General features: G+C 44.8%; 41 protein-coding genes (2 of these 41 only partly in view). 24 read left to right on the top strand and 17 right to left on the bottom strand.

Annotated elements, in window-relative coordinates:
* The 11 genes from J3P43_RS09400 to J3P43_RS09350 all read left to right on the top strand — a co-directional run.
* On the top strand, nucleotides 1-163 hold the final stretch of the coding sequence (locus tag J3P43_RS09400; RefSeq protein ID WP_255901485.1) for an alpha/beta hydrolase-fold protein. Its footprint begins 953 nt before the window's first position; the window shows 163 of its 1,116 coding nt (coding positions 954-1,116); its start codon lies off the left edge, out of view; its stop codon occupies nucleotides 161-163.
* A gap of 261 nt (nucleotides 164-424) precedes the next feature.
* Complete coding sequence (locus tag J3P43_RS09395; RefSeq protein ID WP_255901483.1) at nucleotides 425-2,953, top strand: glycosyl hydrolase 115 family protein; 2,529 nt, start codon at nucleotides 425-427, stop codon at nucleotides 2,951-2,953.
* Nucleotides 2,954-2,987: 34 nt separating this feature from the next.
* The gene (locus tag J3P43_RS09390; RefSeq protein ID WP_255901481.1) at nucleotides 2,988-5,129 is read left to right on the top strand and encodes a glycoside hydrolase family protein; all 2,142 of its coding nucleotides are present in this window, start codon (nucleotides 2,988-2,990) and stop codon (nucleotides 5,127-5,129) included.
* 379 nt (nucleotides 5,130-5,508) lie between these two features.
* On the top strand, nucleotides 5,509-9,720 hold the full coding sequence (locus tag J3P43_RS09385; protein ID WP_255901479.1) for a hybrid sensor histidine kinase/response regulator transcription factor: 4,212 nt from the start codon (nucleotides 5,509-5,511) through the stop codon (nucleotides 9,718-9,720).
* Between the two features lie 396 nt (nucleotides 9,721-10,116).
* The gene (locus tag J3P43_RS09380; RefSeq protein WP_255901477.1) at nucleotides 10,117-12,561 is read left to right on the top strand and encodes a glycoside hydrolase family 95 protein; all 2,445 of its coding nucleotides are present in this window, start codon (nucleotides 10,117-10,119) and stop codon (nucleotides 12,559-12,561) included.
* Nucleotides 12,562-12,935: 374 nt separating this feature from the next.
* Complete coding sequence (locus J3P43_RS09375; protein WP_255901475.1) at nucleotides 12,936-16,010, top strand: SusC/RagA family TonB-linked outer membrane protein; 3,075 nt, start codon at nucleotides 12,936-12,938, stop codon at nucleotides 16,008-16,010.
* 10 nt (nucleotides 16,011-16,020) lie between these two features.
* Nucleotides 16,021-17,997, top strand: a complete 1,977-nt coding sequence (locus J3P43_RS09370; RefSeq protein WP_255901473.1) for a RagB/SusD family nutrient uptake outer membrane protein — start codon at nucleotides 16,021-16,023, stop codon at nucleotides 17,995-17,997.
* Nucleotides 17,998-18,118: 121 nt separating this feature from the next.
* Complete coding sequence (locus tag J3P43_RS09365) at nucleotides 18,119-19,009, top strand: alpha/beta hydrolase (RefSeq protein WP_255901470.1); 891 nt, start codon at nucleotides 18,119-18,121, stop codon at nucleotides 19,007-19,009.
* Between the two features lie 84 nt (nucleotides 19,010-19,093).
* On the top strand, nucleotides 19,094-21,505 hold the full coding sequence (locus J3P43_RS09360) for a glycoside hydrolase family 127 protein (RefSeq protein WP_255901467.1): 2,412 nt from the start codon (nucleotides 19,094-19,096) through the stop codon (nucleotides 21,503-21,505).
* 48 nt (nucleotides 21,506-21,553) lie between these two features.
* On the top strand, nucleotides 21,554-23,128 hold the full coding sequence (locus tag J3P43_RS09355) for a glycoside hydrolase family 43 protein (RefSeq protein ID WP_255901465.1): 1,575 nt from the start codon (nucleotides 21,554-21,556) through the stop codon (nucleotides 23,126-23,128).
* Nucleotides 23,129-23,182: 54 nt separating this feature from the next.
* The gene (locus J3P43_RS09350; RefSeq protein ID WP_255901463.1) at nucleotides 23,183-24,526 is read left to right on the top strand and encodes a family 43 glycosylhydrolase; all 1,344 of its coding nucleotides are present in this window, start codon (nucleotides 23,183-23,185) and stop codon (nucleotides 24,524-24,526) included.
* A gap of 82 nt (nucleotides 24,527-24,608) precedes the next feature.
* Here the strand turns inward: J3P43_RS09350 and J3P43_RS09345 are convergent, their stop codons facing one another.
* The 3 genes from J3P43_RS09345 to J3P43_RS09335 are packed head-to-tail and all read right to left on the bottom strand — an operon-like array spanning nucleotide 24,609 to nucleotide 28,871.
* Complete coding sequence (locus tag J3P43_RS09345; RefSeq protein ID WP_255901461.1) at nucleotides 24,609-25,412, bottom strand: 3-keto-disaccharide hydrolase; 804 nt, start codon at nucleotides 25,410-25,412, stop codon at nucleotides 24,609-24,611.
* A gap of 25 nt (nucleotides 25,413-25,437) precedes the next feature.
* A complete protein-coding gene (locus tag J3P43_RS09340) occupies nucleotides 25,438-27,483 on the bottom strand; it encodes a plastocyanin/azurin family copper-binding protein (RefSeq protein WP_255901458.1) in 2,046 nt (681 codons plus the stop codon).
* 8 nt (nucleotides 27,484-27,491) lie between these two features.
* Nucleotides 27,492-28,871 carry a 3-keto-alpha-glucoside-1,2-lyase-like domain-containing protein gene (locus J3P43_RS09335; RefSeq protein WP_255901456.1) on the bottom strand — a complete coding sequence of 460 codons (1,380 nt, stop codon included), beginning with the start codon at nucleotides 28,869-28,871 and terminating at the stop codon, nucleotides 27,492-27,494.
* Nucleotides 28,872-29,383: 512 nt separating this feature from the next.
* Between J3P43_RS09335 and J3P43_RS09330 the strand changes: the two genes are divergently transcribed.
* Nucleotides 29,384-30,376, top strand: coding sequence for a family 43 glycosylhydrolase (locus J3P43_RS09330; RefSeq protein WP_255901454.1), 993 nt, complete (start codon nucleotides 29,384-29,386; stop codon nucleotides 30,374-30,376).
* Between the two features lie 69 nt (nucleotides 30,377-30,445).
* Here J3P43_RS09330 and J3P43_RS09325 read toward each other — a convergent pair whose 3' ends face one another.
* The 8 genes from J3P43_RS09325 to J3P43_RS09290 all read right to left on the bottom strand — a co-directional run bounded on the left by J3P43_RS09325 (nucleotide 30,446) and on the right by J3P43_RS09290 (nucleotide 36,681).
* Nucleotides 30,446-31,207 carry an oxygenase MpaB family protein gene (locus tag J3P43_RS09325; protein WP_255901452.1) on the bottom strand — a complete coding sequence of 254 codons (762 nt, stop codon included), beginning with the start codon at nucleotides 31,205-31,207 and terminating at the stop codon, nucleotides 30,446-30,448.
* The gene (locus J3P43_RS09320; protein ID WP_255901450.1) at nucleotides 31,192-31,614 is read right to left on the bottom strand and encodes a ribosomal maturation YjgA family protein; all 423 of its coding nucleotides are present in this window, start codon (nucleotides 31,612-31,614) and stop codon (nucleotides 31,192-31,194) included. Before J3P43_RS09320 ends, J3P43_RS09325 begins: the two co-directional genes overlap by 16 nt.
* Nucleotides 31,607-32,701 (bottom strand): DUF6688 domain-containing protein, encoded by a 1,095-nt coding sequence (locus tag J3P43_RS09315; RefSeq protein WP_255901448.1) that lies wholly within the window; start codon nucleotides 32,699-32,701, stop codon nucleotides 31,607-31,609. The genes J3P43_RS09320 and J3P43_RS09315 overlap by 8 nt, the downstream gene beginning before the upstream one ends.
* Nucleotides 32,702-32,896: 195 nt before the next feature.
* A complete protein-coding gene (gene creD / locus J3P43_RS09310; RefSeq protein WP_255901446.1) occupies nucleotides 32,897-34,264 on the bottom strand; it encodes a cell envelope integrity protein CreD in 1,368 nt (455 codons plus the stop codon).
* Nucleotides 34,265-34,319: 55 nt separating this feature from the next.
* Complete coding sequence (locus tag J3P43_RS09305) at nucleotides 34,320-34,622, bottom strand: winged helix-turn-helix domain-containing protein (protein WP_255901444.1); 303 nt, start codon at nucleotides 34,620-34,622, stop codon at nucleotides 34,320-34,322.
* Nucleotides 34,619-35,239: a hypothetical protein gene (locus J3P43_RS09300; protein ID WP_255901442.1), complete on the bottom strand. Its 621-nt coding sequence runs from the start codon at nucleotides 35,237-35,239 to the stop codon at nucleotides 34,619-34,621. The genes J3P43_RS09305 and J3P43_RS09300 overlap by 4 nt, the downstream gene beginning before the upstream one ends.
* Nucleotides 35,240-35,405: 166 nt before the next feature.
* Nucleotides 35,406-36,395: an SDR family oxidoreductase gene (locus tag J3P43_RS09295; RefSeq protein ID WP_255901440.1), complete on the bottom strand. Its 990-nt coding sequence runs from the start codon at nucleotides 36,393-36,395 to the stop codon at nucleotides 35,406-35,408.
* Nucleotides 36,396-36,411: 16 nt separating this feature from the next.
* On the bottom strand, nucleotides 36,412-36,681 hold the full coding sequence (locus J3P43_RS09290) for a hypothetical protein (protein WP_255901438.1): 270 nt from the start codon (nucleotides 36,679-36,681) through the stop codon (nucleotides 36,412-36,414).
* Between the two features lie 179 nt (nucleotides 36,682-36,860).
* On the opposite strand from J3P43_RS09290, the gene J3P43_RS09285 reads away from it, so the two are divergent.
* Both J3P43_RS09285 and J3P43_RS09280 read left to right on the top strand, forming a co-directional pair.
* On the top strand, nucleotides 36,861-37,838 hold the full coding sequence (locus tag J3P43_RS09285) for a DUF2157 domain-containing protein (protein WP_255901436.1): 978 nt from the start codon (nucleotides 36,861-36,863) through the stop codon (nucleotides 37,836-37,838).
* Nucleotides 37,835-38,992 carry a hypothetical protein gene (locus J3P43_RS09280; RefSeq protein WP_255901434.1) on the top strand — a complete coding sequence of 386 codons (1,158 nt, stop codon included), beginning with the start codon at nucleotides 37,835-37,837 and terminating at the stop codon, nucleotides 38,990-38,992. Before J3P43_RS09285 ends, J3P43_RS09280 begins: the two co-directional genes overlap by 4 nt.
* 297 nt (nucleotides 38,993-39,289) lie before the next feature.
* On the opposite strand, the gene J3P43_RS09275 is transcribed toward J3P43_RS09280, so the two are convergent.
* The 4 genes from J3P43_RS09275 to J3P43_RS09260 form a co-directional block, all read right to left on the bottom strand.
* Nucleotides 39,290-39,751: a glycosyltransferase gene (locus J3P43_RS09275; RefSeq protein WP_255901432.1), complete on the bottom strand. Its 462-nt coding sequence runs from the start codon at nucleotides 39,749-39,751 to the stop codon at nucleotides 39,290-39,292.
* Entirely contained in the window at nucleotides 39,685-40,449 is a 765-nt protein-coding gene (locus tag J3P43_RS09270; RefSeq protein WP_255901430.1) for a glycosyltransferase family protein, read from the bottom strand. Before J3P43_RS09270 ends, J3P43_RS09275 begins: the two co-directional genes overlap by 67 nt.
* Nucleotides 40,450-40,858: 409 nt before the next feature.
* Nucleotides 40,859-41,236: a response regulator gene (locus tag J3P43_RS09265; protein WP_255901428.1), complete on the bottom strand. Its 378-nt coding sequence runs from the start codon at nucleotides 41,234-41,236 to the stop codon at nucleotides 40,859-40,861.
* 62 nt (nucleotides 41,237-41,298) lie between these two features.
* On the bottom strand, nucleotides 41,299-42,678 hold the full coding sequence (locus tag J3P43_RS09260) for an undecaprenyl-phosphate glucose phosphotransferase (protein ID WP_255901426.1): 1,380 nt from the start codon (nucleotides 42,676-42,678) through the stop codon (nucleotides 41,299-41,301).
* A 664-nt stretch (nucleotides 42,679-43,342) separates the two neighbouring features.
* Here J3P43_RS09260 and J3P43_RS09255 point away from each other — a divergent pair.
* The 4 genes from J3P43_RS09255 to J3P43_RS09240 all read left to right on the top strand — a co-directional run bounded on the left by J3P43_RS09255 (nucleotide 43,343) and on the right by J3P43_RS09240 (nucleotide 46,520).
* Nucleotides 43,343-43,477 (top strand): hypothetical protein, encoded by a 135-nt coding sequence (locus J3P43_RS09255; RefSeq protein ID WP_255901424.1) that lies wholly within the window; start codon nucleotides 43,343-43,345, stop codon nucleotides 43,475-43,477.
* 203 nt (nucleotides 43,478-43,680) lie between these two features.
* A complete protein-coding gene (locus tag J3P43_RS09250) occupies nucleotides 43,681-44,565 on the top strand; it encodes a DUF6562 domain-containing protein (protein ID WP_255901421.1) in 885 nt (294 codons plus the stop codon).
* Between the two features lie 248 nt (nucleotides 44,566-44,813).
* A complete protein-coding gene (locus J3P43_RS09245) occupies nucleotides 44,814-45,686 on the top strand; it encodes a hypothetical protein (RefSeq protein ID WP_255901419.1) in 873 nt (290 codons plus the stop codon).
* A 27-nt stretch (nucleotides 45,687-45,713) separates the two neighbouring features.
* Nucleotides 45,714-46,520: a FimB/Mfa2 family fimbrial subunit gene (locus tag J3P43_RS09240; protein WP_255901417.1), complete on the top strand. Its 807-nt coding sequence runs from the start codon at nucleotides 45,714-45,716 to the stop codon at nucleotides 46,518-46,520.
* A 146-nt stretch (nucleotides 46,521-46,666) separates the two neighbouring features.
* Here J3P43_RS09240 and J3P43_RS09235 read toward each other — a convergent pair whose 3' ends face one another.
* On the bottom strand, nucleotides 46,667-47,563 hold the full coding sequence (locus J3P43_RS09235; RefSeq protein ID WP_255901415.1) for a pirin family protein: 897 nt from the start codon (nucleotides 47,561-47,563) through the stop codon (nucleotides 46,667-46,669).
* 123 nt (nucleotides 47,564-47,686) lie between these two features.
* Nucleotides 47,687-48,289, bottom strand: coding sequence for a Crp/Fnr family transcriptional regulator (locus J3P43_RS09230; RefSeq protein WP_255901413.1), 603 nt, complete (start codon nucleotides 48,287-48,289; stop codon nucleotides 47,687-47,689).
* 569 nt (nucleotides 48,290-48,858) lie between these two features.
* Here J3P43_RS09230 and J3P43_RS09225 point away from each other — a divergent pair.
* The 6 genes from J3P43_RS09225 to J3P43_RS09200 form a co-directional block, all read left to right on the top strand.
* The gene (locus tag J3P43_RS09225) at nucleotides 48,859-49,815 is read left to right on the top strand and encodes an NAD(P)-dependent alcohol dehydrogenase (protein ID WP_255901411.1); all 957 of its coding nucleotides are present in this window, start codon (nucleotides 48,859-48,861) and stop codon (nucleotides 49,813-49,815) included.
* 343 nt (nucleotides 49,816-50,158) lie between these two features.
* Nucleotides 50,159-50,863: an SIMPL domain-containing protein gene (locus tag J3P43_RS09220; RefSeq protein WP_255901409.1), complete on the top strand. Its 705-nt coding sequence runs from the start codon at nucleotides 50,159-50,161 to the stop codon at nucleotides 50,861-50,863.
* Between the two features lie 462 nt (nucleotides 50,864-51,325).
* Complete coding sequence (locus J3P43_RS09215; RefSeq protein WP_255901407.1) at nucleotides 51,326-54,325, top strand: type I restriction endonuclease subunit R; 3,000 nt, start codon at nucleotides 51,326-51,328, stop codon at nucleotides 54,323-54,325.
* Nucleotides 54,318-55,613 carry a restriction endonuclease subunit S gene (locus J3P43_RS09210; RefSeq protein ID WP_255901404.1) on the top strand — a complete coding sequence of 432 codons (1,296 nt, stop codon included), beginning with the start codon at nucleotides 54,318-54,320 and terminating at the stop codon, nucleotides 55,611-55,613. The genes J3P43_RS09215 and J3P43_RS09210 overlap by 8 nt, the downstream gene beginning before the upstream one ends.
* A gap of 3 nt (nucleotides 55,614-55,616) precedes the next feature.
* Entirely contained in the window at nucleotides 55,617-56,735 is a 1,119-nt protein-coding gene (locus J3P43_RS09205; RefSeq protein WP_255901402.1) for an AAA family ATPase, read from the top strand.
* A protein-coding gene (locus J3P43_RS09200; RefSeq protein WP_255901400.1) for a type I restriction-modification system subunit M crosses the window boundary here: on the top strand, nucleotides 56,732-57,671 show its 5' portion. 710 nt of this gene lie beyond the right edge of the window; 940 of the gene's 1,650 nt are visible here — the first part of the coding sequence; its start codon is at nucleotides 56,732-56,734; its stop codon lies beyond the right edge, outside the window. Before J3P43_RS09205 ends, J3P43_RS09200 begins: the two co-directional genes overlap by 4 nt.

The raw sequence follows: 57,671 nt of genomic DNA, 5'->3' as shown, positions 1-57,671 counted from the left end.
TAGCTGTGGTAGTAAAGAACGCCCGGAGGGGGTAAGGAATGCTGTAAACTCGCTGAAGGAAGCGGGCTATAACGCGGTTTCTTATGTTTCGGAAGGTACGGCGCACGAATTTTTAACGTGGCGAAGAAGTCTGCGCGAACTTGCGCCATTACTGTTTAATTAAAATTATCTGCAGACGCAGATATCTGAACTGCGCAGAGGGTCATGCTTTCCTCTGGCAGTTTCCTCATTTGTTTTTTTGTTAAGAAAGAAATTCAATTATCACTTTCGACGCAATTGTAGTGTGTCACAAAGTCGTTATTTGAACATTTGTTCCAGTAATCAGTTCATAAATACACCTGAATAGCTGCCGAGAAAGCCACTTTTGTTTCTAACTAAGATATTATTTTCCATAGCTGCGGACTAATCCGATTCTCCTGATCAAATGCAACATAAGAAAGTTTTCTCAAGATTATTTACAGCGCTTGTGTGCTGTCTCCTGTCATTACCATTAGTAGCCGCACAACCCTTTATTACCACACAACAAAGCAGCAATGCCTTACTGTTGAAGCGGCCTGGCACGAACCTTACCTTGTATTACAATGAAGGAGTGGATGCCGGTGTTATGCGCGCCATCCGAAATCTGCAATCAGATTTTCAAAAAGTTACTGGTACAGCCGCTTTACTTAGCAGCAAATTTCAGGGCAATAGTACACCGCTAATTATCATCGGCACGGCAGGAACGAAATCAATTATCGACGATCTGATAAGGCAGAAGAAAGTCGATGGTAAAGTATTAAAGAATAAAAGAGAGACCTATATCCTGCAAACTGTAAAAAATCCATTCCCTGGCGTAGCAGAGGCTGTAGTAATTGCCGGGAGCGATAAGCGCGGAACAATCTATGGTATTTACGAGTTGTCGAAACAGATAGGTGTTTCGCCATGGTATTACTGGGCGGACGTGCCAGTAGAGCGGAAAGAGAATTTATATTTCACCAGAGGGTTGTATACAGACGGCCAGCCGGTTGTTGAATATCGGGGTATTTTTTTGAACGATGAAGCTCCGGCCTTAAGCGGCTGGTCAAGTAAGACTTTCGGAGGCTTTAACAGCAAATTTTACGAAAAGGTATTTGAACTCCTGCTGCGGTTGAAAGCCAATTATATGTGGCCTGCGATGTGGGGAAGCGCTTTTTACGACGATGATCCATTAAGTGGCCCACTGGCCAACGAGATGGGTATTGTAATGGGAACCTCGCACCACGAGCCTATGGCAATGGCTCAAGCAGACTGGCACCGGTATATTAAGAAGAACAATCTGCCGAACGTCTGGGATTATTCAAAAAATGCTACGGTGCTTCAACAGTTCTGGCAAGCCGGTATTGAGCGAAGCAAAAACTGGGAAAAGGTTGTTACCCTGGCAATGCGCGGCGATGGCGATGAAGCCATGGGAGAGGGAACGAATATCGAACTGCTCGAAAAAATAGTGAAAGACCAGCGCGGTATTATTGAAAAAGTAACCGGCAAACCAGCCAATCAAACTCCGCAGGTATGGGCTCTGTACAAGGAAGTTCAGGATTATTACGACAAGGGAATGCGAGTGCCCGATGATGTTATTTTGCTTTTTTGCGATGATAACTGGGGAAATGTGCGGAAGCTTCCCGACCCCTCTAAGCCCCGTCACAAGGGCGGCTACGGCATGTATTATCACTTCGATTACGTAGGAGCGCCACGTAACTCAAAATGGATAAACATAAACCCTATACAACGCGTGTGGGAACAGATGAATCTTACGTATGAGCACGGAGCAAATCGCTTGTGGGTGGTAAACGTTGGCGACCTGAAACCTATGGAATATCCAATCAACTTCTTTTTGGATATGGCATGGAATCCTGCGCAATTTAATTCAAAGAATCTGTTCGAGCACACCCAAAAATGGTCTGAGCAGCAGTTCGGTGATGAGCATGCAGATGAGATTGCCCGCATGATCAACCTCTACGCAAAATACAACCGCCGGGTAACTCCCGAAATGCTCGATAGCAGAACGTACAGTCTGGAAAATTACAACGAGTTTGAGAGGGTTGTGAACGAATACAGGGCTTTAGCACTTGATGCTCTGCGTTTGAATAATCGCATTTCTCAGAAACATCGGGATGCCTATTATCAGCTGGTATTGTACCCTATTAATGCAGCCGCCAATTTATACGAAATGTACTTCGCTCATGCGAAGAACAAACAACTTGCCGAAAAAAAGGATCCGTTGGCTAACTATTTCGCCGATAAGGTAAAGGAATCTTTTGAGCTTGATTCTGTGCTGCAGGACGAGTATAATAATAAAATTGCCGGTGGAAAATGGGCTCACATGATGGACCAGGTGCGTATTGGCTACACAAGCTGGAACAACCCCAGACGCAATATCATGCCCAAAGTGAGCTATGTTACCGAAGGGGAAGGAACGGCAAAAGTATTTATAGAAGATAACGGCTACGTGGCTATTGAAGCTGAAAATTTTGCCAGAGTACACAACGCCGGTAAAATACGCTGGGAGGTTATTCCCGATTTCGGAAAAACTAAATCCGGTGTTACCACTTTTCCGCAAAACGCCTATCCGGAGAAAAATGAAGAAGTTTACCTGGAGTATGATGTGGAGCTTAAATCTGCGGGAACCTTTGATGTTCAGCTTCATCTGGCACCGACGCTAAATTACAATGATAATAAAGGCTTACGTTATGAAGTATCTTTTGATGGGAAAAATCCTCAAACGGTTAACTTCAACGGGCACTATCGCGGTGAATTAGGCAGGTGGCAGGCCGAACATATCATCAGGTCTTCCACCAAACATACAATAGATCAGCCAGGCAAACATACCCTGCGTTTCCGGGTGCTGGAGCCGGGTATTGTGCTTCAAAGAATACTGATAAACACTGGTGGCCTGAAACCCACTTATCTGGGTGCACCACAAAGTGCAAAGCAATGATACACCGGCATGCATCCATTTGCTTCGATATATAATGAATAAACCTTTAAGGAAGAAAGATAGAATGTTTAATAAAAAATCCAATAATGGGCTGAAAAGCCAAAGCCTGATAGCAATATGTGTAGCTGCGTTCCTATTGTCAGTAACGGGGACAAATGCTCAAAATAATTCAATTCCTAAACCCTCAGATCGGTTCGTGCATAAGGCGGCTGGAAACCCTTACCTGCCCTTATGGGAACATTTACCCGACGGCGAGCCCCGGGTGTTTGAAGATCCCGACAGGCCCGGAAAATATCGCGCTTATATTATAGGGTCGCACGATTTGAGGTTTACAAGCTATTGCGGTCCTGACATACGGATGTGGTCGGCACCGGTGGAGGACCTGTCGAGCTGGCGGGATGAAGGCGCCGTGTTTACGTACCAGGTGGAAGGCCAATGGGATGTGATGTACGCACCAGATCTTGTAGAGGTGAAGAGAAAAGATGGTAAAAAGGAATATTATCTATATCCTCACAGCCGAGGCCGCAACAGAGAGGCTATGGTAGCTAAAGGAAGCCGCCCGGATGGCCCTTTTACGCCAGTCAATCTTACGGCCGACGGAACGCGCACTGTGCCGGGAAGTATCCTCGGATTTGATCCGGCTGTATATATTGAATACATTACCGACCCGAAAGATCCTGATTATGAGATCGGTTTTCGGGCCTACGGTTTCTGGGGATTTCAGCGATCAACAGCTGCAGAGCTGGATCAGAATACCATGTACTCACTGCGGCCTGGAACGAAGATTATCGAACGCCTTATACCCGCAAGTTCGAGATACGGAGTTCTGAGAGACCCCAAAGGTACAGAGTTCCCCAAAATCTATCCAGATCAGGATTTGGGCACATTTAACTTTTTCGAGGCTTCATCTATTCGGAAGGTCGGAAATAAATATGTGTCAATTTACAGCGGTTATTCGGGGCCGGAATACGGGGTTAGCAGCTCTAACTCTACTTTGCGTTACGCCATCGGCGACTCGCCGCTAGGGCCCTGGAAAAGCGGCGGTGTGTTGGTTGATTCCCGGGCGCCGGTATTAAATCAGGACGGAACCGCAATACAGACCACTAACGCAGGACATAATACCCACGGAAGTATCGAGTTGATTAACGGGCAATGGTATGTGTTCTATCACAGACCGCCCAGAGGATTCGGATTCGCACGCCAGGCGATGGTAGCTCCGGTTACAATTGCATGGGATGAAAAGCCGGTATCAGCGGGCGGAACAGTTTCAATCCGGGCCTATGACCCTTATGGCAAGGATGAAATGTGGACCGTCAAAGACAGCCAGGGAAAAGAATATAAGGGTGCTGAAGTTACTTCGGAAGGTTTTCATTTTTACGGACTCGATCCTTATCAATATTATTCAGCCGGATATGCAAGTTACCTTTCCGACAACAGTATCCAGCAGGATTCATGGGATATATGGGACAACCATATGCCCATAACAAATGTAAAGAACAAACATATTGTGGGATACAAGTACTTTGGTTTCGGGGGACTTAAAAAGGATAAAAATGGATTGAAAGCCTTCGAAGGAACCAAAAAGAGAAATAATACCGCATTCAATCTTTTCCTTACTCCAAAAACAGCGCAGTCATTTAAGGTGAACGTTTGGCTGGATGGTCCCTGGGACAATGCCACCTGGAAAGGCAAAAAAATTGGCGAGATCATCGTGCCGGCAAATGCAAAGCAGGAAGCGACAAAGTTCACAGTAGACGTAGCCAAATTTGTGGACAAGCTGGATAAGAAGCACGCCATCTATTTAGTGGCTGAAGGAGAAGGATCAGCTCCGCTTTTCGACTTAATGGGCCTTGGATTCAGTTCGAAGAAAAAAGAACTCATTCGCCCGGTTGTGCCCACTATACAGATTGAAGTTAATGGAAAAGTAATAAACTTGCCGAAAACTCCGGTTAGATCCACCAATGAAAACGGAATACTGGGTTACAATAATTATGAAGCAACCTATACCATTCCTTCAGGCACCACTGCAATTCCTGTAGTATCTGCTTCGGCAAGCAACCCTGCTGTAAAAGTTAAGATAACTCAGGCGACATCAGCTTCAGGAGCTGCGATAGTTGAGTGCGACTTTAACAGTGTAGTGAAAACGTACAAAGTTATGTTTACCTCGGTTAAGTGAGGACGTTAACCTTCTCCTCCAACTTAGTTGCTAATTGAAAAAGCATAGAGGTTGCCCCCGCGAGAGATCGTGGTGGTAACCTCTATCCAAATAGGCCTTCTGTCCGTTCGCCTTGTTCCTGATGTCCAGACAGATATCTGGTTCCCGGATTTTGTTTCGAAGTTTTTTGCACTTATGTAGCATTAAATTAGACATTTGTTGCTGCGGACAGCGTATTTTTATATGTACTTTCGTATTTATAACCAATTTCATCAGTATCTTGAGCACCTTATCGGAAAGTCCCGTACAATAGTCTGAGATACTGATTTCAATGTATTTGAGTTTTTCGTTTAAAGTCTGTTCTCTTGCGAATAGAAGTTATAGCCACAGGTTAAACCGTATGCCAGTTAGTTTGATATTGAATCGTTTTTTCTGCTTTTGCTTGATTTTTGTAGGGGCAACGCAATTTTCCGCAGCCCGGCAGCAAAAGATAAACTTCACTTCTCTTACGTCTAAGGATGGCTTGTCGTCGAGCACTGTTACAGCCATCTTAAAAGACCGCCAGGGTTTGATGTGGTTTGCCACCGAAGACGGGCTCAATAAATACGACGGCACAAGCTTTACTGTTTACCGTCATAGCGACCTGGATTCTAACAGCTTGCCCACAAATTATGTTGTGTCGCTTCACGAAGATCGCTCGGGCAACCTTTGGATAGGCACAAACGGGGGGTCGCTGGTTATTTATAACAGAAAAAAAGATTCTTTTGACCGGCTAACCTCGTTCGCCGGTTTTAATACGCAAAGCAATGTTATCCGTGCAATCTGCAGCGATTACCTTGGCCGGGTTTGGGTGTCAAGTTTTTCGGGGCTGACTATAATGGATCCCAAAACAAAAAAGGTATCCAACTTTAGCGTTGATCCCTCACGTAGCGACAGATTGTCGACTTCCAACGTTGTTGCCATTTTTGAGGATAGCAGACGACGGATGTGGGTGGGGACAGATAAGGGCGTCTTTTTATACAATAGAGCAAAAAACTCTTTTTCCCATTTCCAGCACGTTCCCGCATCAACTTCAAGTTTAGTGGGCAACTCGATAAGATGCATTGCAGAAGATGCTGCAGGTACCATTTGGATCGGTACCGAACAGGGTTTGAGCATGCTGCTGCCAGATGGCAGGAATTTCAAAAATTTCCGCCACCGGTCAGGCGATAATACAACTCTGGCAAGCAACGACGTTTATTCAATTGCTGCAGATACTGGGGGCAAGCTATGGCTAGGTACTGAAGAGGGCCTAAGCATTCTTGACATCAAATCGTTCAGGATCGATACCTATAAACCCGACAGCCGTGATCTTCATAGCCTGACAGCAAAATCTGTTCGTTGTGTCTATATCGATAAACAGGGAATTTATTGGGCAGGTACCTTCAAAGGGGGGATTAACAAATACGATAAAAATCTAAGCCTTTTTAACCTCATCCAAAGCAATCCATTTGATGCCCGGGGGCTAAATGGTTCGAACGTTACAGCCTTTGCCGAAGCCGGCAGCGGCGATGTTTTCGTAGGGACAGACGGTGGAGGTTTAAATTTCTTTCACCGGAAGTCGCAGCTTTTTACGCACTATAGCCTCAAGCCGAAACGCGCTGGCGCGTCTTCAGCGGATTTAAGTATCCTGACCCTCCAAATGGCCCGAAATAATCGCTTGTGGATTGGAACCTATTCGGACGGACTTTTCGAGTTTGATCCCCGTACAGGAGGATACCGTCAGTTTTCTCAGGGAAATACCCGTACTTCCATCACCAATAGTAATGTGTTTTGTCTGAAGGAAGATTCTAAAGGGAATATATGGATCGGGACGAATGGAGGCGGAGTTAACGTTTACCATCCGGCCTCGAAAACTTTTAGTAATTATCACAGGGGATCACCGCTAGCAGAGCCGGTTTTGCTGCCGGTAAACGCCTACATCCGAACAATTGAAGAGGATAAAGCTGGTAACATCTGGATAGGTACACACGGCTCGGGAATGGCGGTTTTTAACCCTGCTACCAAGTCGGTAAAGCTTTATGATCAGAATACCAGTAAGTTGCCGGGCAATGTTGTCTTGTCGATATTCGCCGATAGCCGCCAGAATATATGGGTGGGAACACTTGGCGGAGGTTTAAGCCTTTTGGATAAGAAAAAACAGGAGTTCATTTCTTTTTCTGAACGGGAAGGCCTGGCCAACGGGGTGGTGTATAAAATTCTGCAGGATCAAAACGGACTGTTGTGGTTAAGCACAAATTCCGGAATCAGCAGTTTTGACCCTAAAACCAGGAAGTTTAGAAACTACAACAAGTATAACGGCGTTCAGAACAGTAATTTTAATCAGGGTTCGGGATTAAGATTATCCAGTGGCGAGATGTTCTTTGGAGGATTGGATGGCTTTAACTTTTTCTACCCTCGCGACATCCGGATCAATACCGACATTCCGAAGGTTTTAATTACCGATCTAAAGGTTGATAATGCTACGGTTATTCCCGCAGAAGACTCACCGTTGCAGGAGCATATTTCAATGGCGAAAGAAATTGATCTTGATTACAAGCAGAATTTCACCCTCAGCTTCGTCGCCTTAAGTTTTACCATCCCACAGCAGTACAAATACTCATACAAACTCGAGGGTTTTGACAAATCATGGAATGAAGTAGGGCATTCAAAAACAGCTTCATACACTAATATTGATCCAGGAGAATATGTTTTCAAAGTAAGAGTAAGTAATGCCGATGGAACTGCTTACGGAAAGATTACTACCATAAAAATACATGTAAAACCCCCTTTCTGGCTTACTATATATGCATACATTTTTTATGGTCTGGCTATTGCAGGTTTATTGTTTTATGTGCGATATCGCGGTATCCAAAAGCTCAGACGCGAATTTAAAACCGAGCAGGAAAAAGCCGAGGCCAGGCAGCTGATTGAACAGGAACGCAAAGAGGCTGAGCGGGTTCATGAACTCGATATGCTGAAAATTAAGTTCTTAACTAACTTGAGCCATGAGTTTCGCACTCCAATCTCATTGATCATGGGGCCGGTTGATACTCTTTTATCAGAGAAAAAGATAGAAGCAGGCAAGAGCCAGTTGTATATGATCAAAAGAAATGCAAGACGGCTCCTCAATCTTGTAAACCAATTGCTCGATTTCAGGAAAATGGAGGAACATGAATTACGCCTGAACCTGTCGCAGGGCGAATTCGTATCCTTTGTAAGTGAGATTTCAGACTCATTTAAAGATCTGAGTGAGCGTAAACATATCAGCTTGTTGTTTGAAAGTTCAATAGAGAAGTTTTTCACAACCTTCGATCACGATAAAGTTGAACGCATCTTGTTCAATGTTTTGTCGAATGCGTTTAAATTCACTCCCGGCGGTGGCACTATCAAAGTGGAGCTCGAAAAGTCTTCTGAAGAACGACTTGAAGGCGACTCTTCGGTAATTATCAAAGTAACAGATTCTGGTATTGGAATCCCTGCTGATAAACAAGAGAAGATTTTTGAACGCTTTTTCCAGAACGACTCTGTCACATCTGTCCTGAACCAGGGTAGCGGCATAGGATTGTCTATTACCCGTGAGTTTGTGAAAATGCATGGCGGAACAATCAGGGTAGAAAGTGAACCAGGAGCAGGTAGCGCTTTCATCATTGATCTTCCTCTGACGCCTCTCGAGTTTAATGACGATGCCGGGATCGAAACTACCTCGGTTTCTGCGGCAGAACAGAGCCTGGATATTGATGAAGATACAGAAGAAGTCATTTTAAATACAGAGGGGCAACGCGAACTAGGCGCGGGAGAAGTTCCTTCCATTTTGCTGGTAGAGGATAACGACGATTTTAGGTTTTATCTGAAAGATAACTTAAAAAACTTTTATCGGGTTTATGAGGCTTCTAATGGGAAGGAAGGCTGGCAAAAGGCACTGTCCAATCACCCCCAAATAATTGTAAGCGATATTAATATGCCTTTGATGGATGGTATTGAGTTCTGCCGGAAGGTAAAATCAGACAAGCGTACAAGCCATATTCCCATCATCCTGTTAACAGCTTTAACCGGAGAAGGGGAGCAGATAAAAGGACTGGAAACTGGAGCGAACGACTACATGACCAAGCCGTTTAACTTTGAGATTTTGAACGCAAAGATCAAAAATCTGCTTGTCCTGAATTCAACTTTAAAGAATACCTATACCAAACAGATTAAAGTACATTCGCCCGAGGTGGTTATCGAATCGCATGGCGACAAGCTGTTGAATAAGGTTGTATTATATATTGAAGAGAATATTAACAATCCAAAACTTTCGGTAGAAGACCTTAGCCGTCATGTTGGAATGAGCCGGGGTTCTCTATATCATAAAATATTGGAATTGACCGGCCTTTCTCCGGTGGAATATATACGCGCTGTTAAGCTTGATAAGGCGGCTGTTTTGCTTGAAAAGAGTGATTATAACGTCGCTCAAATAGCTTACATGGTTGGATTTGCAACGCCGAACTATTTTGCTAAATCATTCAAGGCGAAGTTCAATATGCAGCCTTCGGAATATATTGCCCAGAAAAGAAAAATAGCTGAAAGCCGTGCAAGAGAAGCAAAGGCCTGATTTGGATTATCAAACGGGCGGGCGACACCGCCTGTGCAGGTTAAGTTAAACCCGATATTCTGTTTATCTCATTGAGTGAGAAGTGCCAGCCTTAGTCCCGTGCAGACCAATGACTGCCAATGATCAGGTCTGTTTGAACATTTTTCCCCTTAATTTTAACAATCGGGCAAAATGCTTTGCGTTTTTCAGCCCAGATTTGTCAAACAACATAACACCATTATAAAATTTGTGGTCTGTACCCTGTAATATGATTTGGGCTAAACCTGGTAACATCCCTCACCATGTTAAAATAGCTCTGGCTAATCTCGGTACAGAAATTATTGAATAGTCCCGGCAAACCCATTTGAAGGGACTATTGGTTGTTAAATTGATTGTTTGATATAAACCTTGTTAACTATGAGTATACTTCAACGCCCGTTGCAGGCTGTCCTTCTGATTTGTCTGATAGTCAACAGTTCTATTATAACAGCTCAGCAGAGGAACGTATTATGGTACGATAAGCCTGCGGCAAACTGGAACGAGGCACTTCCGATAGGCAATGGGTATATCGGAGCGATGATTTTTGGCAATTCGGGGCAGGAACGTTTGCAGTTAAACGAGGCAACAATCTGGGGAGGCGGGCCCAATAACAATATCGACAGTGCTGCGCTTCCATACATCAATCAGGTAAGAGCTTTGCTCGCCGATAAAAAGTACGCCGAAGCGCAAGCCCTGGCAAATAAGAGTTTAGGACCAAAAGGAAATAGCGGAATGCCTTACCAGCTTGCCGGCAACCTGCTTATCAGTTTTCCAGGACATGAAAACGTTCGAAATTACAGAAGAGAATTAGACATTGAAAACGCCACCTCGTCCGTAAGTTACACTCTGGACGGTGTGGAGTATAAAAGAGAGTACGTTACTTCTCTTTCAAAGAATATTCTTGTGGTAAGGCTTACAGCAAGCCAACCCGCGAAGCTTAGTTTTAAGCTGAATCTTCAAAGTCCCCTCAAACAATCTGTTTATTGGAAAGGCGATGATTTATTACTTGCCGGCAAGGGCAGCGATCATGAAAATCAGAAAGGCAAAATAAAATTTAACGTTGCCGCCCGTGTTAAAACATCCGGAGGTTCAGTTGAAAAAGATAGTACCGCATTTAATGTAAACAGGGCCGATACTGCCGAAATCCACCTTTCCATTGCTACAAATTTTATTAACTATCAGGATATCAGCGCAGATCCCGAACGAAGAGCGTCAGCTTTGCTGGATGCAGCTCAGGGGAGTAGTTACCAGCGACTGTTGAATGAACATGTACAGGCCTATCGAAAATATTATAGCCGTGTGAAGCTGGATTTAGGATCCACTGCAGCAGCCATGGAGCCCACCGATATTCGCATTAAGAATTTTGCTGCGGGTAAAGATCCGCAACTGGCGGAACTTTATTTTCAGTTTGGAAGATACCTGCTCATTTCCTGCTCTCAGCCGGGCTCACAGGCGGCTAATCTGCAGGGCATCTGGAACGGAGAGCTAAAGGGGCCCTGGGACAGCAAGTACACTATTAATATCAACACAGAGATGAACTACTGGCCGGCTGAAGTTACACAACTTTCAGAGCTTCATCAGCCGCTGTTTAATCTTATACAAGATGTATCCGAAACCGGAAAGCCCACAGCTAAAGTAATGTATGGCGCCCGGGGCTGGGTTCTGCATCACAATACCGATATCTGGCGCATTACAGGAGTAGTTGATGGCGCCTTCTGGGGTTTATGGCCAACCTCCAATGCCTGGCTGTGCCAGCATCTGTGGGAGCACTACCTGTATACTGGCGACAAAGCCTTTCTGAAAAAATATTATCCAATAATGAAAGGGGCAGCCCAGTACTATATAGACGCATTGCAGCCCGAAAAGGAGCATAACTGGCTTGTTGTTTCTCCGTCCGTCTCGCCCGAGCACGATTATAAGAATGGAATCTCGGTTACTGAGGGCGCCACAATGGATAACCAACTGGTTTATGGCTTGTTCTCTTTAGTGATGAAGGCGTCCGCCGAGTTAAAAGCCGACAGGGCTTTTCGCGATAGCATCAGCCTTTTTCGCGACAGGCTCCCTCCCATGCAGATTGGCCAGCACGGGCAACTGCAGGAATGGTTGGAAGATTTTGACAACCCGGCGAGCAATCACAGACATGTATCTCATCTTTACGGCTTGTTTCCGGCCGACCAGATTTCCCCTTTTCGACAACCAAAGCTTTTTGCTGCGGCAAAAAACTCGCTGGTTTACCGCGGAGATGTTTCAACGGGATGGTCGATGGCCTGGAAGATAAATCTTTGGGCACGTTTGCTGGATGGAAATCATGCGTATAAACTTCTAACCGATCAAATTGCTCCTGTAACAAGTAGCAGACAGTCTGGCGGAACCTATCCCAACCTCTTCGATGCTCATCCTCCCTTTCAAATAGACGGGAATTTCGGATGCACATCAGGGATTGCCGAAATGCTGCTGCAAAGCCATGATGGAGCGGTTCACTTGCTCCCGGCTTTGCCTGATGTGTGGAAGAAAGGAAGTGTGTCTGGCTTAATGGCACGGGGCGGATTTAAGATTGACATGGATTGGGACGATCGCAAGATTACCAGGCTCGTGGTTCACTCTTCGCTCGGAGGTAATTTTAGGATAAGAACAAGCCATTCCTTAGTCAATACTCGCTTGAAGCCATCTAAGGGTAGGAATTCTAATTCGTTCTATTCTATACCAGTGGTTAAACAAGCAATCGTGAAACAAAGCGGCGTTAATTTGACTTTCTCACTCCCTGAAAGTTTCATGTATGATCTACGCACAAAAAGAGGCAGAACCTATAAACTTGTTGAGTAACCTAGTATTCGCATGGCCGAGGGATCTAGCTGTGTCATTTATCCAGACATTAACTGTATCCTGTATTGTACTTATAGGTCTCTTGTTAATATAACTCAAGCCTAATGACAAAAAATGAACATTTCTATCATTAATTTGGCGATTATTTACCTAAGTCAGATATTCTTTGCTCTAGATTTGTCCTGTAACTAATGTATTACAGTCCTTCGGTGTTTATCAAAACAACTGGTCTGTCGATATATCTGCTAACTAAACCTATTGTTTAAACCCGAAAGTCATAAACGATTTTGATATCATACAGTCCCTGTGGCCAATAAACCAATTCCATATATAATCAATGACAATATTTAACATTAACCAATGGATTTAAATCTATGAGAAATTTTTTATCAAACGATTTCAGTAAATGCCTCGTATTTACATTGCTCGCTTTCTTTCTAAGTGAATCTGTTTATGCGCAAACCAAGCGGATAAGCGGAAGGGTGGTAGATGGGCAAAACGAACCCCTGCCAGGGGCGGGTGTCAAAGCTAAATCCAGCGCCGCTGTAACCTCTACGGGCGTAGATGGCGAATTTTCACTTGATGTTCCTGTGAATGAGACGGCGATAATTGTATCCTTTATTGGCTTCACAAATAAGGAAGTTGATATTCAGGGGAAAACCAATGTCCTCATTACCATGGCGCCCGACAATCAAAGTTTAAAGGAAGTTGTCGTGGTGGGCTACGGTACCCAGCGAAGAGAAGCCGTAACAGGCTCGGTAGCTACTATTGGCGGGGAGACGTTACGCGATGTGCCTGCAGCTAATATTTCGCAAGCTTTACAAGGCCGTTTGCCAGGGGTAGAATTATCTCAAACATCCTCTCAGCCGGGCGCAGGGATGCAGATCAGGGTGCGGGGAACGCGATCTTTGAGTGCAGAGAACGATCCGCTTGTTGTGTTGGATGGAATTCCATTCGCCGGAACCATTGGAGATATTAACCCTAACGATATTAAGAGTATTGATATTCTTAAAGATGCATCTGCGACCGCAATCTATGGTTCCCGTGGTGCCAATGGGGTAGTGTTGGTAACCACAAACAGAGGGCAGCAAGGACAGAAAGCGAAATTAAGCTACAATAGCTTTTTCGGACCGAAAACGTTATTTTCAAAGTATCCGATGATGAACGGGCAGGAATTCGCTGCTCTTCGTGCTGCTGCCGGGAATTTGTACACTAACTCGCCAGATGAATCTAACGATGTCAGTACGGATTGGCAAGATCTCTTTTATCAAACGGGAAGGGTGATGAGCCATGACCTGGGTGTTTCGGGTGGTACGGAACAAGGAGGCTACAATTTCAATCTTGGTTATTTTGAAGATGAAGGAGTAGTGCCCACTCAACAGTTCACACGCTATAGTTTACGTGGTAGCCTGGATCAGGGCGTAGGTAAGTATGTTAAGCTAGGGTTTACTACAAACAACAGCTATAACTTTACAGAGGGCTCTAACGTTGGCTTGTATGGTATACTTGCAATATCGCCCCTTGCTAATCCTTATAACGAAGATGGTACTTTAAAGAGAACCGTTCGTTATTCCGGAGCAGATGAGTCATGGTTATATACCCGGGATGTATTAAACAATGTCAGCGACAGATGGCTAAACGAAACCAAAGCTTTAGCCACATATAACAGCATATATGGAGAAGTTAAAATTCCTGGTGTTGAGGGGTTAAAATATCGATTGAACCTGGGTTTAAATTACCGTCAAAGTAATAATGGGAGTTTTACAGGGGTTGGAATCAATAGTACTAATCCTGATACGAAATCGAGCGCAGCGCTCAATACTTCGTTTACCACCGACTGGACAGTTGAAAACCTCTTGACGTATGATCGTACTTTCGCTGAGAAACATCAGATAAATGTGGTGGGTTTGTATTCGGCGCAGGAAACCAGGCTTACTAACGCAAATGCATCAGGCGTTAATTTTCCAACGGATCAATTCCAATATTATAACCTGGGGCAAGCAGGAGAGGAGATGAGGGTTGGATCGGGTTTGACAGAATACGGTTTATTGTCGTGGATGGGACGTGTGATGTACTCTTACGATAATCGCTACATGTTTTCGGCCACACTAAGAACAGACGGATCCTCGAGACTTGCGCCAGGTAACAAATGGCATACTTATCCAGCGGTTTCTGTAGGATGGAATATATCAAGGGAAGCGTTTATGAAGGATTTTACGTCTATAAACCAGTTGAAATTAAGAGCTGGATTCGGGCAAACCTCAAATCAGGCGATCCGGCCTTATTCTACACTTGGTCGCCTGGGTACAAGACCATATAATTTTGGAAATAGTACTTATGCCACCGGTTATTATGTAACTGAGCTTCCAAGCGCCAGTTTAGGATGGGAATACTCCAAAACCTTAAATCTGGGACTTGATTTTGGTTTCCTTGACAATCGGTTGTCGGGTACAGTCGAGTATTATAAAACCAATACCGAAGATATCCTGCTCGGTCAGGGATTGCCGGCTACCACCGGAGCCGGAAGTCAAACCGTAAATATTGGAAAAACTCAAAATAAAGGGATCGAGCTTTCACTTAATGGTGTAATACTTGATAATGTTGGCGGCTGGACCTGGGAAGCTGGTGTAAACTTTTTTGGAAACCGGAATAAAATTGTAGGGTTAGCTGATGGGTCGACCAGAGATGAAAATAACTGGTGGTTTGTAGGCCACCCTGTAAACGTTATTTATGACTACGAAAAAACAGGCCTTTGGCAAGAAGGTGATCCGCATTTGAGTGTCTTAGAGCCTGGCGGAAAGCCGGGAATGATTAAAGTAAAGTATACGGGAGCGTACAACGAAAATGGCGTTCCGGTAAGAGCTATCGGTGCAGCCGATCGTCAAATTATTGAAATAGATCCCGATTTTCAGGGCGGTTTTAATACCCGGGTGGCATATAAAGGGTTTGATCTTAGCGCTGTCGGGATATTTAAAAGCGGGGGTATCCTTAACAGCACATTGTATGGTTCGTCCGGATATTTAAATTTACTAACCGCCCGCAGGGGAAATGTTAAGGTGGACTATTGGACTCCTGAGAACACCGACGCGAAATATCCAAACCCTGCAGGACCAAGAAGCGGAGACGGCCCGAAATACGGCAGTACCATGGGCTATTTCGATGCATCTTATGTAAAGGTGCGTACCATAACTCTGGGTTACAATTTCCAGGAAAGCAAATGGATGGGAAAAACAGGAATCGATAGGTTCAGAGTGTACTTTACTGCCCAAAATCCCTTTGTGCTATTTTCTCCATATCATAAAGAATCGGGCATGGATCCTGAAACTAACTCATTTGGTAATGAAAATGCGGCGGTAGCGTACGGAGAAAATCTAAGACGGATACTTACCCAGGGCACAAACGCCCCGGCAACAAGAAGCTTCCTGTTAGGTCTTAATTTGACATTTTAAAAGTATTCACATGAAACGGATAGATATAAAAACTTTTTTAGGAGCTGCCTTGCTGCTATTCACTGCAGGATGCTCGGATATTCTTGAAGAAAATCCTCGTAGTTCATTCGAGCCGGGTTTCTTTAAAACTGAACAAGGTGTGCGGGGCGGATTAACGTCAATGTATGCGCATTTACGATACATTTACGGGCAGGCATACTATTATAATGCTACACAAACCGGTACCGACGAACATACCTGGGGACAACAGGCCGATGGCAACTTTAAGGACATGGACTTGTCAGGTATTGGACAGCTTAATGGTAGTACAAGCCGTTCCGACGTTCTCTGGGGCGCTGCATTCTCAAATATTAACACAGCGAGCGGTATCATCGAAAATGCAGCAGCAGTAGGGATTGCGGAAGCACTGATTTCGGAAGCAAGATTTTTTCGCGCGTTCGACTATTTTCAGTTGGTGCAAACCTTTGGAGGAGTTCCTTTAGATCTTGGATCTGGTGAGCTGAAGTTTAATACTACCGCTGTGAGAACCTCGGTTCGAAATACAGTACCCGAAGTATATACCAAAGCTATTTTCCCGGATTTACTTATGGCAATTGAAAATTTGCCAATAAATCCAAGGGTTACGGGTGGAGCAACCAAAACTCTTGCGCGCCTTTACCTGGCTAAGGCTTATCTGACTTACGGATGGTGGCTGCAAAATCCTAATAATATTCCTACCTATCCGGCAGCCCCACGCACTGACCCAGACGGGCACGATGCCCAGTGGTATTTTCAAAAAGCTTACGATGTGGCAACTACAGCTATTGACAACCCGGGACCTTTCGGTTTGCAGCCTACGTATTATGATGTGAACCTGGCTTCAAACGATCGTAATAACGAAATTCTGCTTTATGCAGATCATACAGAGACCAGTGAATTATATAACGGCGGTAGTCTCACATTCGGAAGCGGCGGCGCTCCCGACAACTTTGCGGGTTGGATGGGCACATGGAACTATACAGAAATTACGAGTTCAACTAACCCTGGATGGACTTCACCTAAAAGTTCGGTTCAGCGAGCAGCAGTTCAGCCTTTAGGACGACCCTGGACCCGGATGGCGCCTCCTATTGGCGTGATTACGAACACCTTTGCCGATAAAACTCTTGACTCGCGATATGATGGTACTTTCACTACTGTTTACCGGGCGAACTGGAACTTAAATCCCAATGATAGAAGCATTGCAATGATGTATAATGCAAATAGTCTTCCAGTTACACCGGGCGATGCTATACTGACTTTCCTGGATTCGGAACCGTTAACTCCAATTAATTATCCCGCCTTTACTCCCGGACAAACTCAACATTCACCCGGGAGAAGTAATATAGGCGCCGGGGAATTGCCTGGGCGGGCAGATTTTGTTATTTCTCCGCGTGGGATAAGCAGGGTAGTTTATCCGGGTATTTGGAAGCTTGGCCCCTATCGCACAGACAATAACGGAGGCTTGGGGCAGCCAAACGCCGGGAGTACCCGCCCGTTCAATATTGCAAAGTTTTCTGAATTATATTTTATAGCTGCGGAGGCAGCTGTGAAAGGTGCTACCACGGCATCTGGTAAGAGTGCTAGAGATTTAATTAACGTCATTCGTGCCCGGGCCGGAAAATGGAGATGGAACAACAACGGTAACACTGCAAAGTCGGAAAATAACAGCGTTGCTATGACAGCTGCTACACCAGCCACCATCACTATCGAATACATTTTGGCTGAAAGATCACGTGAATTTTACGGAGAAGGGTATCGTTGGTTTGACCTGGTGCGAACTCAAAAATGGAACGAATTTGCCGGTACTTACCAAATTGCAGGAATCTTAAAGGGCGATCACACGCCAGCGACAATAACTCGTACCATTCAACCCCACCACTATTTGAGACCTATCCCTCAAGGACAGCTTGACGCGATGCAAATGAGTGCGGAAGAAAAAGTTAAATATCAGAATCCCGGATACCAATAGTCCACCTTTCGGAGTAAGGTATTCCAGTTTATCGAATCCACTCAGAGTCAGGCCATTTTTAAAGCTTGGCTCTGTTTTATTAAATAAATTAACTGTTGCATTCATACGAATGTGTTAGAATATGAAAAGATTAAAATTTATTATTGCGTTTTTGATAAGCGGGTTATTCGCTACTGCTCAACCTATCGTAAAGCAAGCTCCCACTGGCTTCGATATTCCTCGGCAGGGTATAAAACAAGGAAAAATAGACACGCTCTCTTATTCTTCCAGCTCTGTGGGTGCCTCACGGAGAGCTTTGGTTTATACCCCTCCAGGGTATTCAAAAGCCAAAAAGTATCCTGTGCTTTACTTGCTGCACGGTATTGGCGGCGACGAAAAAGAGTGGTTTAAAAACGGAAATCCCCAGGTAATTCTGGATAATCTGTATTCTGAAAATAAGCTTCAGCCCATGATTGTTATTCTGCCAAATGGCAGGGCGATGAAAGATGACCGCGCAACCGGGAATATTTTCGAGCCGGCTAAAGTCCAGGCTTTCGCCGATTTCGAGAAGGATCTGCTTAACGACCTTATTCCACATATTGAAAAAAGCTATCCGGTATACAGCGACCGGGAAAATAGAGCAGTCGCCGGGCTGTCGATGGGCGGTGGGCAATCACTGAACTTCGGTTTAGGCAATCTGGATAAGTTTGCATGGGTTGGTGGCTTTTCTTCAGCCCCCAATACAAAGGCCCCGGAAGCTCTTGTCCCCAATCCTGAAGAAGCCAGAAAAAAGCTGAAGCTTTTATGGATTTCCTGCGGAGATGCTGACAATCTGATGCGGATCAGCAGCCGCACTCATAATTATCTTGAAAAAAATAAGGTGCCTCACATTTTCTATGTAGAACCCGGAGGGCACGACTTCAAAGTCTGGAAGAACGATTTGTATATGTTCTCGCAATTGCTGTTTAAGCCGGTAGATGCCTCGTTGTTTTCAAAATACAGTGTTTTACCAATTCCTGCTTCTCAAGAATAGCTTCGATTGGTGCTTTACCGTTCTAATTATTCTCCTGCCTGAAAATGCAGCAGCAGAGATTTCAGACAGAACCTTCCTTTTTTTATGATGATAATACGAAAGAAAAACTTGATTTATGCAGCTCTCATTGGAGCCGTTTGTGCCAGTTTTGAGGGATACGGACAGGATAAGTTGTATCCAAACTCCTTCTCTTTAAGCGATGTGACTCTGCTTGAAGGGCCTTTTAAGCATGCTCAGGATCTGAACGTTCAGACACTTTTAAAGTACGATACGGATCGCTTGCTCGCCCCCTACCGAAAGGAAGCGGGCTTGCCTGCAAAAGCAAAAGGCTATTCTAATTGGGATGGATTGGATGGACATGTTGGGGGGCATTATTTAAGCGCTTTGGCAATTCACTATGCTGCCACTGGAAATGTGGAGTGCAAGAGACGAATGGATTATATGATTGCGGAGCTAAAAGCTTGCCAGGCGGCGAGCGAAAAGAATCATTCCGCCTGGGGCAAAGGCTATGCAGGCGGGGTTCCAAACAGCGCGAAAATATGGAGCACTTTTAAAACCGGAGATTTTGCGGCCTTACGTGCTGCCTGGGTACCCTGGTATAATCTTCATAAAACCTATGCAGGTTTACGCGACGCATGGTTGTACACCGGCAATGCAGATGCAAAAGCCATGTTTCTGAAGTTTTGCGACTGGGGTATCGATATCACCGCATCGCTTAACGACAAGCAAATGGAGTCGGTGCTGGATATTGAGCACGGCGGAATGAACGAGATTTTTGCCGACGCTTACCAGATGACCGACGATGAGAAATATATGAAAGCTGCAAAACGGTTTTCTCACAAAATGCTCTTAGGCCCCATGTCTGCCGGAAAAGACAATCTTGATAACAAACATGCCAACACACAAGTGCCGAAGGCTGTAGGCTTTCAACGAGTAGGGGAGTTGAGTAAAGAACAGGATTATCTGAAGGCTGGTAAGTTTTTCTGGGAAACAGTAACCAGAAACCGGACGCTCGCTTTTGGCGGAAACAGCAGAAGGGAATTTTTCCCAAGCGTTTCCTCTTCCGAAGATTTTGTTCACGATGTAGAGGGCCCCGAAACCTGCAACTCTTACAACATGCTGAAGCTAACGGCGGATTTGTTCAGAATGGAACCCCGGGCAGAATACGCAGATTACTACGAACGGACGTTATACAATCATATCCTTTCAACTCAACATCCTGAGCATGGGGGCTATGTATATTTCACTCCGGCTCGTCCCCGTCATTATCGCGTTTATTCTTCTCCAAATCAGGGAATGTGGTGTTGCGTGGGCAGTGGTATGGAAAATCATGGCAAATATGGCGAGTTTGTCTATACTCATACCAATGACTCTCTTTTTGTAAATCTCTTTGTTCCCTCTCAGTTGAACTGGAAGGAAAAGAAAATGAAGATTAGACAGGAGACCAGTTTTCCATATCAGGAGCAAAGTAAGCTCACTATAGTTGAAGGGAAAGGGCGTTTCGCACTGATGATTCGTTATCCTTCATGGGTAAAAAAAGGTTCCTTAAAAATATCAGTCAACGGGAAAATAGTCCCTCATTCGGCTCAGAATTCTTCGTACGTGGCTGTAGAAAGAGCTTGGAAGAAGGGGGATGTGGTGCAAGTGCTTTTGCCGATGCACACTTCGGTTGAAAAAATGCCTAATGTTCCTAATTATATCGCGGTAATGCACGGGCCTATTCTGTTAGGCGCTAAAACAGGAATAGAAAGCCTGAATGGGTTAGTTGCCGGGGACGGAAGATGGGCCCATATAGCTGGTGGCAGAAAGCTGCCTGTCGATAAAGCGCCTATATTTATTCAGGATAATATCACTTCTATTACTGAGAACTTGAAGCCTGTATCCGGTAAGCCTTTAACTTTTAAAGCAACTGGAATGAAAATGGAGAATCCGGCCGACCTGGTGTTTGAACCATTTTACAAGATTCACGATGCCCGCTATATGATGTACTGGATGAGCTTAAGTAATAAGGAATACCGGTCCTACCTCGATTCCATAACGTCAATTGAACAATATAAACTGGCACTCGAAAAGCGTACCCTCGATTTCGTAGCTCCCGGAGAACAGCAGCCGGAGGCCGACCATTCTATGCAGGTAAAAAACTCCGGCACCGGAAATAATTCGGATGCTTTTTGGCGCGACGCACGAAACGAAGGTTATTTCAGCTATAGCTTGGCTACAGGCCGTAAAACTGGTTTAAGCCTCATTGTTCGTTATTGGGGAGCAGAGTGGGGCAACCGGAAGTTTGATATTTATGTGGATGATAAAAAGCTGGTGACGGAAGACAATACCGGCAGATGGAATCAGTCGAAATTTTTCGACATCGAATACTCGATTCCGGATGCGATGCTGAGAGGGAAAGATTACGTCCGGGTGAAGTTTCAGGCATTGCCAGGTAGTACAGCCGGAGCGGTTTATTACGTTCGCCTGGTGAGCGTGGAATCAAAAAATAATTAAGTACACGGTTGATATTATGAGCCATAAGGTTCTGATAAAATAATGATAATGAAACAAATAAGAACATTTGGTAAATGGCAATCAATATTTTGCCTGATGGTATTTACGGCTCTTTCTTCGGTATCTGTAGCGCAGAATAACAAGGCTCAAAATCCGGTTATTTTCGCCGACGTACCCGATCTCTCGATGATAAGGGTGGGAGATACGTATTATATGAGCAGCACCACCATGCACATGAGTCCGGGAATACCCATCATGAAATCGAAAGACTTGATTAACTGGAAGCTTGTCGGTTACTGTTACGACAAGCTGGATGATACCGACGAGTTGAATCTAAACAACGGTAAAAGTACTTACGGGCGCGGATCATGGGCCAGCAGCATCCGGCATCATCGGGGAACTTTTTATGTCAGTACTTTCTCCGGGACAACCGGAAAAACATACGTTTATTCTACAAAAGATATCGAGAAAGGCCCATGGAAAGTTTCTTCCTTCCGGCCAAGTTATCACGATCATTCTTTGTTTTTTGACGATGACGGCAAAGTGTATATGCTCTACGGCGCCGGAAAACTCAGTTTAGTGGAGCTTAACGAAGATGTTTCTGGCATTAAACCCGGAACCACCGAACAGGTAGTTATAGCAAATGCCACCGCCCCCTCCGGAAATAGTATCATGCTTCCGGCAGAAGGATCACAATTATTTAAAGTAAACGGGAAGTATTACCTCTTCAATATTTCCTGGCCCAGAGGCGGTATGAGAACAGTTATAGTTCACCGTGCCGATAAAATTACTGGTCCGTATGAAGGAAGAGTTGCTTTACAGGATATGGGAGTTGCGCAAGGCGGCTTAATCGATATGCCGGATGGTACCTGGTACTCGTACCTGTTCAGAGACTATGGTTCAGTGGGACGTATTCCGTACATGGTGCCTGCAAAATGGGTTGAGGGCTGGCCTGTCCTTGGCGAGAATGGCAAGGTGCCTCAAACACTGGATTTGCCGGCTTCCAAAGGATTGATTCCTGGCATCGTCGCTTCCGATGAATTTAAGCGCAAGAAATCCGAGCCTGCATTGCCTCTCGTTTGGCAATGGAATCACAATCCGGACAACCGGCTTTGGTCGGTAAAGGAGCGCCCCGGGTATCTAAGACTTAAGACAGGAAGAACAGATACGTCGTTTTTATTAGCAAGAAATACCTTAACTCAAAGAACCTTCGGCCCGGAATGCACAGGAAGCACTGTTCTTGATGTTTCCAATATGAAAGACGGCGATATCGCAGGGCTGGCCTTGTTGCAGAAGCGATATGGTATTGTAGGTGTAAAATCTGAAAATGGAATTAAGTCTGTAGTAATGATTAGCGCCCAGACTGAGAAGCCTGTTGAGATAGCCAGAATTCCATTAAAGCGGCAAAAGGTATATCTAAAGACGGAGTGTGATTTCAGGGACAGAAAAGATGTAGCGAAGTTTTCGTATAGCCTGGACGGGAATACCTGGATCCCGATAGGTGAACCTTTGAAAATGGCTTACACCCTGCCACATTTTATGGGATACCGCTTTGGACTGTTTAATTATGCCACGAAAGATGTTGGCGGCCATGTCGACTTTGATTGGTTTCGAGTGAAGTAATTGGTGCTGTCTCGTTCCGCTTCCCTTTAAGATTAATTGCGATTTAAAATCAATATGAAAAAGTCAAGATTTTTATATATCCTTTCGGCACTAACAATCTGTGCTGGCGAGCTCTTCGCTCAAAATCCATTTATCACAGATCAGTATACTGCAGATCCTTCTGCCAGAGTCTTTGGCGACAGGGTGTATGTATATCCTTCCCATGATATACCGCCTGCGCCGGGAAAAGGAAGGGCAAACTGGTTTGTAATGGAAGACTATCATGTGTTTTCGTCTGCAAACCTGACTGACTGGACCGACCACGGAATGATCGTTACTCAGAATAAGGTTCCATGGGTAAAGCCTGATAGTTATAGCATGTGGGCGCCTGATTGCATAGAGAGGAACGGCAAATATTACTTCTACTTTCCAAGTACTTCAAAAGACACCACTAAGGTAAAAGGTTTCACAATTGGTGTGGCTGTAGCTGATAATCCGACGGGACCGTTCGTCCCTCAGGCAGAACCTATAGCGAAAGTGAAAGGCATAGATCCCAATGTGTTTACCGACAAAGACGGACAGGCTTATTTGTACTGGTCGCAGGGACATATTTACGGAGCTAAGCTGAAAAACAATATGCTGGAGCTGGCCTCCGAGCCTGTTATCCTTCAGGAACTGCCCAGCAAAGGCTTGAAAGAAGGCCCTTATGTCTTCGAACGGAACGGAATCTATTACATGACCTATCCTCATGTGGAGAATAAAATTGAACGACTGGAATATGCTACTGGTAATAATCCATTAGGGCCCTTTAAATTTGCCGGGGTTATTATGGACGAATCACCCACTGGTTGCTGGACAAATCATCACTCCATTCTTAATTTCAAAAAACAATGGTATTTGTTTTATCACCACAATGACCTCTCACCTAATTTCGATAAGAACAGATCTATACGGATGGACAGTTTGTCGTTCAATAATGATGGAACCATCAGGAAAGTAATTCCAACTTTGAGGGGCGTAGGCTTGACTCTCGCCTCCGGAAAAATACAAATTGACCGCTACAGCGGGATAAGTAATGCGGGGGTATCGATAAGTTTTGTCGACACTGCAGACCGCTTTAAAGGATGGAAAGCTAAGTTTAGTTCTCCGGCTGCATGGCTGCAATACAATAGTGTTGATTTCGCAAGTAATAAGCCTCAGTCCGTCGAATTGATGGTAACTTCGAATACCGGTGGTATACTGCAGATCAGATCAAGTTCTCCTTCCGGGCCCATCCTCGCCGAACTGAATGTTCCGGTATCCAAAACATGGAAGGCAGTTACCGCAAAACTTTCCGGAGAGCCCAGGGGAACTCAGCACTTGTTTATAACACAGAAGGGCGCGGGCGAAGCTGAAGTAGACTGGATGAGATTTAAATAAGTCTCACGAGCATTTTCTCGCGGCTACGCGTTACCTGCTTGTATGTTGTTGTTGACGAAGCTTCTTCGTAGATCGATCGGTTTTACTGTTCGGAGGTTATGCCCTCGGGGCGTAACCAGATATTACGATAGCTTATAGGTTCACTAGGGTCTCCGTGCGCCTGCAACTTAATCGGGGCGGCACCATGTTTTACGTATGACGGCGTCCCTATATAGTTGGTTTCACCTTTTACCTCAACGTTATTTTGGATCAATACGCCATTTAAAAAAGCCGTTACCCGGGCAGGTGTTTTTAATGTTCCATCTTCATTAAAGGTGGGAGCGATCCAGGCGATATCGTAGACGTTCCATTCACCAGGTTTTTTCGCAGGATTAACCAATGGTATATGTTGTTTGTAAATACTACCCACCATACCGTTAGTATAAGTTCTGTTCTCATTATTATACCCATCCAGAACCTGAATCTCGTAACCGCCGGCACTTCCGTTCGTTGCTGCTAAAAAAACGCCGCTATTTCCACGCGATTGGCCACTGCCGTTAATATTGGAAGGAATGCGCCATTCGATATGTAATTGGTAGTTTGAAAACTTTTGCTTGGTCCGGATATCTCCCGAACGTTTGTTAACGGTCATTACACCGCCCGACACGACCCATTTGGCAGGTGAGCGGTCCCTTGCCGACTCCCACTGATCAAGGTTTTGACCATCAAACAGTATAATGGCGTCAGAAGGAGGCTCAGCGTTTGTCTTACCTGCAATCACCACTTTTGGTACCGGCTGCCACACTTCAGTATCTTCTGGTTTAGGCTTTACAGAACTTTCTTGCCCGTAAGTGAGGGTGATAACCGCACTGACAAAAAGTGCGGTGAGTGCTATTCTATGTTTCATAACAATTATATAAGCTGTTCAAATCTTATTCTACCTTCAATATTCCTCTCATAATCATATAATGTCCCGGGTATGTGCACAGATAAGGGTATTCGCCGCGCTTGGACGGAGCTGTGAAATAAATGGTATCTGATTTTCCGGGTTGCAAAAGTAGTGTGTTGAATAACACGAGCGGCGATGAAGGTACATAATTTAATTTTTCGCCGTTTATACCCAGTTTAAGAGCCATTTCACCAACCTGATTAGCGGCGCCGGGTGCAGTTAATACAAAATTGTGCTGCATGTCGTCGTTATTAGCAAAGGTCAGTTTGATTTTGGTGCCCGGTTTCACCGTGATTAACTCAGTATCGAATTTTAATCCGGGCCTGGTGCCTAAAACAATAGTGCGATCCGGTCCGTCCGACCAATCGGCTGGTTGTTTAGCCTGATGCTTGGCAGAAGGCACCGAACGCGTTCCCGAACTCTTTCCCGTACTGTGACCCATCATCGCCATATTATGTTCGGCTGCTACTCTATTTTCCGCCGAGATTGTCAATTTTTCTCCGTCAGGAATTTTGTTCAGGGTATAATATCCATAGTTATGCATTAAAGGCAGATGGCCTTCTGCGGCCCGAATACCTTCAGCTTTTACTTCATGAATATAACCTTCTTTGAGGCTATCCAGCACAAGCCGCACCCTCATCTTATCCGGAGAAACCGCGATTGCTTTGATGGATCGTTTTCCCTGGTTAATTGCGGGACTCCCATAGTCGGAGTGGTATTTGTATGTAAAGCTGCTAAGCTCGTACGAGCTGGCTTTTCGTGCTGAAACTTCATCCACAGGCATGGTAAACTCAAGCTCAAACCCATCGGGACGCGCACTGATTGATTTTATTTCGAATGGCATTATGCCGCTCCATTCGAGCCGCTGAAGTCCATATAATTGCCTCCCTGTTGATCCCCAGCCACGTGATGTCATACCAACGAACAAGCTGCCGTCGCTTCCCCAGGTCATTCGTAAAAGACCTGATGAAAAGCCTTCACGGAAAGGGAAGGCCGCGCCCTGGTAAACGCCTTTTACTTTTTCCATGGCTACACGGATGATCTTGCTCTGGCCCTGGTCGCCCACTAACAATTGTCCTTCAAACGGTCCCATTTTTCCGTGTTCATCGTAATTGATCACCCCTGATGTTGAGATCCCGAGGATCGTATGAGGAAACCACACCGCGGGTGTTTTTATACCGGGCATCCGTTTAGCTACTTCAAACATGGGTTCGCCGGTATTGGGAATATCCTTTATCTGCAATTTAACAGGAGATCCGGGTTGGTTTGCCCAGCGTAAACCTTCCGGGTGACCGTGAAAGTCGCCTTCTTCCACATGCGCAATGAAGCCCGAACCTACCCAGCCTCCCTGGTTTTCCACATAAAAAACGTCGCCGGCATTATTTAAAGTCATGCCTGCCGGAGATCTGAAACCAGTAGCGAAAGGATGCATCTTACCATCCGGACTGAGCTTTAGCATCCAGCCCTTCCATTTCGAAAGGCTTTGTTCCTTACCGGTCCAGCCCAGGTTCAGCGCCAGGAGCATGTTGCCGTCCTTATCCAGCAGCGGCCCATACGAATATTCGTGGTAATTACCTGATAGTGGCCAGGAGTAAATTGTTTCGTATTCATCGGCTTCGCCGTTCCCGTCAAGGTCGCGCAAGCGGGTAAGTTCTGAACGCTGAGTTGCGTAAAGGTCGCCTTTAATATAGGCCAGACCTAAAACTTCGTGCAGTCCCCTCGCAAAAAGCCGGTATTGCGGAAGCTGGCCATTCTTCATATATGGATTATGTATTATCCATACTTCGCCGCGTCGGGTACTAACTGCCAATGCATCGTTGGGAAGCAGCGCCATTCCGCCAACTTCCAGCATCAGCCCCTGCGGGATAGCAACTGTGCGGATCGGGTAAATTACATCTTCCTGTTGTTTTTCACCTGCAGTAGCCGCCGGCTTATTTTGAGTTTTCGCGATAAGGGGAAAACAAGTAATTAACAGTCCGTAAACTAAGTATTTTATAGCTGGTGGTATGGTTATTTGACTATTTTTCATGTTGGGGATTACCAGATAATGCTGTATGATACTTGTGATGATTGCCTCGCTGTTGGAATGATCAATTCCTGTCCGCTTGCGGTAGCTCGTAAAATTGGTTTGGTTTTTTTAGGTATGCGAATGAAATATTCGCTGTTGTTTACGGAGTATAATCCTTTGCCGAGCGCCTCAATTAATTTCGACCGGGCAATAACCATGTACATGTTAGCCGGAGCATTTTCGATACTGATACTTCTCCGCAATCCGCCGCTGTTTGCATCGGGTTCCATTTTGTCTGCTATATCGGCCGTGCCTAACCTGTACCTGAACGTAGGCAGTCCATTAGCATCCAGCGAATATCCTTTATTTGCAAAATCGTCGAAAGGGATTGCTGCCGGCCATGTAGCCGAAGGGTCGGACAATACAGCCAGGGCCGGTTCCTCAGATAATAGGATCACGCTTCCGAGGGGCTTGGCAGTTTGCGGTTCCCCCCGTTCATGCCACATGTCGGTCATATTTAAAAACTGGCCCCGCCACACCTGTAATAAAGTCCCCTGTTTCAGGTCGTACGAATAGTTAATTCCGCCTGGCGAACCTACCGAAACCGCGTGGGTGCGTTTACCGCTGTTAAAATTTAAAAAACTTCTTAAAATGTACGGGCTATCCGTAGGATCAAGACTTATTGGGTTGGTTGCAGGCCGGTAACGGCCGGATGATGGAGATGGCTGCGCTTGTGGTAATTGCCGGTAAGAGACATTTCGGAACGCCACCGGGCCAGCTTCTCCTTTAAACGCCAGTCCCGCATTGGTCTTCCCGATATCGGGCAATTCCGTTTGTGCATGTACAAGCACTCCGTTAAGTGTGATGTCCTCAAAGCGGGCTCCAGCAATTTTTGCGCCGCTTGCATCGAAGCGGGGCGCCCGGAACCGAATCTTCAGATGCTGCCATAAGCCAGGAGCTTTAGCCGCATTCATAGAGGCTGGAAAGCCTTTCGGACCTGTCTGTGCTGACAAGACAATCCCCGCCATATCACTAAAGGCAGGAACTTGTTTTAAATGGCTATCCGTTAGCTTAATCTCGTAGCCCTGGACGAAAACCGATGGACGGGAATTCTTCGAAATCATAAAGTCGAACTCAATTTCTGAATCCCCCGGTTGGGATTCCATAACCAGCGTCGTTTCGTTCTTAGTGTTCACAAGAATTCCGGTTCCGGGCTTTACTTTGATTTTTCCCGGCCGTTGCGGATCCATCGAGGTCCAGGAATAAAGCTTCCAGTCGTTACCGGCATTTCTGAAGGAATTAAGCGATGTCAGTGGTACATTCGTCGCTGCCGGTGATTGGGCCATGGCTCCAAACGAAAGGGCCGTGCTGATAAGTAGCAAAGGGACTTTCTTGAGAATAAATTTCATATAGTTAATTTGCACAATTTTATATATTGATGCCAGGCAGCCAGACTCAATCCTATAGCTGCCTTATAATGAATAATGGCTGTTCGGTTAATTGCTTTATCGCCAAAAGTAAGAGATCGTGACGTCTGCTTACTATAATACTGTTGAAATTAATAGCAATCATGTTGAAACGTAGCGTTTTCGGGGCGAAAGTTAATCATACTCTGGCACATTTAAGAAGTCGGACGGTACAATGAATATAGATTCTTTTTTCACGAGGTTCTGGGTTTACCAGAGTCTTCCCATGGCTTTTTATCAAAGCAAGTCTTGGTCTTGAATGCGAAATAATCCAACCGACATGAAAGGCTGGCTGTCGTCCGGCGCAATATCTTTATTAAGGAATAGACCATTAATAAAGTTAAAGAGGGAGGACGGCCTCTCTGTGTTAGCAGGAAATAATTCATTTGTCTGGTTAAAAAGCATATAATCATATATATTACAGCAAAAAATCCTCTTACAAAGCGATAAGGAAAATGGAAGCTATTAACAAAAATAAAGGAGTGCTGATGCTGGCTTTACTCTGCTGGTTCAGTGGCCTGGTCTCGGCTCAAAAAAGGGATACAATTTATCCCGGAGGTATATGGCCGGATAATAACGGCAATCATGTGCAGGCTCACGGCGGCGGCATCATTAAGCTAGGTAAGACTTATTATTGGTTTGGGGAATACAGGGCAAAGGACAACGAACCTCATCTGAGATATGTGGGCTGCTACTCGTCCAATGATCTTACTAACTGGAAATTTAGAAAGAAGATAATTTTTTCCGACCCGGAGAATCTTGGAAGCGGCTGGGTACTTGAACGCCCCAAGGTTTACTATAATAAAAAGACCAAAAAGTTCGTGATGTACATGCATCTGGACGACCGGGCTTATAAGTATGCCAGGGTGGGTGTTGCTGTAAGCGACAAGGTAGACGGGGATTACAAGTTTGTTAACAGTTTCAGACCTTTGGGTAAGGAGAGCCGCGACATAGGCCAGTTTATTGACGATGATGGTTCCGCTTATCTCGTTTTCGAAAGCCGTCCGACGAAAGGGTTTTACATCGCGAAGCTTTCTGATGATTACTTGACCGTTGAAAAAGTAACATCCTTTATACAGGCTCCGCTGGAAGGCGGAGCAATTGTGAATTATAAAGGACTCTATTACGCTATCGGATCGGCCTTGACGGGATGGAAACCTAATCCCAATAAAGTAGCCACCTCCAAATCATTAGAAGGGCCATGGTCGGAGTTTGTAGATATTGCCCCGCCTCAAACTAACACCTACCAATCTCAATCAACTATGATGATTAAAGTTGCAGGCAAGAAAACTACTACTGTGATCTATATGGGCGACCAATGGAAACCGTCAACACAATGGGATTCAAGATACTTATGGATGCCTTTAGAGATTGGAGATGGGAAGTTATCGCTGCCGGAGCCGCGTCCCTGGAAGCTGAATATAAAAACCGGAGAGGCGTCATTTTAGCTCGCTGGTTCTTGTGAACTTGCTTGAAAGGAATTGGCGGCTGGTAGTTGGACGATTATGACAGACCGCTTAAGCTCTTACATCCAGATCCTTTATCTGCGCCTTATACTCTTTCGGAAGTATAGCATCTTTCAGTAGCCAGTCGAGTTTTAAGAGCCGGCTGAACTTATACAGACCAAGCACCGGAGTTAAAAGCGGGATCTTCCCTAAAAAAAGTAAGCTATTTACCCTTTCGGGGACAACCATTACCTGCGCCTGCTTCAACAGCAAATATCGGGGCCATCCGAGATGCTTCCGGTATTGCTGATAGAGATCTGAAGTGAATTTACTACAGATAAGATTTTGCTGTAAGTGGTCCTCTCTCATTATTAGCCAGTCGTGATAAGTATCGGGTAATCCTTTGATTCTCATCCGGAGCCCCACGCGGTTAAATACATCAAAAACGTCGGCTTTCTCATTTACTGTAAGTCTCCTTTCCAATACTTCAAACGAGCGAATGGAGTAATCAATCAGCATAAACAACACATCCCGGTAGGCCCAGTCCGGAATTTCGGCGCCACGATCCTCTTCAACCGATTTATGGATGGCAGTAATTTTATCGATAGCGTATAAGGCCTTGTCATAATCAGAAAATACGATTTGCCGGGCATAAGAGACGGTTGAAAATAACCTGCCCAGCGGGTCAGATGGCAGGCGACCGGTAAAGTACAACCAATCTACCGCTTTATTTAATGCAAATTCTGCCGAAGCGCCTGCAAAAATAAACAGGATGGTATCTCCTTTACCCCAGATCTTTCTTACAATCGAATCCTTATCTACAAAAAAAGCCATAGGTTATTGTCTTTCGGTTGATGGAGCTTCCGGTTTGCCGCCGAAAACCGCAGTTTTTCAATGCCAAGAACCAGTAGAATTCCCAATGTATATGCCAAAATATCAATCCAGGTAAAATAGGTGCCGATAATAGTGCGGGCAAATACCGAATGCTCAAGGCCGAGGTGTTGAACAATGTTAAGGTATTGCAGGGTTTCTATCAGGTACGAAAAGAGAAGTACCAATATAGCGGCTGTTAATACGGTTAAGTTCAGAAAACTCTTCACAAAGCAGTACAACAGAATCACCACTAAAACATCGCCAACATACGGGCGGATGATATCATCGTGGATGAACAGGGCTATGAGCACTTCGATGGTGAAGAGGAGGAGGGTAAGGATGAAATAACCGGTATGGAACTTAATCATGGATAATTTGCTTAATTAAATTTTGACATTCATTTTTATCAATGTACTGCGATGCTATTCGGTTTTCAGGCTTTTTGTCGAATAAATAGAGAACTATTAAGAAAAACCACTCGAGGGGTTTCATTAAAATATAAATACTATCAGAGACCCATTTATGGTTGAAAGCACCGTAGTAACGATGTATCAAGCCCCCTATCCGGTTGTAGACTTTTCTTATGGGCTTATGCATACCGGGCAGCTTCCGTTGCAAAAGATCTTCAAATGCATTAGAAATAAGTAGCTGCCTGTTACATATAATAATATTGCCTGCTCTGCGACCGAGGCGAATCGGCTTGACCAACTTGTTGTGTCCTTTTGCAGCGATGGTGTTTAGAAAGTGCCCGCCCGGACATATTGAATTTAAGCATTGATCGTCTAACTGAGAAAAACCGTGCTTATACGTGTCGGTGAATGCTCTCACTATTGAGTCGGGTTTTTGACCGAATAAGAGCAAAAATGCAATGAGTATTCCCAGAACTGGAAAGCAAAGCAAGATTAATAAAGGAATTTTTTTGAAAATAGTTAGTTTCAACACCTTGACCGCTATTTTTTCACCGGTTGATTTTATCTCATACGTCGATAAATCAGTCTCCGAAAGGAACAATAATTGGTTCTTCGCTATCTGAATAAGAAAATGCAGGACAATAGGAACATGCATGACAAAAAAGAAACCAATTTCTTTATGCTGCAGGCCGATGAATACGTTTAGCACGACAGCAATGACTAAGAAGCAATTAATAAGGACTTCTGTTAATGGCGGAGCGAGTTCTGTCCGCCATGAAGAATATAAATAAGCAATCATACAAAGTACGATCAGAATAATCGGTGTAAGCCTATGATCCAGGGAAAAAAAAGCCGATTCCGTACAGCAATTATTGTAAGTTTCTGTATTGGAAAGAAATAACCAAGGCAGGATAATTACATAAACAAACCCGATGGCATTTAACCAAAAGGATGACATCCAGCCAGTTTTACCCGAGCAGTAGTATACAAAGTCGTGTAAAACTAGAAACGATGGTACCGACAGAATTAGAATAAATATCTCCATATATAGGATTTGGGCTTCAATTTCATCGCCTTATGTAGGGCGAAGTTCAGGCTCAGCTATCTTGATGTGTTTTGCAAAACTTTCCAAAAGTTCCAAGCTTTTGGAAAGTTACCCGGGCTAATGCTCAGTCTTTAGAGCTAAGGGGTTAGGGCGGTTCGATTTCACCCGCCCCGGTCTCCTAAAAGGCTGCCAACGTCACTCCGCCGTCTCATCCCCTTTCTTATTCCAATCAATCTTCGCCGACAAATACATCATCGCCGCAACCGTAATGAATAATCCCACACTTCCAACAAGCAACGCCAGATCCTGCAACTGAATAATCACGAAAATAAAGCTGTAAAAAATGCTCAGTATTCCCGAAAAGACGATTGCCGGCTTTCTGTTCTTCAGTAAGGAGGCGATAAAGATCCCGATAAGGGCAACTGTAGCAACCGAGGCAATCAGGTATGCGATGGTAAATCCTACCTGTTCAGAGAAGGAGAGGAGCAGGGTGTAATAAATGGTCATAGCCGCGCCAATTAGTACGTACTGCAATAGGTGTACCTTTCTTTTGTTTAAAAGCTCGGTAAAGAAGAGCGAAATAAAGGTCAACAGGATAATGAGGATAGCATACTTTGCCGAGCGCATGGTTTTCTGATATTGATCTACAGGCAATATAAACTTCACACCAAAAGCATCTTCGGTATTGGGTTTATGCAATATGGTGTTCTCCTCAACCCATTGTTGCGGAAAGGGGCGGTTAAAATAAGGCATTTTCCATGTGGCACTAAAGCCATCTTTAGATATTTCCGGCTGTTCGGGTAAATACCGGCCGGTAAAGCTTGGATCGTTCCAGGCGCCTTCTACCTTAACCGAAGTAGCTTTTCCGATATGCATGAAGTTAAGTTCGCTGCTGCCCCTTAAATCGAGATCGAAGCTGAAGTTAAGGGCTGTGTTCCTTCCGGCGCTCAGGTCGGGTAGGATAATCAGATTATTGCTGAAAAGGTGCAGAGAGGTAAAATCGGGCTCGACGTGGTAAACCGAATCGCCTAATTTAATTGCAGGAGTGTTTTTAAGACCCTTCAAGTCGCTTAACCCGATAACCAGCTTTGCCTTGTCCCACTGAATCAGATCAGGGTTGATGCCCGATTTTTTCAGTTCCAGCACCCCGAAGCTTCCCTTTACCGCTATTTTGGTATTGTACACTACTGCATCAAATATCCCGCGATGCCGCACCTCGGGATCCACCTTACTGAGGATATCAAGGTTTTCGGGCATGAGGTAAATATTGGTCAGGCTTTCTTTGTAGGTTGTCTTGCCTGTGGTGTCTTTCTGGCCCACCATCGTTTTGTATGGAAGTACCATAATTGGGCCCTCGACTAGTTGACTTCCCGACCACTTATCCGAGATCTCCGCGATCACCTCATCCTGCCGAAGCTGACGTTCCAGTATCAGATCCTGAATCCAGCTGGATGGAATAAGTAAAAGGAGCGTCAGCACTCCAATAAGTGCAAGCTTGATCAAAACCGATCCTCCTAACCGGTTTGGGCGTTCATTGTTTTCTGTTGTTAATTCAATTTTCATGATTTTAGGGTTTTGTAAAGTACTTTGTATTTCAAAGTAAGTGGGTAAAAAAATATTAGTGTTTCTGTTGTTTAATTAAATTTTCGAGCGCTTCAAGGTGTTTTTTAAATGCCTCGCGACCGTTTTTAGAGGCAGCATATTGTGTATTTGGTTTGCGGCCTACAAAGCTTTTGTTCACGGTAATGTATTCCTCCTTCTCCAGCGCTTTTAGGTGCGAAGCCAGGTTGCCGTCTGTTACATTCAAGAGCTCTTTAAGCGAGTTGAAATCATAACTTTCATTAGCCACCAGGACGCTCATGATTTGCAGGCGTATCCGGTTCTCGAATGCTTTATCAAACTGTTCTAACGATACCTTCACTGATTATATTTAAAATGCATAACCGAACCATAAACAATATGGAGGACTCCAAAACCGATCACCCAAAACACAATACCATATCCCGGAAGGAGTGCAGCAAGCAAGCCTAGAAGAATTTCGCAGAAACCAAGCCATTTTACATCGCTGAAAGTAAACTGGCTGGCAGCCACCAGTGCAAGTCCGTAAAATACCAGACAAGAAGATGCAATGATTCCGTAATGCCCTCTAATGATCAGGATCAGGATAAATAATCCTCCGGTAACAAGTGGTATAGCCAGACTGGCCAGCAACCTCCGGCTCACCGGATTCCAAAAGTTTTCACCTTTTTTCTGTGCCTGCCTGATGGTAAGCCAGATTCCCGTGGCCACGGACAATACCAATACTACGGCTGCCACTAAAAATAAGGGCCACCAAACCATCGGGTCGTTCACATAGAAATCCCTGAAAAGAAGCCCGCTGTTTTCTGTATAAACCAGTTTATATCCTATGTAAGCCCCGATCAAGGCATATACTCCGGCCAATATGCCAGAGAGCCCGCTTAGCGAAATAAACTTCGTCGAGCGTTCCATCAAATTTCTGATAGAACTAAGCTCTGAGTAAATATCGTTTTCTTTCATTTAAAAGAACTTTGAGTTACAAAGTAAAAGATAAAGTTTGAGGAAAGCAAGAGTGGAGAAAAATAAATAGCGGGACGCAGGCTATGGTGCAGATTGGAGATTACTGCGCTATATGAGTAGGGCCTTCAGGCTTAGCACGGAACATGAGGAGCTGGACAAATCCCAACTACCGTTTCCCCAGCAACAATAAACCAACACTTAACGAAGCCAGGATTATTGCTGCTTTCCCGATAGCCGGCAATGCCTTTTGCAATAACAAAGTCTGCCAGCCACCGGATACCGAACTTCCGTACCGAACGGGCGACAATACGTTTCCGCTGGTGGATGGGATGGGATAGGCATTTTTAAAATATCGCTGCATCACACCAGCTGCAATATCGACGGTAAGTGCGGGGGCAAGGGAATAGGCTGCTTTTAGGAATGGGGCAGCCAGATCGGTGGTGGTGCTGTTCTGCGGCCGGGTCGACAGCCTGAGCATGGCATTGGCCACACGCTGCGGAGAATAGACCGGCGGGGCGGGTCGTAACACTTTGCCGGTGTAATTGGCGGCATGCTGAATTCCGGGAGTGTCGAGAAATGCGGGAAACAGGTTACAAACATAAATGTGCTTATCGTTTCTAAGCTCGCCGCGTAATGCATTGGCAAAACCCAATAAGCCGAATTTGCTGGCGGTGTATGCCGCGGCATAAGGCGTAGCAATCCAGGCGCCAACGGAAATATTGTTGATCAGCACGCCATACCCCTGCTGCTTAAAATAGGGCAGTACGGCGTGAGCGCCGTTGATATATCCCATCAGGTTAATGTCGACCACCCTGCGGTGAATTTCTATGGGCATTTGGTCGAAGGGGCCCGCGGCTAATACTCCTGCGTTATTGATCCAGACATCAATTCTGCCCGAAAAGGTAATGGCTTCATGCGCCAGATTCTTCACAGCATTATAGTCGGTTACATCAACAGTAACCGCAAGGGCCCGTGCCCCCAGCTCTTCACATTCTTCTACAAGTTCTTCGAGGAGTTTGGTTCTTCGGCCGGCAAGGATGAGAGTGGCCCGCTGGCCGGCAAAGACGAGTGCTGTTGCACGGCCTGCTCCGCTGCTGGCGCCGGTAATAACGACGGTTTTATCATGAACAGGGCGCTGCTTAATCGGGTTTTTCATAGCTGGAGGCCTGGGCTTATGAGGTATAGTCGGGATCTGGATCTGGCGAGAACTTATCGAATTTTTGCGGGTAAGGTTTCTGCCCTGCCGAATTGCCTTTTATATGAGGCACTTTAGAGAACTGCCCTTTCAACTGGTCAATATACGGCCTGGCCTGGTTCATCCAATCGGGGGCCTTTGCTTTGATGTCGTCGGCGATAGATGAACCGTCAGGGCGCTTTTTAGTTACGTAATGGATGCCGGCTGCAAGCGCTGCGCCTGATAGGAGTAATCTGAGATTTAGCATAGTAGTATGTTTTAGTTGATGTATAGTAAAGGAGGCAAAGAAAGTGCCAGAAGGAGGAGGATTATGTTTGCTGGCGGTGTTATAGAAACCGCACTTGCGTCTTCGTACCGCAGAGATATCTAAAGAGGATACCCCCCATTCTAAAAATACCTTATACTTGTATACCTTATCGCCTGTATATGAACCTTAACGAATACGATGAACTTCTGGACGAAGGCCTCATCTCTGCCGATACCCTTGATCGCATCAAAAAGAAGCATGCAGCGGGGCTGTTCTCTGTATTCTGGGAACTCAAGACCATGCTTTACATCGGCGTGAGCTTACTAAGCGCCGGACTGGGGATTCTGATCTATAAGAACATCGACACCATTGGCCACCAGGTTATTTTATGCGCTATCGCCGCTTTATGCGCAGCTTGTTTCGCCTGGTGCTCGAAACATAAAAAGCCTTTTAGCTATGAAAGAGTAGAGGCCGTGGATTCTTTCACAGATTATATTCTCCTGCTGGGTACACTGAGTTTTCTGAGTTTTGTAGGATACCTTCAGGTGCAATACGAGGTGTTCGGCACCCATTATGGCATGGCCACGTTCATCCCCATGCTGGTATTGTTCTTTATCGCTTATTCCTTCGATCACCTGGGCATTCTGACCATGGCAATCGCCAATCTGGCGATCTGGATGGGCGTATCGGTAACACCCAAAAAACTACTGGCTTTAAACACCTTCGATAGCGAGCGGACCATCTACACCTATTTGATCCTGGGCCTGCTGCTATTGGTTGCTGCACATTTCTCAGAGCGCAGGAATGTAAAACGGCATTTCTTTTTCAGCTATCATCATTATGGGGTCCACCTGGCTTATATTTCCTTGCTGGCCGGTTATTTTTATTACGATTATGGAATCTCGCTGATCTGGCTCGGGCTGTTTGCTGTGCTGGCATGGCTGATCTACACAGATTCGCTTGCGCGGAAGTCGTTCTACTTTACCATGCTTACAGTGGTTTACAGTTATATTCTGGTAAGCGGCTTTTGTGTACGGTCAATTTCTTTTATCCATAACGAGAGCGTGGTCTACCTGGGGTTTATGTATTTCTCCATTTCCGGAATTGCCTTTGTATCTCTGTTAATGAACCTTAATAAATCGATAAAGAAGCTATGATCATCTACAACGAAACCTGGCTCTCGAATTTAAGACGTTTACACGCGGTGGAACAGGATTATCAGGACGGCCTGGTTCCCGAAATTGAATGGCATGCAGTACAGAAGGCCTCCGAACATGGCTTTTACAGTCCGAACGTTTTTATGCGGGTTGGATTATTTGCGCTGACTATTATCACTTCTGTTTTTTCCTCAGGCTTGCTGACTGCCATTGTTTTGAGTAATGGTGGGATAGATAATTTTGGCTGGCCTCTGTTTCTGGCTATTGTCCATTATCTTGCCCTGGAGTACCAGGTGCGGGTGAATCACCATTACCGCTCGGGCGTAGACGATGCGCTGCTCTGGATTTCTGCCGGCTTGCTGTGCACTTCTTTTGTGATGGCAACCGATGCAGAGGGATTTGGTCTGGCTTGCTTTGTTTTTTTGCTTGCCGGGATACTCAGCCTTCGCTTTACTGATGCAGTAATGAGTGCGGTGTGTTTTTTGACTTTTCTGGCTATGGTATTTTTTGGGTGGCAGAAAATTGGCTCTCTGGGCAATGCCACCATGCCTTTTATAATGATGCTTGTTTCGGCTGGTGTCTACCGGCTTATCCGGCTTAAGCTGGATTCGGTCGAGACCAGGTTTTATGCCCATTGCATGCTGGTGCTGCAAGTCGCCTCTTTGCTGAGTTTGTATGCAGCAGGTAATTACTTTGTGGTAAAGGAACTGAACGACATGCTGAATGGAACAGTTAGTAAATCGATTCCTCTCGGCTGGTTTTTCTGGGCATGGACGGTAACCATGCCGTTGCTATACATTTACGGGGGCCTTAAACAGAAGAACGCGATATTGCTTCGCAGCGGCCTTCTGCTAATTGCCGCGGCTGCCGCTACATATAAAGCCTATTATAGATTAATGCCTGTTGAGTATACACTGGTTTTATGCGGTGTGGCTGCCCTGCTAATTGCTTACCTGGTTAACAGGTATTTGAGTGCTCCGCGAAACGGCTTTACGCGTAAGCAGTTAAGAAAGGATTACCTGATGGAGGAATTGCAGATCGAATCGCTGATCGTGTCGGAGTCGTTTTCTGAGACTGCTGTGCCTTTGGAAGAAAACGGAAGGGAATTTGGGGGCGGTCAGTTTGGAGGTGGCGGCTCGGGAGGCGGGTTTTGAGGGTTGAGAGTATGAACCTTCAGGTTATTTATATTCTTCGGCGAAAACTATGAAGGTGGAAATAATCCGTTTTCTTTTCTGAAAGATTTGCGTGAGGAATTTTAATTGGTTCGTGGGGGCATGATTGGTTCGTGGGGACACGAACCAAGGCATAGGAGAACAATCTCCCACCTATGAAACCGAACAGAACGTCTCTGTCGGGAGGAGATTGTCACGGCTTCCTGCGCACAGCCCGCCAAGCCTCACAATGACGGAATTATGTTATTGTCGTCTCCGATTGAAAAATCACCATCGCGATTATGGCTTCCTGAATATCGACGGTTTAGTCTCAATGTCGATGGATTTTATCACTTGCTCTGCTCTTTCAACCGGCCATTCCTCGGCAGTTTGTCGGGCAGCATAACCCATATTCTCCACTAGCGAAGGATTTATAATAAATTTTATAATAGATTCAGCAAGACCCTCCACATCAGTTGAACTGATAACAAAGCCGTTTTCTCCGTTCTTTACCCGTTCCACTACCGACCCAGCCATGTCCGATCCGATAACGGGGAGACCGGCAGCCATGGCCTCTAGCACAGCAACGGGAAATGGGTCCAGGGAGGGGACAAAATGTATAAACACGTCGCTTTGCAGCATAACTGCTTGCATTTGCCCGGGTTCAAGCCAGCCTAAAAATAATATGTTTGACTCTAATCCATAACGCTGTACGAGTTCCTGAAGCTGCTGTTGCTTGGTTCCTGTACCTGCAATCGACAAGGTAAACGAAGCATACCTCTATCTTTACAGATTTTAAAAGCCTCTATCACCAAATCAAAACCCTTGGCATCTACCAGCCTGCCACTGCACAGGAATTTAATTTTATCGGTTACTTTTTGTTTTGTGCTCAAGTCAGGAAAGGGAACAAAATACGGAAGATTGAGAAGCCTGGTTTCGGGCGAGCAATAGTTACTGCTTCTCAACCGTCTTATTCCAAATTCGCCGGTAGTTAAGATGGCTCTGGCATTCTTGAACAGAAACGGCAGCGTGAGCGATTTAAGAAGAGAATATTTGTTTCGCTCCGTTTTTATTGAGTCGGTAAAATAGCAGTAAGGATAGTTAAGCAGCCGTCTTATCAGAAGCACCAGGAACTTAGTAGGATCATTATAGCCTACCACATAAAAGAGTGAATGCTTATCAGATATGGAACGTAGTAAAACTCGCCAGTCTATACCGCAAAATTTTTTAAAGTAATGATTGTCTTCATCCGTCAGCTTGCTTTTCCAAGGTAAATCGAGTATTTCTTTTTTGCTAAAAAACACAGCTATCCGGATGTTGGGCGACCTTTTCAAATTCTGTAGCAAGTAATGCGTGTAGGGAGTAGGTTGTACCCCTAAATAGACAATATCCAACATCTTACTGTTAATAGTGTCGTCATTTAATTCTTCTTCTGCGAACTGGTTTATTTTGGTTAACATACTGGTTAAAACTTAGTCACTCGTAATTATGGTGCAACTGCCTCTGGGAGAAGCTGAATATTTCTGCGGGAAAACGAAAAAAAGGTACCTGGTTTTATCATAGTATAAACCGGTGGAAACCCTATAATACTGCTAACGAAGCGATGTGGATGATTGGGCAACAGGAGGGAGGCAGAGAAAGCACCCATCAACACCAACCCATCACACCACACGTCATTCCGATCCGCCGGCTGGCGGAAGCAATCTCCCGCCGATAAAAATGAAAAGAACGTCTTACCTGCATTTATCATGGAGATCCAAGTTGCGTCTTCGAACGGCGGAGATCTCTCAGGCGCTGTTCAAGGAACAGGCCTGTTCGATTGAATGGCAATATGTCGGGAGCCTTGCTATAGTACCTGCAGTGCCGCACTCAATTCCTCACACTCTCATCAAACCATCGCACCATTTTCTCAATTTCAGACATATTATAAGGTTTCGCGATATAGCCGTCGGCTAAAGACTTTCGGGCTACCTGCTCCAAATCATCGCTTTCGGATGCCAGCACGATGGGTACGCTTCGTAACTGGTTCACCGATTTCAAGATCATACAAATATCCGAGGCTTTGGCTCCCACCAGCCATTGGTCAAGAATAATTAAATCGGGGCGGATGCTGATGATATCCTGGATAGTCCGCGATTCCCATGCCGTGAACGGGAAGGTTTCGAAATCCAGTTCACTCATCATGATCTGCATAAATTCCAGGCAGGAAAGGTCATGGTCGATGAGGATGACTTTCTTTTTTGTCATTGTAATTCACAATAGGTAGATGTAGGGGATCGCTCTTAAAAAGAACCGCAGCAGATCAAAGCCTAGTAGGCGTTCTCTTCCCCCTTAACTGCATTGATAACTGTCATAAACATGATGCGGACATCTAACATGGCCGACCAATTTTCCATATACCAGATATCGTGTTCAACACGCTTTTCCATTGCAGCAGTTTCCTTGGTTTCGCCCCGGTAGCCGTTCACCTGCGCCCAACCGCTTATTCCCGGTTTTGAAAACTGGCGAACCATATATTTTTCGATTAAAGCACGATACTGTTCGGTATGGCTCAGCATATGTGGCCTCGGACCGATGACACTCATGTCGCCCAAAAGCACATTAATGAACTGAGGAAATTCGTCGAGACTGGTGCGGCGCATAAATTTCCCGATAGGTGTAATCCTGTCGTCGTTACGGCTGGCCTGACGAGAGTTACTGTCGGTATTTAGCCTCATGCTCCTGAATTTGTAGCAATAAAAAGGCTTGTTATCGCGGCCCGATCTGAGTTGCTTGAATAATACCGGGCCCTTACTTTGCCATTTAATGATGATTGCCAGAATAGGGTACAGCCAGCTAAAGATGAATACGATCACCGCAAGGCTTACTGCAACATCGAAGAAACGCTTTTTGAATCTGTTTTGAACGTCTTCCAAAGGCTCCTTTCTGGCACACAATACCGGGAAGCCGCCCATATGCTCTATCCTGAAAGCAGCCTGGCCCTGTGTAAAGTCGGGTACAAACTTGAGGCGCACACAGTGTTTTTCCCCTTCTTTCACAAGCTGAGGAATATCTTCCATTCGGTCGGGACTCAATGATACATACACTTCCGATACACCCGCGCTGGCCGCTTTCTTTAATTGTTCTGCCGCTGCAGGAATAAGCTTTCCCTTCGGATCGACATAAAAGCCCTCGTCGCCCAAAAAACCTCTGAAATTTAAGCTGCTTTGCTCTTCAAGGTATGCTGCAAGCTTCACTCCGCCGGGGTTCATACCCAATACCGCCACTGCTTTGCGGATATTGAAATGCTTGTTTAAGCTGTCCTGTATAGCGGTGCCGGTAAATCTGCTGAGCATAAAGCCCAAAACAAGCATGGTATAAAATGCTGCCAGAAACTCGCGCGGAAATAATGTGTTTTGCGAGAAAAAGAGATAAGCCAGAAAAAGGAATCCATGCAGAGCTACACTTCTCCAGGTAGCCCGGTAGATGGGCAGCAGGCTATGGATAGTATTTTTTGAGTATAACCTGAATATTCCCGTACTAAGCATCCAGATAAGATTACAAATAATGATGTTCTGGCGATAAACGTCTTCATCAGCACCAGTTATTTTAGTGGTTATCTGAAAGCTCACAAAGAGGCAAAGGTTGACGAGAATAAGGTCACTGAATGCAAGTATAAAACGGAGAAGATATAAGTAACGTGTTCCCATAGGCGGCGGTAGATAAGTTCTAAATATATTATTAAAACTTATAGCGAACGCGCAATACAGGTGCCAAATTGCTAAGAAAAGGACTTTTTTGTTGACATTTTATTTTGCGGGGAAAGAAGGTGTCAAAATCACCCGGGTTGAGGAAAAATCACCCTAAGGAAATGCTTAATTGCGCCAAACCAACTCCGGAATAGTGCTGGCGCGCGCCTACGCCCATACAAAACAGGACACCGTTTTAGGACATGTGTTGGAGAATACAGATTTTCCGGATTATTCTCCACCCGGGCTGCGAAGCCTGCAGCCAGGGGTAAGACCTTCGTTTAATATTCGATAATTCGATATAGCGGGTTTATGAAAAACAATAAATTTTCCTTTCATTGGGTTACCTATCCGGGAAACCGGTATTAAAAGTAGGTTTATAATTGGTTAGTTAAAGGTCTTCATTCTCCCCGTTTGAAGGCCTTTCTTTTTTATAAGCCCCCTGATTGCACTCCCGGCAGAATGCTTCCTCCTCTAAATAGCCTGAATCTCCCAATGCCATTTTCATTGCCCGGCTGGTTCTCATCCATGCCCTAGCTGTGCGCGCCCCCAGACGTATTTTTATTAAAGCAAAGCCCAAACCATCCCCCAGCCGCATTGTTAAACCTATACTATAAATGATCCTATGAAACAACATCTACCTGCCTCATTAATTGGTAATTACCGCTATAAGGTATCCGGCTGGCCACTGGCCACATATGGCCACCACGGCATTTGTCAGCACGCGGCAAACTTTGCCGTCCGACGACGGCCCGCGTAGCCTCAAACAGTACCCGTGCAAAGCAAATTCAGCGTGTAGGGCACATCCATTACCATACGCAGAGCGCTGCCTCTTAATGTAAACCACTAATACCAGAATACTAACAACATTACTATCGATCCTATTTGGGGCCTGCATCCCCGTACAGCATGGATCTTAAAATCAACCGCATGCAAAAACGAATACTAACGAAAAAATAACTTATGAAAAATGCTCTATTAGCCCTCTCGCTCAGCCTGATTCTCTTCGCATCATGCAGAAAAAGCAACCAGCCCGACGGTCCCAAGACCGACGTGAAATTTCAGTTTACGGATTTTAACTGGGAAGTTGGTCCCCTCGGAAAAGCTGCCAGCACCGCCGCCGACGTAGATTATACCACCGGCGACACCCTGAAAAACTACGCAAAATACTTCTACTACCGCGCCTACAATTCGGCAGGAGTTAAAGTAAGCGAAAAGAGCCAGGTGTCTTCCGATGCTAATTTCGGCACTATCAACGACGTACTCGATCCCGGCAGTTACACCATTGTGTTTGTGGCAGGGAACAAACCCCTGGCATTAAGTAATTACGGACTAAACTCTGATCATATATACGACCCCGCCGAAGACTATTGGGACGATACCTTCTTCAAAAAAATCAACATCACCGTAGGCACCGAGTCAAGCACCCATCCTGTAACCCTCGAACGCATCGTCGGAGCACTGGAGCTCACCCTGCTTGATGCACTTCCTCACAATGCCGCCAAACTCAGAATCTCGGCCGAATACGAAAGAAGCACCTATCAGCTAAAAGACGGAGCAACCGCCGGAACAGCCACCAAAGCCAAAGACTTTATCCTTACCCAAGCCGATAAAGGCCAGGCAAACCGCCAGTTCCTGATGCATATTCTTAACTTTTCACGAGCTTTAAACATCACCCTTACTACCTATAATGCGCAAAACACGGTTCTCTCTACCCGCACCATCAACGGAGTATGGTTTCACCAGAACCGCAAAACCATTGTAAAGGGTAATCTGTCGGCCGGAACACAATTTACCGTAACCGTCGACCCGGTTTGGGGTACGCCCACCGCGCCGATAATATTTTAAGCGTCATCTTGAGTATTAATATATTACATATAATCAATATGAAATGACGTTTTACCAGGCATTTGTCATCCCGATCCGCCAGCTGGCGGAAGGGATCTCTTGAGTTTGTTGCTTTAGATATACTCTCCGTTATGACAAAGTGCTTTAACCTAGACGTCAATGGTAGCATCGTCGAAAGATTGAGCCCCGGCCGTCATCCCGAGCCCGCCCGATTACTCGGCCGACCGCTCACCCTAAAACAAAAGAAAATGAAAAATATCATATTCATCCTGCTCAGCAGCCTCGCCCTGTTCAGCGCCTGTAAAAAAGACAGCGAAACAGAAGCCACAGCAGCGCTCTCCGAGGTAACCTTCAGCGTCTCGGCCTTCAGCGAAGAGATCGTTCCGTTCCAGAAATCGGGCGCCGGCATTGCAAGTACGGCCGACAGCCTCAGAAAATACACCGATTCTATCTTCTATTTCGCCTACCAGGATCAAACCTACAACCTGGTAAAAACAGGCGTGCAGGCAAAAACCGACCCTAACTATGGCACCATTACCGAAAAGCTGCCTCCCGGATCGTACGTGGTGTACTTTATTGCAACCAAAGGCTCCATCAACTGGCTTGACGAAACAAATATCAACACGGCCAATATAGGCCCCGTAAGCGGCGTCTGGAAAGATCTGTTCGCCCGCTCTGCCCGTTTTACAGTTGGTTCAACACCCATTCAGCAAACGGTTAACCTTAGCCGGCAAATCGGCGGTATCGAGCTAAAGCTTCTCGATTCTATCCCCGCCAATGCGTCCTACCTCACCCTTACCACCAATAACGATGCAACCCGCATGAGCGTAACACTCAATGTACATAGCTACGGCCCCATGAGCCAAACCTTCAGCCTGCAGCCCCATATCGGCAAAACCAACACCAGGTTTTTTCTGTACAGCTATAACCGCGAGGGCTCTTTAGAAATCAAAGCTTACGATGCCAGCCACCAGCTCATTGCCCAAAAATCCGTAGCCGTAAATGCCTTCACCAACGGCATTTCGTACGTATCCGGCAGGCTGTTTACACCAAATAACGTAAGCTTCCATATCACGGTCGATCCGGTATGGAACACGCCCAGAACGCCAATAACTTTTTAAAATGTAAACACCTTCAATATCATTGAAATGAAAAAACTTTTATTCGCGCTGTCGCTATCCATATTCCTGCTCAGTTCATGCAAAAAAGATAGCACCCTTGCGCCCCAGGCAAAAACACCGCTAAGCTTTAGCGTCTCTACCTTCGATGTAGCCACCCGTCCCTTTCCCAAAATAGGAGGGGTAAGCGCCACCGGCGACACTTTACAGAATCATATCAAGTTCCTCGAGTGCGTGGTGTTCGATGCTAACGAAAACTTCGTGTCGCGTATCACACAGAGCGAAAACAATCCCGACTTCGGAGCCATGTCTCTCGCGCTTGCACCCGGCAATTATACCATCGTCTTCGTTGGCCGCGGCATCCAGTATGCAACCCGGTTCGCCTACGGCAGCGCCCAAACCCTAAGCAATTTAATCTTACTGGCCAATGGCGATACCGACGATGTCTTTCTCAAAACCATCAGCCTCAGCGTAGCCCAAACACCCATCATCCAGGCCGTCCGCCTTCCGCGCATTGTGGGAGCCATCGAAGTTACCCTGCAAGATCCAATCCCTGCCGATGCCGACAGAGTCACCCTCCACATAGGCTTCGAAGGGCACTACTCTGTAAAAACCGGAACCATGTACAACACATTCCCCAATACCAAGTTCTTCCACATACCGGTGGCACAAAGAGGCATCCCAAATACCAAATTTTTCATGTATATGCTCAACACCAAAAGCCCGCTCAGGATCGAAGTCGAGTGCCAGTCTGGCGGAGTAACCTACCGGAAGGTGGCCAGCAATGTACCCGTGTACCCCAACGAGGTTACCCGGCTTACCTGCAAACTGTTCTGACAGGGCAGGGGGCAGTTTCTTACTTAACAAATGTTTCAAAATGCAAGCAGCCCGGCTTTTGCCAGGCTGTTTGTTTAATGGGCTAAGTTTGAGATGTCAGGGGTATCAACAAAATAATTGTATCCGTTTGCATCTGTTGATACCTCTCATCCGCCAAGGCTAACATCCGTTCCCTCATAATCAATCGTTCCATACTTTCCATTAAAAAAATCCTTGTAAGCCTCGGCAATCTCTGCCTTCGAGTTCATCACAAAAGGCCCTTCAGCCACAATAGGCTCAGTATAAGGTTCGCCTCCAAACAGCAGCAATTCAGTAGCTTCAGCAGCCTCATTCTCCAATACAATCTCATCGCCGCCAGGCCCAAAAACAACCAGGTCGCTATTCTCATGAAGCGATCCATTTATTTTAACCCCTTTCACCGGCACAAAAGCCGCATACTCAATTCCAGGCTGGGTTTTAAATACATAAGAAGATTTCGCATTCAGCTTTACATGATAGATAAACTGTTCGCTATACGTCTCCACGGGCGAAACCTTTTCCCCCAGTTTACCAATCACTACACGAACCACACCCGCATCACCCGGCAGCTCTATTTCCGGGATCTCGGCCGAATGCAAAGCCAGGTATTTGCCTTCCTCCAGTTTGTTTTTACCAGGCAGATTGATCCAGAACTGCGTACCATGTAAAAGGCCGCCTTCGCGCTGGAACGCCGGACTCGGTCCCTCGTCATGAATAATGCCATTACCAGCTTTCATCCATTGCGCACCACCCGCACCTACCGTCCCACGGTTACCCTTGCTGTCGAAATGCTCCAGCTCGCCGCTAAAAATATAGGTAAACGTCGCGATGCCGCGGTGCGGATGCGCAAACTCGCCCGAAACCGGTTTTGCCGCTTTTGGCTTCTGTTCTGTGGGATATAGATGATCAAGAAATACAAAGGGACCCACGGCGTGAATAAAATGATTAGGAACCAGGCGGTTCACCAGCAACTCACCAACTCTTGAATTAGTGCCGCCGTAATTAATTGCGATGTCTTTTTTCATGTCTTTGAATAGCTTTTATGCTTAATTCAAAGGTCAGCAATCCAAAAAGCCCGTGCATTGACCTAAAATAAAAAAGAACTTGATCTATGTCAAGCCAATTACAGGCGAGCGCCCTACAGAACCTTAGGAGATCTTCGATTTCTTACCCAGCAGCTGCCGTTTAATCCGGCTCAGCGTTTCCGGAGTAATGCCCAGGTACGAAGCAATCATCGTTTGCGGGAAGCGCCGTAACAAAGCAGGGTAGGTGCTCTGCATTTCTGTGTACCGCTCCTCGGCCGAATAGCTGATGGCCGCATGCAGCCTCCGCTGACTGGCAATCGAACTCCGTTCATCCATCACCTCTATCATCCGCTTCAGCGCCGGTATCACCGCTTTGAGCTCCTGTATCCTATCATTGCTGATCTGCAACAATTCCGTATCTTCCACCGCATCCACATTATATTTACTCGGTGTAAGCATTTTAAAGCTTTCATAATCGCCCATCCACCAGTTCTCAATCCCCAGCCTCAAAATGTGTTCATGGCCGTTCGCATCCACCGAATATTGGCGCATCGCGCCACCGGTAATAAAGCCCATGTATCTGCACACATCACCCTCCTGCAAAAAATACTGGTGCCGCCTCAGCCTCTTCGGTTTAAAAGCCTCCTTAATCAGGGCAAACTCCTCTTCTGTAATACTCTGCAAAGAATACTCGGTAATATACTGGCGAAGGGTATCGTATAACATAGCGTTCAAATATATTGAAGATGAGGGTTTTTTTCAGTGTTTTATTTGTGGGTAGGAAATTTCTTGGGGCTTTAGCATGGGTTCACTGGTTGAGCAACTGCAGGAGTGACAGGTAAATTGATTGAAGGTTTTGGAAAGGTGCTGAGGTGCTGCGATCTTCCGCCAGCCCCGCCCTCACTCATACGCCTGCGCCTCACCCGCAAAACTTTCGCCCGGCCTTAGCCGCCTGGCCGGTATCCGTTTCTGTCGGGTTTAGGGTGGAGGGGCAGAGCGTTGTATGTTACTTTAATTGCTCGATTTGCTCTTCGGAATTTGCAATTCCGAAGCTCTATCGGCGGATTTGCAATCCGCATAACATCTCAAACTGCCTCTGGAGTTCAATAAGGCTTCTCTGCGCATTTATTAGAAAGTAGTTTGGTAAGGTCATTGAGGCTGGGGTTCGCAGAACCCACGATGAATTGCAAATTCCGAAGAGCTAAGAAGTGGCATCCCGAAAAACATGTAACACCTGATAATTATCCGAGTCTATAACGAAGTTGATTTCAATTTATAACAAGCTAAACATACTTATGAAGGCATTTATAAAAACAATCTACGGCGGACCGGAGGTGCTTAGTCTGGAAGAACTGGAAAAGCCTTCAGTAAAGGATGGTCATCTTTTGGTGAAGGTAGCCGCCAATTCGGCCAACCCGGCCGACTGGCATATTCTTAGAGGTACTCCTATCCTGGCGCGTTTCGCTTTCGGCCTGCTCAAACCGAAATACAAAATTCCCGGGGCCGATTTTGCGGGCACTGTAGAAGAAACAGGAGAGGGCGTAACGGATTTCAAAGTTGGCGATCGGGTATTTGGAGAGACACTCAGAGGTGGTGCTTTTGCGGAGTATACATTAGTCGAGGCCCCTGCTTGCGGAAAGATGCCCGATGATAGCGGTTTCGCAGAAATGGCTGCTGTTCCAATTGCCGGTCTAACAGCTTTGCAGGCATTAATTACTCACGGTAAGCTTCAGGAAGGAGAATCTGTTTTGATCAACGGCTCTTCGGGCGGCGTAGGGCATTTCGCCGTACAAATTGCAAAGGCTTATGGCGCAAAAGTTACAGCAGTCTGTTCCCGTAAGAATGTGCAGTTTGTACAAGACTTAGGTGCGGATGAGGTTATTGCCTATGACGAAGAAGATATTCACCATCACATGGGGAAGTACAACCTTGTTGTTGACACCAATGGAAATCTTTCCTTTAAAGACTATAAGCGTATGGGCCATCGTGGCGTGATGGTTGGCTTCACCACCATGAAGAACATGATTTCGGTGTCGCTAGGTGCGAAGACGAGCAATTTTTCGCTATCAAGTTTTACCGCAACACCGGTTAAAAAAGATTTGGAGACTCTGGCTCACTTAATCCAGAGCGGACTGGTGAAAGTTCATATCGATAAAACGTATTCTTACAGGCAAATCCCTCAAGCTATTGCCTATATTGAATCCATGCGCACCAGAGGGAAAGTAGTAATGGTTTGGGATGACGACTTGTAAGGCATAAAGGATACCTCTAAATCGAGCGAGATTTGTTTCAGTCGCTTGGAGTTAATGCTATAAAGAAAGCCTTTTTCTCTTTTTATAGCACTTGGGTCAATGAATGTTTAATTCAATAGCAAACGCCGGCAACACCTTTCATTTTTCACTACATTTAAACCCCATTCTCATTACATTAGCATCAGCTTATCCTAAACAATGTCCGATTTCCGAAGAGCTAAATCGCTTTTGAGTTTTAAAGAGATTACAGAAGAACTAAGGTGCCTGCATCAGGCAACCCTGCGCCTTTTGAATTCCTCTAATATTTGAGTACTTTACTCTCCTAAACCTTAAAAACTTAAACATGAAGTATTCCTTATCACTCTTTTGTCTGCTCTTTGCAGCATGTGCAGGTACCACAAGCAAAAATCCCGAAACTATCCGTGTTACCGGAGAAGGAAAGATCAGGGCTAAACCAGACCTTGTTATCCTGACGCTTCAGGTGTCTTTTACTCAGCCCAAAATGGTAGACGCCGTTAGACTGACGCAACACACCGTCGATTCTGTTCTAAGCATCCTTTCGCGGTATGGAACCAGTGAGAATGATATCAAAACCAGCAGTATCTCTGCCGATAAGCATTATGAATACAACGGAAGAATGAATGTCTTCACTGGTTTCCGCGCCCAGCAGTCCATCGATTTCGTGCTCCACGACATTGGGAAATTCACCGAATTAACCGGAAAACTACTGGAGACGAAAATTAACAGTATTTCACAAATACAATTCGACCACTCTAAGGCCGACAGCCTTTTTCGTGAGGCCGACCTGCTGGCATACGACGATGCCCTCCAATCTGCCAGAAAGCTAGGAAAGCGGGCAGGTGTAGAACTAGGGAAGCTGGTTTTTCTAAGCAATGCAGGTACCTCTAACCGGAGCGATGATTCGGCCCATCCGTCTTACGACGAAATACAAACTTTCGCCAAAGGGTATGGAGGAAGCGGTTTTAAAATTTCGCCACAAGTAATGGAGTTTAAACGTACCATTATTTCGGAGTATGAGATTAAGTAGTTAATTAGATAGAGGTTTGCTCTTCGGAATTTGCAATTCCGAAGTCCTGTCAGCGGATTTGTAATCCGCATAACATCTCAAACTGCCACTGGAGTTCAATGAAGCTTCTTGCGCATTTAATAGAAAGTAGTTTGTTAGCTCATTCGCTGGGGTTCGCAGAAGCCACGATAAGTCTTCGGAATTGCAAATTCCGAAGAGCTGAGGATTATGTGATGAGTAGCTCGATGGATACTCTGGTTCAGCAGGCTTGGTTTAACTCAAAATGATGTAAGGTGCAATAAAATTGCTGTTCTCACTTCATCCTCATTACCCCGAGGACAATTTGAGAATTTAAGATGAGAAACAAATGCGAAATCCTTTAATACTAGCCAAAGAATACTATTTTTGACACGACTACCTCTCCATGGGTTTAAGGAATTTGAATTGTTCCATTACCGGTATAAGGAAAATCAAGATATTTGAATGAGTAAAGAAAATCAAATAGAAGAAAGCTTAATCAAGCAACTTACTGAACTTAAGTATATCCATCGAAATGATATTATCGATAGAAAAACGCTTGAACAAAACTTCAAGAATAAATTTGAAGCTCTAAATCGCGTTCGGCTTTCTGATAACGAATTCTTACGCCTTCGTGAAGAAATAATACATCCTGATGTTTTCGTTGCGTCTAAGCTCCTGCGGGAAAAACAGTATTTCCAGCGCGAGGACGGCACCCCGCTGCATTATACACTTGTAAATAACAAAGACTGGTGCAAGAACGATTTTGAAGTGATCAGTCAACTTCGTATAAATACCGAAAACAGCCATCAACGCTATGACGTGATCCTGTTGTTGAACGGGCTACCGCTGGTGCAGATCGAGTTGAAAAAAGGCGACATCTCCCACCGTAAAGCCATGCAGCAAATTGTGGAGTACAAGAATGAGCCCGGAAACGGATATGGGAATACGCTGCTATGTTTTATGCAGTTGTTCATTGTAAGTAATGGCTACAGAACACTCTACTTTGCGAACAACAAGAATCAGCATTTTGCTTTCAACGCAGATGAGCAATTCCTGCCGGTCTATGAGCTGGCGGACAGAGATAACAAAAAAATAAATGCACTTTACGACTTTGTCCAAAACTTCCTGAGCAAGTGCACGCTTGGCGAAATGATCAGCAAGTACATGGTATTAGTGGAAAGCGAACAGAAATTGCTGGTGATGCGCCCATACCAGATCTATGCTGTAAAGGCTATAAAGAATTGCATTGATGAAAATCGAGGGAATGGGTATATTTGGCACACCACAGGTAGCGGTAAAACTCTTACTTCTTTCAAGGCTTCTACTATCCTTAAAGACACTCCTGATGTTGAAAAATGTTTGTTTGTAGTTGACCGTAAGGACCTTGATCGGCAAACCCGTGAAGAGTTCAATAAATTTCAGGAAGGAAGCGTGGAAGAAAATACGAATACTGAAACTCTGGTAAGGCGTTTACTATCGACTGATTATGCAGATAAGGTCATTGTTACGACCATCCAAAAACTGGGCCTTGCTTTAGATGGAACAAATAAGAAAAATTACAAAGAACGTCTCGAGCCATTAAGCAAAAAACGTATCGTTTTTATTTTTGATGAATGTCACCGTTCCCAGTTTGGAGAAAATCACAAAGCTATCAAAGAGTTCTTCCCTAATGCTCAATTGTTTGGTTTTACCGGAACGCCTATTTTTGATGAAAATGCTACATATAGCATCAGAGAGGGTGAATATGAAACATACAAAACCACTACGAGCATTTTTGAAAAGCAGCTACATGCCTACACCATTACGCATGCCATAGACGACAGAAACGTTTTGCGGTTTCATATTGACTATTACAAAGGCAAGGGCTCTCAGCCTGTGAAACCCGGCGAAACTGTTGCGCAACAAGCGATAGTAGAAGCAATTCTGGATAGGCATGATGCCGCCACCAATTCCAGACGTTTCAATGCAGTATTGGCGACGGCTTCTATAAATAACGCTATCGAATATTATCGGTTATTCAAAGAAGTTCAGAGGAAGCAAGGCGAAAACCCTGATTATGTGCCACTGAATATTGCATGTGTTTTCTCACCTCCTTCTCAATTAATTGCTAAAGACGGCGATCAACAGAGTCAGAAAAACGCGGCAGATGTGCGGCAGTTGCAAGAAGATCTTCAGCAGGAGAAACTGGACAATCAGTCCAACCCGGAAGAGAAGAAAAAAGCCTTAACGGAGATAATTGCTGATTACAATCTGCAATATGCCACTAGTCATACGATCAACGAATTTGATCTGTACTACCAGGATGTCCAATCTCGCATCAAGAACCAGAAGTACAGCAACAAAGACTATCCACATAAAAAAAAAATCGACATTGCCATCGTGGTAGATATGTTGCTCACCGGTTTTGATTCCAAATATTTGAACACGCTTTATGTGGATAAGAACCTAAAGTACCATGGATTGATTCAAGCATTTTCCCGTACTAACCGAGTGCTCAACGATACCAAGCCTTACGGTAATATACTGGATTTTCGTTCGCAGCAGGAAGCGGTAAATCAGGCTATTGCTCTTTTTTCTGGTGAGGACAGTGGGCGAGCCAGAGAAATCTGGATGGTTGACCCTGCACCCGTAGTAATGGAAAAGTACCAAAAAGCAGTAGAAGCTTTGGGCATTTTTATGCAGGAACATAATCTGGTCAACGAGCCGCAAGAAGTATACAATTTAAGAGGTGATGCTGCACGGATTGCTTTCTTGAAAAATTTCAAGGAGGTACAGCGGCTAAAAACGCAGCTCGATCAATACACGGATTTAGATGAGGGGCTAAAGGCAAGCATGGAAGCTATTTTGCCACAAGAAACCTTGCAGGAGTTCAGGAGTTCGTACATAGAAACCGCTAAGTATTTTAGAGAAATACAGCAAAAGGACGGTGGCGAGGCTCCTTCTGAAATCCAGCAGCTGGATTTTGAATTTGTGCTTTTTGCTTCTACGGTGATCGACTACGATTACATTATTAATCTGATTGCGGATAGCACCCAAAAGAAACCTGCGAAGGAGAAAATGACCAAAGCACAGGTGATCGGTTTGCTGAAGTCAAATTCCAACTTGCTGGATGAAGAGGAAGACCTGACAGATTATATCAATAATTTAGACTGGAATAGCGGGCACGATGTGGACGCGTTGCGGCAAGGCTACGAAATCTTTAAAATAGAGAAGAATGAGAAGGAGTTAGCAGTCATTGCTAACAGACACGGTTTGAAAACAGCAGACCTAAAAACTTTTGTAGATAATATAATGAGCCGGATGATTTTCGACGGAGAAAAATTGACGGACCTTTTAGAACTACTGGGACTAAGTTGGAAAGAACGACGAGTAAAAGAGCTGGCATTGATGGAAGATTTAGTGCCTCAATTAAAAAAAATAGCGCAAGGACGAGTAATTTCTGGATTAGCGGCTTATGAGTAAAGTTAATGCATTGCTGCCGGAACTACGTTTTCCGGAATTTGTGCTTGGAGAAGCGTGGAAGTCGAAAAAAATATCTGAACTGGGAGACACGATTAGTGGGTTAACCGGAAAAAGTGGTGAGGATTTCGGTGAAGGAATGCCGTTTGTGACTTATAAACAAGTTTTTGATAACTCCGTCATTGATTATCGCGATTGTGGTAGGGTCAAAATTTATACTAATGAAAATCAAAACACTTTACAAAGAGGAGATGTTTTATTTACTACCTCTTCAGAAACGCCGAATGAGGTTGGTTTTGCATCTGTGCTAGTTGAAGTGCCCAAAGAACCCACGTATTTAAATAGCTTTTGTTTCTCGCTTCGACCATTCAATTTAGATGAAATACAACCACAATTCTCACGCTATTTGTTCCATAGTCCTATCTATCGGAAAGCCATTACTGCCTTAGCACAGGGAAGCACAAGATATAATATTTCGAAAGGGGCTTTTTTAAATTTAACACTGTCTGTACCAAACTCAGCAGAACAGCAAAAAATCGCCTCGTGCCTTTCTTCTCTAGATGAATTAATTACTGCCCACAGCCAAAAATTAGAACTACTCAAATACTATAAAAAGGGCCTGATGCAAAACCTTTTTCCGCAAGAAGGTGAAAAAGCGCCAAAATATCGTTTTTCGGAGTTTGTACAGGAATGGAAAAAAACAGCACTGGCTGAACATGTTGATCTAACCTCTGGGTATGCCTTTCAAAGTAAGTTTTTTTCGAAACAGGGAAAAAAACTAATTACCCCAAAAAACTTTACCAAGGAAGGAAAAGCAAATTTTGACAAAGGGAATACGAAATTTACAACTGAACAATTTGACCCCAAGCACCTATGTGTACCGGATGATCTACTTCTGCTATTAACAGATTTAACTCCTTCTTGTGAGCTTCTTGGCAAACCAATCCTCCTAACACAAGAAGATGGAAATGTTTTGTTAAATCAGCGCATTATCAAGGTGACAATTACGTCGAACCTAGATAAACGCTTCCTATTACAATATTTTCTGACAAGTCAATTTCATAGAAGAATTAAAAGTACTGCTTCGGGCTCTACGGTTCGCCATAGTTCCAATAAAATAATATTGGATACACAGTTAATCATCCCCAATGAGTTTGGGGAGCAAGAAAAAATTGCTTCTTGCCTTTCCTCTTTGGATAATTTAATACTGGCACAAAGGGCGAAAATAGAACAGTTGCATTTGCATAAGAAGGGTTTGATGCAGGTCTTATTTCCGAAATTGAATGACTAAAATATGCCAGCGATAGAACACTATTCATTTTCACAATTAAATCATTTTGTTTCTCATTTGAGAGGTCAAGAGAAAAAGGTACACTTGCTTTTTGCTTACAATGGAACGGGAAAGACAAGGCTCTCGATGGACTTTAGGCAGGCTGGCAAGAGGTTCGATGAAGATGGAAATGTAAATGATAGGGACACTTTATATTTTAATGCGTTCACAGAGGACTTATTTTATTGGGACAATGACCTAGTGAACGACACAGAAAGGGTGTTAAGAATAAATGGTGACTCAAAATTTTTTGAAGGGCTTCCGGAGCTAGAAATGGAAAACAGAATTAGACCTTTGCTAAGGAGGTATACTGATTTTGATTTTTTTATTGATTACACCAATTGGCATGTCATTTTTACGCGAGAGGAGCGGATTAATGAAGAAACGGTAAGGCATCAATTTATCAAAGTTTCAAGAGGCGAAGAACGATTATTTGTTTGGTGCTTTTTTCTATCAATTATCCAACTCGCCATTGATAAGCAAGAAAAATATAATTGGGTAAAATATATATATGTTGACGACCCTATTTCTTCTTTGGATGACCAAAATGCTATTTCTGTAGCTCACCATTTGGCGCAAATGCTTAAATCAGGGGGTAATGATATTAGGTCAGTTATTTCTACCCACCACGCGCTGTTTTTTAATGTTTTGTGTAATGAGTTTGGGAGTGCAAAGAAGTATTTCGTCAAAAAGGCAAGCGATGGCTATAAATTGAAATCCACCACAGATTCACCGTTTGTTTATCACGTTTCTTTAGTGCAAGAGCTGAAAAAAGCGATTGAAGACGACAGATTATATACCTATCATTTTAACGTTTTAAGAACAATACTTGAAAAAGCGGCCAACTTTCATGGATTCAATAAGTTTTCGGATTGTATGGAGATAGATGGCGATGATGAGGAGAAAACATTACATGCCAGATTAGTGAATATAATGAGCCACGGAGCATATTCCTTATTTGAACCAGTGGAAATGATAGAGGAGAATAAGGAATATTTTAAAAGCATTTTCAATAACTATCTGAATAATTACAAGTTCAACAATATTTTATTCGATGAAGAAAATATAGGGCCATTAGCATGACACAAAAAGAACAACAAAAACTGGGTAAAACCCTTTGGAATATAGCTGACAATTTGAGGGGGGCGATGAACGCGGATGATTTTCGTGATTATATGCTTTCTTTTCTCTTTCTTAGGTACTTGTCTTATAATTATGAGCAATCTGCGAAAAAAGAATTAGGAAAAGATTATCCTGATGACACTCCTGCGGATGTTATGTCGATGCTTAAAGCCAATACCCCTTTAGCAATTTGGTATCGAGAGAATCCAGATGAGGTAGCGGAGTTCGAAAAGCAAATGCGTCGGAAAGTGCATTACGTTATAAAGCCTCACCATCTGTGGAGCAATATCACAGAATTAGCGAGAACACAACATGATGATTTATTGGAAACGCTCGAGGCTGGATTTCGGTTCATAGAAAACGAATCATTTGAAAGTACCTTTCAAGGTTTGTTTTCCGAAATTAATTTGAATTCAGAAAAGTTAGGGAAAATACCAAAAGAGAGAAATAAAAAACTTTGTACCATCATTCAAAAGATCGCAGAAGGTATCAGAGATTTTTCTGTTGACTCAGACACTCTTGGCGATGCCTACGAGTATTTGATTGGCCAATTTGCAGCTGGCTCCGGTAAGAAAGCAGGGGAATTTTATACACCTCAACAAATTTCTACCATTCTTTCGGAAATAGTAACCCTAGACAGCCAAGCCCCGGCAACAGGAAGGAAAAGAAAACTGGATAAGGTTTTAGATTTCGCATGTGGGTCGGGATCGCTATTACTGAATGTACGCAAGCACATGAAGGACAATGAAGGTAATATTGGGAAAACCTACGGACAGGAGAAAAATATTACCACCTATAACCTTGCCCGAATGAATATGCTTTTGCACGGCATGAAAGATACCGAGTTTGAGATATTCCACGGAGATACACTGGAGAACCAATGGCCCCTACTCAACG

The organism is Paradesertivirga mongoliensis (assembly GCF_024436395.1).
In the GTDB taxonomy this organism is placed as follows: Bacteria; Bacteroidota; Bacteroidia; order Sphingobacteriales; family Sphingobacteriaceae; genus Paradesertivirga; species Paradesertivirga mongoliensis.
The sequence above is the reverse complement of the archived record's forward strand: the minus strand, read 5'-3'. Positions and strand labels throughout refer to the sequence as shown.

What these genes read in the sequence shown, in the direction of transcription:
- J3P43_RS09395 (WP_255901483.1), top strand. Translation starts at nt 425, where the DNA reads ATGCAACATAAGAAAGTTTTCTCAAGATTATTTACAGCGCTTGTGTGC.
- J3P43_RS09390 (WP_255901481.1), top strand. Translation starts at nt 2,988, where the DNA reads ATGAATAAACCTTTAAGGAAGAAAGATAGAATGTTTAATAAAAAATCC.
- J3P43_RS09385 (WP_255901479.1), top strand. Translation starts at nt 5,509, where the DNA reads ATGCCAGTTAGTTTGATATTGAATCGTTTTTTCTGCTTTTGCTTGATT.
- J3P43_RS09380 (WP_255901477.1), top strand. Translation starts at nt 10,117, where the DNA reads ATGAGTATACTTCAACGCCCGTTGCAGGCTGTCCTTCTGATTTGTCTG.
- J3P43_RS09375 (WP_255901475.1), top strand. Translation starts at nt 12,936, where the DNA reads ATGAGAAATTTTTTATCAAACGATTTCAGTAAATGCCTCGTATTTACA.
- J3P43_RS09370 (WP_255901473.1), top strand. Translation starts at nt 16,021, where the DNA reads ATGAAACGGATAGATATAAAAACTTTTTTAGGAGCTGCCTTGCTGCTA.
- J3P43_RS09365 (WP_255901470.1), top strand. Translation starts at nt 18,119, where the DNA reads ATGAAAAGATTAAAATTTATTATTGCGTTTTTGATAAGCGGGTTATTC.
- J3P43_RS09360 (WP_255901467.1), top strand. Translation starts at nt 19,094, where the DNA reads ATGATGATAATACGAAAGAAAAACTTGATTTATGCAGCTCTCATTGGA.
- J3P43_RS09355 (WP_255901465.1), top strand. Translation starts at nt 21,554, where the DNA reads ATGAAACAAATAAGAACATTTGGTAAATGGCAATCAATATTTTGCCTG.
- J3P43_RS09350 (WP_255901463.1), top strand. Translation starts at nt 23,183, where the DNA reads ATGAAAAAGTCAAGATTTTTATATATCCTTTCGGCACTAACAATCTGT.
- J3P43_RS09345 (WP_255901461.1), bottom strand. Translation starts at nt 25,412, where the DNA reads ATGAAACATAGAATAGCACTCACCGCACTTTTTGTCAGTGCGGTTATC.
- J3P43_RS09340 (WP_255901458.1), bottom strand. Translation starts at nt 27,483, where the DNA reads ATGAAAAATAGTCAAATAACCATACCACCAGCTATAAAATACTTAGTT.
- J3P43_RS09335 (WP_255901456.1), bottom strand. Translation starts at nt 28,871, where the DNA reads ATGAAATTTATTCTCAAGAAAGTCCCTTTGCTACTTATCAGCACGGCC.
- J3P43_RS09330 (WP_255901454.1), top strand. Translation starts at nt 29,384, where the DNA reads ATGGAAGCTATTAACAAAAATAAAGGAGTGCTGATGCTGGCTTTACTC.
- J3P43_RS09325 (WP_255901452.1), bottom strand. Translation starts at nt 31,207, where the DNA reads ATGGCTTTTTTTGTAGATAAGGATTCGATTGTAAGAAAGATCTGGGGT.
- J3P43_RS09320 (WP_255901450.1), bottom strand. Translation starts at nt 31,614, where the DNA reads ATGATTAAGTTCCATACCGGTTATTTCATCCTTACCCTCCTCCTCTTC.
- J3P43_RS09315 (WP_255901448.1), bottom strand. Translation starts at nt 32,701, where the DNA reads ATGGAGATATTTATTCTAATTCTGTCGGTACCATCGTTTCTAGTTTTA.
- creD (WP_255901446.1), bottom strand. Translation starts at nt 34,264, where the DNA reads ATGAAAATTGAATTAACAACAGAAAACAATGAACGCCCAAACCGGTTA.
- J3P43_RS09300 (WP_255901442.1), bottom strand. Translation starts at nt 35,239, where the DNA reads ATGAAAGAAAACGATATTTACTCAGAGCTTAGTTCTATCAGAAATTTG.
- J3P43_RS09295 (WP_255901440.1), bottom strand. Translation starts at nt 36,395, where the DNA reads ATGAAAAACCCGATTAAGCAGCGCCCTGTTCATGATAAAACCGTCGTT.
- J3P43_RS09290 (WP_255901438.1), bottom strand. Translation starts at nt 36,681, where the DNA reads ATGCTAAATCTCAGATTACTCCTATCAGGCGCAGCGCTTGCAGCCGGC.
- J3P43_RS09285 (WP_255901436.1), top strand. Translation starts at nt 36,861, where the DNA reads ATGAACCTTAACGAATACGATGAACTTCTGGACGAAGGCCTCATCTCT.
- J3P43_RS09280 (WP_255901434.1), top strand. Translation starts at nt 37,835, where the DNA reads ATGATCATCTACAACGAAACCTGGCTCTCGAATTTAAGACGTTTACAC.
- J3P43_RS09270 (WP_255901430.1), bottom strand. Translation starts at nt 40,449, where the DNA reads ATGTTAACCAAAATAAACCAGTTCGCAGAAGAAGAATTAAATGACGAC.
- J3P43_RS09265 (WP_255901428.1), bottom strand. Translation starts at nt 41,236, where the DNA reads ATGACAAAAAAGAAAGTCATCCTCATCGACCATGACCTTTCCTGCCTG.
- J3P43_RS09260 (WP_255901426.1), bottom strand. Translation starts at nt 42,678, where the DNA reads ATGGGAACACGTTACTTATATCTTCTCCGTTTTATACTTGCATTCAGT.
- J3P43_RS09255 (WP_255901424.1), top strand. Translation starts at nt 43,343, where the DNA reads ATGAAACAACATCTACCTGCCTCATTAATTGGTAATTACCGCTATAAG.
- J3P43_RS09250 (WP_255901421.1), top strand. Translation starts at nt 43,681, where the DNA reads ATGAAAAATGCTCTATTAGCCCTCTCGCTCAGCCTGATTCTCTTCGCA.
- J3P43_RS09245 (WP_255901419.1), top strand. Translation starts at nt 44,814, where the DNA reads ATGAAAAATATCATATTCATCCTGCTCAGCAGCCTCGCCCTGTTCAGC.
- J3P43_RS09240 (WP_255901417.1), top strand. Translation starts at nt 45,714, where the DNA reads ATGAAAAAACTTTTATTCGCGCTGTCGCTATCCATATTCCTGCTCAGT.
- J3P43_RS09235 (WP_255901415.1), bottom strand. Translation starts at nt 47,563, where the DNA reads ATGAAAAAAGACATCGCAATTAATTACGGCGGCACTAATTCAAGAGTT.
- J3P43_RS09230 (WP_255901413.1), bottom strand. Translation starts at nt 48,289, where the DNA reads ATGTTATACGATACCCTTCGCCAGTATATTACCGAGTATTCTTTGCAG.
- J3P43_RS09225 (WP_255901411.1), top strand. Translation starts at nt 48,859, where the DNA reads ATGAAGGCATTTATAAAAACAATCTACGGCGGACCGGAGGTGCTTAGT.
- J3P43_RS09220 (WP_255901409.1), top strand. Translation starts at nt 50,159, where the DNA reads ATGAAGTATTCCTTATCACTCTTTTGTCTGCTCTTTGCAGCATGTGCA.
- J3P43_RS09215 (WP_255901407.1), top strand. Translation starts at nt 51,326, where the DNA reads ATGAGTAAAGAAAATCAAATAGAAGAAAGCTTAATCAAGCAACTTACT.
- J3P43_RS09210 (WP_255901404.1), top strand. Translation starts at nt 54,318, where the DNA reads ATGAGTAAAGTTAATGCATTGCTGCCGGAACTACGTTTTCCGGAATTT.
- J3P43_RS09205 (WP_255901402.1), top strand. Translation starts at nt 55,617, where the DNA reads ATGCCAGCGATAGAACACTATTCATTTTCACAATTAAATCATTTTGTT.